56 protein-coding genes and 2 pseudogenes (2 of these 58 running past the window's edge) are annotated in these 56,304 nt (G+C 70.4%); 26 read left to right on the top strand and 32 right to left on the bottom strand.

Annotation, left to right across the window (positions count from 1 at the left end):
- A protein-coding gene (locus ABD830_RS26510) for a serine hydrolase domain-containing protein (RefSeq protein ID WP_344992602.1) crosses the window boundary here: on the bottom strand, positions 1-106 show its 5' portion. It extends 977 nt beyond the left edge of the window; the window shows 106 of its 1,083 coding nt (coding positions 1-106); it begins with the start codon at positions 104-106; its stop codon lies off the left edge, out of view.
- Positions 107-179: 73 nt separating this feature from the next.
- On the opposite strand from ABD830_RS26510, the gene ABD830_RS26505 reads away from it, so the two are divergent.
- Positions 180-848 carry a phosphotransferase gene (locus tag ABD830_RS26505; RefSeq protein ID WP_344992599.1) on the top strand — a complete coding sequence of 223 codons (669 nt, stop codon included), beginning with the start codon at positions 180-182 and terminating at the stop codon, positions 846-848.
- Positions 849-855: 7 nt separating this feature from the next.
- Here the strand turns inward: ABD830_RS26505 and ABD830_RS26500 are convergent, their stop codons facing one another.
- From ABD830_RS26500 to ABD830_RS26485, 4 genes and pseudogenes are all read right to left on the bottom strand, one after another.
- Positions 856-1,476, bottom strand: coding sequence for a phosphotransferase (locus ABD830_RS26500; RefSeq protein WP_344992596.1), 621 nt, complete (start codon positions 1,474-1,476; stop codon positions 856-858).
- A 47-nt stretch (positions 1,477-1,523) separates the two neighbouring features.
- Positions 1,524-1,902 (bottom strand): annotated as a pseudogene (locus ABD830_RS26495) (respiratory nitrate reductase subunit gamma).
- Positions 1,903-1,947: 45 nt separating this feature from the next.
- Positions 1,948-2,502, bottom strand: a complete 555-nt coding sequence (gene narJ / locus ABD830_RS26490) for a nitrate reductase molybdenum cofactor assembly chaperone (protein WP_344992593.1) — start codon at positions 2,500-2,502, stop codon at positions 1,948-1,950.
- A complete protein-coding gene (locus ABD830_RS26485) occupies positions 2,499-2,705 on the bottom strand; it encodes a hypothetical protein (RefSeq protein WP_344992590.1) in 207 nt (68 codons plus the stop codon). The genes narJ and ABD830_RS26485 overlap by 4 nt, the downstream gene beginning before the upstream one ends.
- A 142-nt stretch (positions 2,706-2,847) precedes the next feature.
- Between ABD830_RS26485 and ABD830_RS26480 the strand changes: the two genes are divergently transcribed.
- Positions 2,848-4,536: an ABC transporter transmembrane domain-containing protein gene (locus ABD830_RS26480; RefSeq protein ID WP_344992587.1), complete on the top strand. Its 1,689-nt coding sequence runs from the start codon at positions 2,848-2,850 to the stop codon at positions 4,534-4,536.
- Between the two features lie 49 nt (positions 4,537-4,585).
- Positions 4,586-6,343, top strand: a complete 1,758-nt coding sequence (locus tag ABD830_RS26475) for an ABC transporter ATP-binding protein (protein WP_344992584.1) — start codon at positions 4,586-4,588, stop codon at positions 6,341-6,343.
- A 284-nt stretch (positions 6,344-6,627) separates the two neighbouring features.
- Here ABD830_RS26475 and ABD830_RS26470 read toward each other — a convergent pair whose 3' ends face one another.
- Positions 6,628-7,506, bottom strand: coding sequence for an MBL fold metallo-hydrolase (locus ABD830_RS26470; protein ID WP_344992581.1), 879 nt, complete (start codon positions 7,504-7,506; stop codon positions 6,628-6,630).
- A gap of 67 nt (positions 7,507-7,573) precedes the next feature.
- Between ABD830_RS26470 and ABD830_RS26465 the strand changes: the two genes are divergently transcribed.
- Entirely contained in the window at positions 7,574-8,026 is a 453-nt protein-coding gene (locus ABD830_RS26465) for a MarR family winged helix-turn-helix transcriptional regulator (RefSeq protein WP_344992578.1), read from the top strand.
- Between the two features lie 290 nt (positions 8,027-8,316).
- Here the strand turns inward: ABD830_RS26465 and ABD830_RS26460 are convergent, their stop codons facing one another.
- The 3 genes and pseudogenes from ABD830_RS26460 to ABD830_RS26450 form a co-directional block, all read right to left on the bottom strand.
- Positions 8,317-9,717: an alpha/beta fold hydrolase gene (locus ABD830_RS26460; RefSeq protein WP_344992575.1), complete on the bottom strand. Its 1,401-nt coding sequence runs from the start codon at positions 9,715-9,717 to the stop codon at positions 8,317-8,319.
- A gap of 315 nt (positions 9,718-10,032) precedes the next feature.
- Positions 10,033-12,097 (bottom strand): annotated as a pseudogene (locus ABD830_RS26455) (S9 family peptidase).
- A 38-nt stretch (positions 12,098-12,135) separates the two neighbouring features.
- Positions 12,136-12,558: a hypothetical protein gene (locus tag ABD830_RS26450; protein WP_344992572.1), complete on the bottom strand. Its 423-nt coding sequence runs from the start codon at positions 12,556-12,558 to the stop codon at positions 12,136-12,138.
- Between the two features lie 75 nt (positions 12,559-12,633).
- On the opposite strand from ABD830_RS26450, the gene ABD830_RS26445 reads away from it, so the two are divergent.
- Positions 12,634-13,596, top strand: coding sequence for a hypothetical protein (locus tag ABD830_RS26445; protein ID WP_344992569.1), 963 nt, complete (start codon positions 12,634-12,636; stop codon positions 13,594-13,596).
- A gap of 68 nt (positions 13,597-13,664) precedes the next feature.
- Here ABD830_RS26445 and ABD830_RS26440 read toward each other — a convergent pair whose 3' ends face one another.
- The 12 genes from ABD830_RS26440 to ABD830_RS54315 form a co-directional block, all read right to left on the bottom strand.
- On the bottom strand, positions 13,665-14,159 hold the full coding sequence (locus ABD830_RS26440; RefSeq protein ID WP_344992567.1) for a flavin reductase family protein: 495 nt from the start codon (positions 14,157-14,159) through the stop codon (positions 13,665-13,667).
- 18 nt (positions 14,160-14,177) lie between these two features.
- On the bottom strand, positions 14,178-14,606 hold the full coding sequence (locus tag ABD830_RS26435) for a DUF6113 family protein (RefSeq protein WP_344992564.1): 429 nt from the start codon (positions 14,604-14,606) through the stop codon (positions 14,178-14,180).
- Between the two features lie 11 nt (positions 14,607-14,617).
- Entirely contained in the window at positions 14,618-15,523 is a 906-nt protein-coding gene (mshB, locus tag ABD830_RS26430; RefSeq protein WP_344992562.1) for an N-acetyl-1-D-myo-inositol-2-amino-2-deoxy-alpha-D-glucopyranoside deacetylase, read from the bottom strand.
- Positions 15,524-15,658: 135 nt separating this feature from the next.
- On the bottom strand, positions 15,659-16,018 hold the full coding sequence (locus tag ABD830_RS26425; RefSeq protein WP_344992560.1) for a hypothetical protein: 360 nt from the start codon (positions 16,016-16,018) through the stop codon (positions 15,659-15,661).
- A 79-nt stretch (positions 16,019-16,097) separates the two neighbouring features.
- Positions 16,098-18,584, bottom strand: a complete 2,487-nt coding sequence (locus ABD830_RS26420) for a penicillin acylase family protein (protein WP_344993045.1) — start codon at positions 18,582-18,584, stop codon at positions 16,098-16,100.
- A gap of 191 nt (positions 18,585-18,775) precedes the next feature.
- The gene (gene cysS / locus ABD830_RS26415; protein ID WP_344992557.1) at positions 18,776-20,131 is read right to left on the bottom strand and encodes a cysteine--tRNA ligase; all 1,356 of its coding nucleotides are present in this window, start codon (positions 20,129-20,131) and stop codon (positions 18,776-18,778) included.
- A 47-nt stretch (positions 20,132-20,178) separates the two neighbouring features.
- A complete protein-coding gene (locus tag ABD830_RS26410) occupies positions 20,179-22,029 on the bottom strand; it encodes a sigma factor-like helix-turn-helix DNA-binding protein (protein ID WP_344992554.1) in 1,851 nt (616 codons plus the stop codon).
- Positions 22,030-22,079: 50 nt separating this feature from the next.
- A complete protein-coding gene (locus ABD830_RS26405) occupies positions 22,080-23,897 on the bottom strand; it encodes a UvrD-helicase domain-containing protein (protein WP_344992552.1) in 1,818 nt (605 codons plus the stop codon).
- 4 nt (positions 23,898-23,901) lie between these two features.
- Complete coding sequence (locus ABD830_RS26400) at positions 23,902-26,010, bottom strand: hypothetical protein (RefSeq protein WP_344992549.1); 2,109 nt, start codon at positions 26,008-26,010, stop codon at positions 23,902-23,904.
- Positions 26,011-26,155: 145 nt separating this feature from the next.
- Positions 26,156-26,932 (bottom strand): class I SAM-dependent methyltransferase, encoded by a 777-nt coding sequence (locus ABD830_RS26395; protein ID WP_344992546.1) that lies wholly within the window; start codon positions 26,930-26,932, stop codon positions 26,156-26,158.
- Positions 26,933-27,035: 103 nt separating this feature from the next.
- Positions 27,036-28,106 (bottom strand): ABC transporter substrate-binding protein, encoded by a 1,071-nt coding sequence (locus ABD830_RS26390; protein ID WP_344992543.1) that lies wholly within the window; start codon positions 28,104-28,106, stop codon positions 27,036-27,038.
- An 11-nt stretch (positions 28,107-28,117) separates the two neighbouring features.
- The gene (locus ABD830_RS54315; RefSeq protein WP_425567153.1) at positions 28,118-28,354 is read right to left on the bottom strand and encodes a putative acetyltransferase; all 237 of its coding nucleotides are present in this window, start codon (positions 28,352-28,354) and stop codon (positions 28,118-28,120) included.
- A 106-nt stretch (positions 28,355-28,460) separates the two neighbouring features.
- On the opposite strand from ABD830_RS54315, the gene fdxA reads away from it, so the two are divergent.
- From fdxA to ABD830_RS26375, 3 genes are all read left to right on the top strand, one after another.
- Complete coding sequence (gene fdxA / locus ABD830_RS26385; RefSeq protein ID WP_344993042.1) at positions 28,461-28,787, top strand: ferredoxin; 327 nt, start codon at positions 28,461-28,463, stop codon at positions 28,785-28,787.
- A gap of 62 nt (positions 28,788-28,849) precedes the next feature.
- Positions 28,850-29,950: a succinyldiaminopimelate transaminase gene (gene dapC, locus ABD830_RS26380; RefSeq protein WP_344992541.1), complete on the top strand. Its 1,101-nt coding sequence runs from the start codon at positions 28,850-28,852 to the stop codon at positions 29,948-29,950.
- A gap of 93 nt (positions 29,951-30,043) precedes the next feature.
- The gene (locus ABD830_RS26375; protein ID WP_344992538.1) at positions 30,044-30,700 is read left to right on the top strand and encodes a DUF4178 domain-containing protein; all 657 of its coding nucleotides are present in this window, start codon (positions 30,044-30,046) and stop codon (positions 30,698-30,700) included.
- A 6-nt stretch (positions 30,701-30,706) separates the two neighbouring features.
- Here ABD830_RS26375 and ABD830_RS26370 read toward each other — a convergent pair whose 3' ends face one another.
- Positions 30,707-31,525 carry a hypothetical protein gene (locus ABD830_RS26370; RefSeq protein WP_344992535.1) on the bottom strand — a complete coding sequence of 273 codons (819 nt, stop codon included), beginning with the start codon at positions 31,523-31,525 and terminating at the stop codon, positions 30,707-30,709.
- Positions 31,526-31,563: 38 nt separating this feature from the next.
- Between ABD830_RS26370 and ABD830_RS26365 the strand changes: the two genes are divergently transcribed.
- The 6 genes from ABD830_RS26365 to ABD830_RS26340 all read left to right on the top strand — a co-directional run bounded on the left by ABD830_RS26365 (position 31,564) and on the right by ABD830_RS26340 (position 36,461).
- A complete protein-coding gene (locus ABD830_RS26365; protein ID WP_344992532.1) occupies positions 31,564-32,397 on the top strand; it encodes a 2,3,4,5-tetrahydropyridine-2,6-dicarboxylate N-succinyltransferase in 834 nt (277 codons plus the stop codon).
- A complete protein-coding gene (gene dapE, locus ABD830_RS26360) occupies positions 32,397-33,452 on the top strand; it encodes a succinyl-diaminopimelate desuccinylase (protein WP_344992529.1) in 1,056 nt (351 codons plus the stop codon). Before ABD830_RS26365 ends, dapE begins: the two co-directional genes overlap by 1 nt.
- Before the next feature lie 199 nt (positions 33,453-33,651).
- Entirely contained in the window at positions 33,652-34,449 is a 798-nt protein-coding gene (locus ABD830_RS26355; protein ID WP_344992526.1) for an LOG family protein, read from the top strand.
- A gap of 11 nt (positions 34,450-34,460) precedes the next feature.
- Positions 34,461-35,045 carry an LOG family protein gene (locus ABD830_RS26350; RefSeq protein WP_344992523.1) on the top strand — a complete coding sequence of 195 codons (585 nt, stop codon included), beginning with the start codon at positions 34,461-34,463 and terminating at the stop codon, positions 35,043-35,045.
- Between the two features lie 70 nt (positions 35,046-35,115).
- Positions 35,116-35,910: a hypothetical protein gene (locus ABD830_RS26345; protein WP_344992520.1), complete on the top strand. Its 795-nt coding sequence runs from the start codon at positions 35,116-35,118 to the stop codon at positions 35,908-35,910.
- Positions 35,907-36,461, top strand: a complete 555-nt coding sequence (locus tag ABD830_RS26340) for a DNA-3-methyladenine glycosylase I (protein ID WP_344992517.1) — start codon at positions 35,907-35,909, stop codon at positions 36,459-36,461. The genes ABD830_RS26345 and ABD830_RS26340 overlap by 4 nt, the downstream gene beginning before the upstream one ends.
- Positions 36,462-36,476: 15 nt before the next feature.
- On the opposite strand, the gene ABD830_RS26335 is transcribed toward ABD830_RS26340, so the two are convergent.
- Together ABD830_RS26335 and ABD830_RS26330 are read right to left on the bottom strand one after the other, a co-directional pair.
- Entirely contained in the window at positions 36,477-37,253 is a 777-nt protein-coding gene (locus ABD830_RS26335) for an enoyl-CoA hydratase-related protein (RefSeq protein ID WP_344992514.1), read from the bottom strand.
- A complete protein-coding gene (locus ABD830_RS26330) occupies positions 37,250-38,026 on the bottom strand; it encodes a PaaX family transcriptional regulator (protein ID WP_344992511.1) in 777 nt (258 codons plus the stop codon). Before ABD830_RS26330 ends, ABD830_RS26335 begins: the two co-directional genes overlap by 4 nt.
- Positions 38,027-38,207: 181 nt before the next feature.
- On the opposite strand from ABD830_RS26330, the gene ABD830_RS26325 reads away from it, so the two are divergent.
- Together ABD830_RS26325 and ABD830_RS26320 are read left to right on the top strand one after the other, a co-directional pair.
- Entirely contained in the window at positions 38,208-38,375 is a 168-nt protein-coding gene (locus tag ABD830_RS26325; RefSeq protein WP_020545024.1) for a DUF3117 domain-containing protein, read from the top strand.
- A gap of 76 nt (positions 38,376-38,451) precedes the next feature.
- A complete protein-coding gene (locus ABD830_RS26320; protein WP_344992508.1) occupies positions 38,452-39,855 on the top strand; it encodes a leucyl aminopeptidase in 1,404 nt (467 codons plus the stop codon).
- On the opposite strand, the gene ABD830_RS26315 is transcribed toward ABD830_RS26320, so the two are convergent.
- Entirely contained in the window at positions 39,852-40,490 is a 639-nt protein-coding gene (locus ABD830_RS26315; RefSeq protein WP_344992506.1) for an O-methyltransferase, read from the bottom strand. The genes ABD830_RS26320 and ABD830_RS26315 overlap by 4 nt on opposite strands.
- A gap of 171 nt (positions 40,491-40,661) precedes the next feature.
- Here ABD830_RS26315 and sigE point away from each other — a divergent pair, with 171 nt between their 5' ends.
- The 4 genes from sigE (at position 40,662) to ABD830_RS26295 (ending at position 44,208) form a co-directional block, all read left to right on the top strand.
- Entirely contained in the window at positions 40,662-41,294 is a 633-nt protein-coding gene (sigE, locus tag ABD830_RS26310; protein WP_185068462.1) for an RNA polymerase sigma factor SigE, read from the top strand.
- Positions 41,294-41,815 carry an anti-sigma factor family protein gene (locus ABD830_RS26305; protein ID WP_344992498.1) on the top strand — a complete coding sequence of 174 codons (522 nt, stop codon included), beginning with the start codon at positions 41,294-41,296 and terminating at the stop codon, positions 41,813-41,815. The genes sigE and ABD830_RS26305 overlap by 1 nt, the downstream gene beginning before the upstream one ends.
- Positions 41,816-41,982: 167 nt before the next feature.
- A complete protein-coding gene (locus tag ABD830_RS26300) occupies positions 41,983-43,677 on the top strand; it encodes a trypsin-like peptidase domain-containing protein (RefSeq protein ID WP_344992495.1) in 1,695 nt (564 codons plus the stop codon).
- A gap of 165 nt (positions 43,678-43,842) precedes the next feature.
- Positions 43,843-44,208: a sec-independent translocase gene (locus tag ABD830_RS26295; RefSeq protein ID WP_344992492.1), complete on the top strand. Its 366-nt coding sequence runs from the start codon at positions 43,843-43,845 to the stop codon at positions 44,206-44,208.
- 163 nt (positions 44,209-44,371) lie between these two features.
- Here the strand turns inward: ABD830_RS26295 and ABD830_RS26290 are convergent, their stop codons facing one another.
- Entirely contained in the window at positions 44,372-45,505 is a 1,134-nt protein-coding gene (locus tag ABD830_RS26290) for an Mrp/NBP35 family ATP-binding protein (protein ID WP_344992489.1), read from the bottom strand.
- A 158-nt stretch (positions 45,506-45,663) separates the two neighbouring features.
- Between ABD830_RS26290 and ABD830_RS26285 the strand changes: the two genes are divergently transcribed.
- Positions 45,664-46,125, top strand: coding sequence for a MarR family winged helix-turn-helix transcriptional regulator (locus ABD830_RS26285; RefSeq protein ID WP_344992487.1), 462 nt, complete (start codon positions 45,664-45,666; stop codon positions 46,123-46,125).
- Here ABD830_RS26285 and ABD830_RS26280 read toward each other — a convergent pair.
- Complete coding sequence (locus ABD830_RS26280) at positions 46,109-46,576, bottom strand: DUF1003 domain-containing protein (protein ID WP_344992484.1); 468 nt, start codon at positions 46,574-46,576, stop codon at positions 46,109-46,111. The genes ABD830_RS26285 and ABD830_RS26280 overlap by 17 nt on opposite strands.
- Positions 46,566-47,777, bottom strand: a complete 1,212-nt coding sequence (locus tag ABD830_RS26275; protein WP_344992481.1) for a magnesium transporter MgtE N-terminal domain-containing protein — start codon at positions 47,775-47,777, stop codon at positions 46,566-46,568. The genes ABD830_RS26280 and ABD830_RS26275 overlap by 11 nt, the downstream gene beginning before the upstream one ends.
- Before the next feature lie 96 nt (positions 47,778-47,873).
- On the opposite strand from ABD830_RS26275, the gene ABD830_RS26270 reads away from it, so the two are divergent.
- Complete coding sequence (locus ABD830_RS26270) at positions 47,874-48,833, top strand: EamA family transporter (RefSeq protein WP_344992478.1); 960 nt, start codon at positions 47,874-47,876, stop codon at positions 48,831-48,833.
- On the opposite strand, the gene ABD830_RS26265 is transcribed toward ABD830_RS26270, so the two are convergent.
- Positions 48,817-49,185 carry a hypothetical protein gene (locus ABD830_RS26265; protein ID WP_344992475.1) on the bottom strand — a complete coding sequence of 123 codons (369 nt, stop codon included), beginning with the start codon at positions 49,183-49,185 and terminating at the stop codon, positions 48,817-48,819. The genes ABD830_RS26270 and ABD830_RS26265 overlap by 17 nt on opposite strands.
- Before the next feature lie 59 nt (positions 49,186-49,244).
- On the opposite strand from ABD830_RS26265, the gene ABD830_RS26260 reads away from it, so the two are divergent.
- Positions 49,245-50,177 carry an HpcH/HpaI aldolase/citrate lyase family protein gene (locus ABD830_RS26260; RefSeq protein WP_344992472.1) on the top strand — a complete coding sequence of 311 codons (933 nt, stop codon included), beginning with the start codon at positions 49,245-49,247 and terminating at the stop codon, positions 50,175-50,177.
- On the opposite strand, the gene ABD830_RS26255 is transcribed toward ABD830_RS26260, so the two are convergent.
- A complete protein-coding gene (locus ABD830_RS26255; protein WP_344992469.1) occupies positions 50,167-50,709 on the bottom strand; it encodes a DUF6529 family protein in 543 nt (180 codons plus the stop codon). The genes ABD830_RS26260 and ABD830_RS26255 overlap by 11 nt on opposite strands.
- Positions 50,706-51,410, bottom strand: coding sequence for a hypothetical protein (locus ABD830_RS26250; protein ID WP_344992466.1), 705 nt, complete (start codon positions 51,408-51,410; stop codon positions 50,706-50,708). The genes ABD830_RS26255 and ABD830_RS26250 overlap by 4 nt, the downstream gene beginning before the upstream one ends.
- Before the next feature lie 100 nt (positions 51,411-51,510).
- Between ABD830_RS26250 and ABD830_RS26245 the strand changes: the two genes are divergently transcribed.
- Both ABD830_RS26245 and ABD830_RS26240 read left to right on the top strand, forming a co-directional pair.
- Positions 51,511-52,512, top strand: a complete 1,002-nt coding sequence (locus tag ABD830_RS26245; protein ID WP_344992463.1) for a CPBP family intramembrane glutamic endopeptidase — start codon at positions 51,511-51,513, stop codon at positions 52,510-52,512.
- Positions 52,513-52,818: 306 nt separating this feature from the next.
- Entirely contained in the window at positions 52,819-55,656 is a 2,838-nt protein-coding gene (locus ABD830_RS26240) for a hypothetical protein (RefSeq protein WP_344992460.1), read from the top strand.
- On the opposite strand, the gene ABD830_RS26235 is transcribed toward ABD830_RS26240, so the two are convergent.
- Positions 55,657-56,052: an NUDIX hydrolase gene (locus ABD830_RS26235; protein ID WP_344992457.1), complete on the bottom strand. Its 396-nt coding sequence runs from the start codon at positions 56,050-56,052 to the stop codon at positions 55,657-55,659. It lies immediately after the preceding gene.
- Between the two features lie 47 nt (positions 56,053-56,099).
- On the opposite strand from ABD830_RS26235, the gene ABD830_RS26230 reads away from it, so the two are divergent.
- Positions 56,100-56,304 carry the beginning of a DUF6758 family protein gene (locus ABD830_RS26230; RefSeq protein ID WP_344992454.1) on the top strand. The gene runs 449 nt beyond the window's last position, so 205 of the gene's 654 nt are visible here — the first part of the coding sequence; its start codon is at positions 56,100-56,102; the stop codon falls past the right edge of the window.

Genomic DNA, 56,304 nt, shown 5'->3' with positions numbered 1-56,304 from the left:
CGTAGACCGCCACCGAGGCGCCCACGTCGTCTTTGTCGAGTGAGGCGGCGAGCAGGTCGCGCACCTCACCGAAGCGGTCCTCGCACATGCCATGAACGTCGGCCATGAACGGAACCTAACCCGAGTCACCGCGGGCGAGCCACGGCTTTTGTGCCCGCGTTCATCGGTAGGTTGCGGCCATGGAGATCGGTGAGTTGCTGGGGTCCGGGCGGACCGCGGACGTGTACGCCATCGACGGCGACCGGGTGTTACGGCGCTACCGGATGGACATCGACGCGCGGCGGGAGGCGGCGGTCATCGCGTACGTGGCCGCGCACGGCTTCCCGGTGCCCGCGGTGTATCCCGGCGCGGCTCAGGTCACCGACCTGGTGATGGCGCGGCTGACCGGGCCGACCATGTTGCGGGCGCTCATCGACGGGGAGATCGCGCCCGAGGAGGCGGGCGCGGTGCTGGCGCGGCTGCTGCTGCGGCTGCACGAGATCCCGGCCCGGGTGTCCGGGGATCCCGCTGATCGGGTGCTCCATCTCGATCTGCATCCGGACAACGTCATGCTGACGCCCCGAGGGCCCGTGGTGATCGACTGGTGCAACAGCCAGGAGGGACCGCCGGGGATGGACTGCGCCATGTCCGCGGTGATCATCGCGCAGGTGGCGGTGGATGAGGAGAGCGAGTTCGCCGGGCCGGCGCGGGCGGCCCTCGTCGCCCTGCTCGCCGGGCTCGGCGGCGCCATGGACTTCGAGGACGGGCTCGAGCGGGCCAGGGCGAGGAGGGGCGCGAATGCGACGCTCACCCGGCGGGAGCTCTCGCTGCTCGCCGACGCCGTGCGGCTGATCCGCGCCCGCGCCTGACGGGCGCCTATTCGATCCAGGCGGTCGTCGCGTCGATGCGTTCGCGCCAGATCTTCTCGCCGCCACCGCCGGGCTCCCAGCGGACGCAGAAGTCGAGCAGGTCACGGCAGCGCGTCACCATCGCCTCATGGCGCTCGGCCCACTCGGGAACCGGGCCGTCGTAGGCGGCGAAGAAGTGGGTGAGCAGCGGGACGTGCTCCGGGTGGTGGCTGCGGATGATCCACTCGCACCACGCCAGGTCCTCGACCGGGCGCCCGGGGTGGGCCCACTCCCAGTCGAGTATGGCGGTCGTCCTGAACGTGGCCGGGTCGAACAGCATGTTCTGCGGGCCGAAGTCACCATGCACGATGCCCAGCCGGTGGAGCTCGGACAGGATCCGGCCGCACTCGGTGAGCACCTCCGCGGCGTGGCCCTCGTCGAGGAGGTCCTGGCCGTGGACGCCGGAGACGAAGCGGGTGGTCAGGCTCGTCTCGGTGACCTTGTGCACGCGGGGCACGGGGATGCGGCCACGCAGGCGGCGCAGGTATCTGCTCTCCGTGCCCAGCCGGAACGCCGCCTCCGGGCCCTGGTAGCACTTCACGACCAGGGCGCCGTCGCCGAATGTGCTGTTGGTGTACCCGTGCTTCACAAGGGTCGATTCTGGCGCACCCGAGCCGCTCCCAGACGCCCGGCACGCTATCGAACGCGACTCCGATACACGATGTAAGGACGGAACAAATAGCCCAAAGGGGCGGAAAACGCATGCACCAGGCGGCTGAACGGGAAGAGAACAAGCAGCGCCATCCCGACGACGGTGTGCACCTTGTAAAGAATGTCGGCCTGCCCCATCGACATGGCGTCCGGCCGTGGTCGCCATGAACACCGGGTCGTCGGTACGGCGGCGGTGGATCAGCAGGACCATGCCGGCCAGCGTGGCCAGGCCCGAGAGGCCGCCCCAGAACAGCGGGCTCGCCAGGCGCAGCAGCGCGCTCTCGTGGAGCTGGGACGAGCGGGTGGTCCAGCCGAACCTGTCGTACCGGTAACGCCAGATCAGCCCGCCCACGAAGATCACCAAGGTGAGATACGGGGGCGACCATCCAGATCATGCTCTCGCCCCATGTCACAGGTAGCCTCCTACGGTCTCGGCGGGCGGCCCGCCCTGCGCCAGGCGCGTGGCCTGGAGCCGTTCCGCGGCGGTGATCGGCGGGAGGGTCGCGCAGACCGCGCCGATCACGTACGCGTACGGTGAGTCGCGGTCGGTCAGGGCGGTGAGCAGCAGCTCCAGCCCCGGCCTGTGCTCCATGAGCAGCGCGGCGCCGGAGTGATCGTGCGCGGCGAACTCCAGCATCACCGGCAGGAAGTCGGGCAGCTCGTCGTCCATGAGCTCCCACCCGGCCGCGCGGTAGCGCTGTTTCAGCGCGGCCAGCGAGCGGCCGCGGCGGCGGGTGTCGCCGTCGGTGTAGTAGGTCAGATAGAGGCAGCAGCGCCGGTGCAGGTCGAACGTCTCCACGTAGTGCGCGGCCAGCTCGCCGGGGCCGAGCTCGGAGACCTGCGACAGGAACGTCCCGAAATGCGGCTCGGCGGCCTCCCTGATCAGCGGGAGGCGGCGCCAGAAGCGCTCGTCGGGGTAGGCGAGGAGATGCGCGGCGGCTTGCCAGATCACGGCCCTGTTCATGAGCTTCCTCTCTTGGGGCCCCTCTTGGGCGGGAACAGGCCGGCGGGGGTGCCGCGGCCGTCCCAGTTGAGTAGGCTCCACCGGTCGCGGTAATAGGCGTCGCCTTCCGTGCCGCCCTTCAGATAGAGAGTGCGCAGGTCGGTGCTGGTGACCGACCTGCGCAGGAATCGGCCGGTCTTCAGCAGGAGGCCCTCCGCGCTCATACCCCCACTTCATCACAGAAAGTGAGACTCTGTTACACAGGGTGTATGCCTGAGCTTCGTAAAGGTCACGTGCCTGTGGAGGTGCCGGCGCGGAGAAAACCGTTTGCCCGGCCGGGGGGTGCCTTGTCAACCTTGTCAGGCCATGCGCTCCCTTCCTGAAGCCGATCCCGGCGAGCCCGACAAACGCAGCCCGCTCCGCTATCTGTGGTGGACCGCGCGGCGGCAGGGCGCACCCCTTCTCGCGGGCATCGGCTTCGCGACGCTGTGGTGGCTGGTGCAGGCGCTGATGCCGGCGGCGCTCGGCAAGGGGATCGAGGCGGTCACCGCCAAGGACACCGGGGCGCTGGTGCTCTGGGCGTCGGTCCTGTTCGGGCTGGGGCTGGTGCAGGCGTACAGCGGGATCATGCGGCACCGGATGGCGGTCTACAACTGGCTGGCCGCCGCGTACCGCACCGTCCAGCTGACCGCCAGGCAGGCCGCCCGGCTGGGCGCCACGCTGCCGAAGCGGCTCTCGACCGGCGAGGTCGTCAGCGTCGGCAACTCCGACATCGCCCACATCGGCAACTCCATGGACATCCTGCTGCGCGGCACCGGCGCCGTCGTGGCGATCGTCACCGTCACCGTGATCCTCATCTCGACCTCGCTGCCGCTGGGGCTGCTGGTCCTGTTCGGCGTGCCGCTCATGGCCGTCGCCGTCGGGCCGCTGCTCAGGCCCCTGCACAAGCGGCAGGCCAGGCAGCGCGAGCTGACCGGCGACCTGTCCACCAGGGCCGCCGACATCGTGGCGGGCCTCCGGGTGCTGCGCGGCATCGGCGGCGAGCAGGTCTTCGCCGCGCGCTACCGCGCCGGGTCCCAGCGGGTCCGGCAGGCCGGAGTAGGCGTGGCCGGGGTCGAGTCGGTGCTCGAAGGCGCCCAGATCGTGCTGCCCGGCCTGCTCATCGCGGTCGTCACCGGCGTCGGCGCCTCGTTCGCCGTCGCCGGGGAGATCCCCACGGGGCAGTTGGTCGCCTTCTACCTCTATGCCGTGTTCCTGATCGGGCCCATGCGCACGCTCACCGAGGCCGCCGACAAGCTCACCAAGGGCCACGTGGCGGCCGGGCGCGTGATCCGGATCCTGTCCATCGAGCCCGAGATCACCGGCGGCGCCGGGAGCAGCGCGGGTGGCGTGCTGCGCGACTCGTACAGCGGCGTCACCCTCCAGCCCGGCTGCCTCACGGCGGTCGCCGCCGACGCGCCCGAGGACGCCATCGCCATCGCCGACCGGCTCGGCCGCTACGCCGACGGCGATGTCATGTTCGGGGCGGCCGACCTGTCCACGCTGCCCATCGAGGAGGTCCGCTCCCGGATCCTGGTCGCCGACAACGGCGCCCGGCTGTTCACCGGCCGCCTGCGCGACGAACTGGACGTGCGCGGCGAGGCCACCGACGAGGAGGTGCGCCAGGCCCTGCACGCGGCCTGCGCCGAGGACATCGTCGAGGCCCTGCCCGACGGACTCTCCGCCATGGTGGCGGAGGGCGGGCGGGAGTTCTCGGGCGGGCAGCAGCAACGGCTCCGCCTGCTCAGGGCGCTGCTGGCCGACCCGGAGGTGCTCATCCTCGTCGAGCCCACCAGCGCCGTCGACGCCCACACCGAGGCCCGCATCGCCGAACGCCTGGCCAAGGCCAGGGCCGGCAGGACCACGCTGATCTGCACGACCAGCCCGCTGGTGCTCGACCGCACCGACCACGTCGTTTACGTGAAGGACGGGCGAGTGCTGGCGGAGGGCACGCACCGGCAACTGCTGGGCGACTCGCCGGAGTACGCCGCGACCGTGACGCGCGGAGAGGACTGAACCATGCCCCGGACGTATGAGGCTTCTGCATGCCGGGAGGTGAGGCCGCATGGCTCGTGAGATCCTGCCGGTCGCCGACCGGAAACAGGTGCGCGCCTACGCCAGGCGGCTGACGCTCCGCTACCCGCGCCGGCTTGCGCTCGCGCTCGCCCTGCACGGGCTGGCGGCCGTCGCGGGTCTGGTCGTGCCGTGGCAGCTCGGCGGGCTGGTGCAGGACGTCCAGTACGGCGCCGAGGTGAACGTCGCCGTCGTGGCCGCCGCCATCGGCGGCTTCCTGCTGCTGCAGGGCGTGCTCGTACGGTACGCGGTGCTGGCCTCGGCCAGGCTCGGCGAGAAGGTGCTGGCCGAGCTCCGGGAGGAGTTCGTGAACCGGGTGCTCGGGCTGCCGCTCTCCACGGTCGAGCGGGCCGGGTCCGGTGACCTGATCACGCGTACCTCCCGTGACGTGGACTCGCTGTCCCGGACCGTACGGAACGCCGTGCCGGAGACGCTGATCGCCCTGGTCACCTTCCTGATCACGATCGGCGCGCTGCTCCTGGTCAGTCCGCTGCTCATGCTGCCGATGCTGATCACCGGGCCGGTGATCTGGATCTCCACCCGGTGGTACCTGAAACGGGCGCGGGACGGCTATCTCCGTGAGAACGCCGCCTATGCCGACATGACCGAAGGACTGGCCGAAACCGTCGAAGGTGCCCGGGCCGTGGAGGCGCTCGGGCTTCAGGCGCGCCGCCGAGCGCGTACCGACGGCGACATCAGCCGCTCTTTCGCGGCCGAACGGTACACGCTCGGGCTCCGCACCAGGTGGTATCCCGCGGTCGAGCTGGGATATGTGATCCCGGTCGTGACCACCTTGCTGGTCGGCGGCCTGTTCTACGCCAACGGGTGGGTGGCGCTCTCCCAGGTGGCCACCGCCACGCTCTACGCGCAGCAGCTGATCGACCCCCTGGACAGGTTCCTGAGCTGGATCGACGAGCTGCAGGTGGGCGGGGCGTCCATGGCCCGGCTGCTGGGCGTGTCCAACGTGCCCGACGACCGGGTGTCCGGCGCCTCGCGCCCCTCCGGGGAGCTGCTGGAGGCGGCCGGCGTCCGTTACGCGTACCGCGAGGGCCGCGACGTGCTGCACGGGGTGTCCCTGACCGTCCGCCCCGGGGAGCGGCTGGCCATGGTGGGACCATCCGGGGCCGGCAAGTCCACGTTGGGGCGGCTGCTGGCGGGCATCCACGGGCCGCGTACCGGATCGGTGACCGTGGGCGGGGTGCCGCTCGTGGATCTGCCGCTGGGCGAGCTGCGGGGGCACGTGGCGCTGGTCACGCAGGAGCACCACGTGTTCAAGGGGTCGTTGCGCGACAACCTGCTGATCGCCCGCCCGGACGCCGACGACGCGGCCGTACGGAAGGCGCTCGAGGCGGTGGACGCGCTGGACTGGGTGCTCGCCCTGCCCTCGGGCCTGGAGACGGAAGTGGGCTCCGGAGGCCTGGCGGTGTCGCCCGCGCAGGCCCAGCAACTCGCCCTGGCCCGCCTGGTGCTCGCCGACCCGCACACGCTGGTGCTGGACGAGGCCACCTCGCTGATCGACCCTCGGGCGGCCCGGCACTTGGAGCGGTCGCTGGCCGCCGTACTGGACGGGCGCACGGTGATCGCCATCGCCCACCGGCTCTACACGGCGCACGATGCCGATCGGGTGGCTGTCGTGGAGGACGGGCGGATCAGCGAGCTGGGGTCGCACGAGGAGCTGGTGGCCAAGGGCGGGTCGTACGCGGCGCTCTGGACCAGCTGGCACGGCACTCCCACGACCATCTCCTCCTGAATGTGTAATAGCTCCTGGTTCTGGTGGCTGTGTCTGCGGAGCGTCGCACCGTGATTGATGGGTACCCGCTCGTGAGTGGCGGATGGCGCAGGGCATCCCGGCGGCCACCCTCCTGAGCAGGTGGCCGCCGGGGTAACAGGGGTCAGAGGTCAGAGGCCAGGGGCCGGAGGTCCGCGGCCAGGGGTGCAGAGGCCAGGGGCCGGAGGTCAGGGGTCAGAGGTCCGCGGCCAGGGGTGCAGAGGCCAAGGGCCAAGGGCCAGAAACCAGAGGCCAAGGGCCAGAGGTCAGGCCACGGGGACCCAGGTGGGGCCGTCGGCGGTGTCCTCGGCGCGGCCGAACACCACGTCGGCGAAGTGCCCGCCGAAGCCGATCGTGTCGGGTCGCAGCAGTTCCTTGACCAGCCGGTGCCGGTGCAGGGTCGACTCCACCGAGTCCAGGTCCGGGGCGGCGGACCAGTCCGGATGGCGGATCTGGGCCGCGGTGTGCAGGGCGTCGCCGAAAGCGATCAGCCGCCGGTCGCCGGACGTGATCGTGTACGTGGCATGCCCGGCCGTGTGCCCGGGAGCCAGCGCCACCCGAACACCCGGGAAGATCTCCTCGCCCTCTCGCACAGTGCGCACATATGGCGTCAGCGCGGTGAGCATCTCCTCGGTCGTGCCCTGCTCGATGCTCAGCTGGCGCTGATCCCATTCGGGCTCGCTGAACAGGTAGGCAGCCGGGGCGAAGGCGGGCCGGTCGCTCCCTGGCGCGGGGTGCCAGGCCCAGCCCAGGTGGTCGAGGTGCAGGTGGGTGAAGGCCACCGCCTCGATCTCTTCTGGCCTCCGCCCCAGCCGCGCAAGGTTGTCAAGCAGTTGACCACCGTGGATGGCGCCGATCCGCGGGTTGCCCGGGTCGTCGGGTACGGACACCGGTCCAACCCCGGCATCGATCAGCAGCGCCCTCTCGCCGTACTCCACCAGCAACCCGCCGATGCTGCCCACCAGGTTTCCCGTGCCGTCGAGAAAGGCGGCGTTGTCGTTCCAGTCCTGCTCTGTCGTTCCTGGCAGCCATCCGTAGGGCTTCAGCTGCACCACACCGTCAGGAACATAGGTGATCTTCAGATCGCCGAACTCCAGCGAACGGATAGGGGACGGCCGACGCAGACGCTCTTCGTAAAGGCTCATGCCTCGAGAACTTACAACTAGAACTATTAAAGCTGCAAATATATAGGCTTGAGGTAGTCTGGTAGGTATGACGCTGCCCGAGCCGTCCACCCATGCCGCCGCCGCCGACAGTGAGGCGCTGGCCGCTGCCGAGCGGAACCTGTGCGGGCTCGTCAACGCCCTGGCCAGGCAGATCGAAGGCCACATCAGGGAGCGGGCCGGCGCCCTGAACCTGACCGCCGCTCAAGCAGTGGCGCTGCGTGAGCTCACCGGCCCGCTGACCATGCGTGACCTGGCCGACCGCATGGGGTGCGAGCCGTCGAACGCCACGTTCGTCGTCGACCGGTTGGAGGAACAGGGCATCGTCGAACGGCGCCCCCACCCGAGCGACCGCCGGGCCAAACAACTCGTGCTCACCTCCGAAGGCGTCGCCCTGCGCGACCGCCTGCTGGGCCTGCTCACCGAGGGCTCACCCTTGGCCAAGATCACGCCACAGGAGCAGGCCACCCTGAACGATCTGCTCCTCCGGGCGCTGCAGTAGACAGGAAGTCCGCACGCCACTTCGTTGTCGGACCAAGACCAGGGCTGGTCTGCACTGTCTGGTCGGGCCTGCACTGCCCTGGCTGGTCTGCACCGGCTGCTCTGCCCTGGCCCGCACTGACCTGGCCGGTCTGCACTGACCTGGTCTGCGCTGGCTGCTCTGCCCTGGCCCGCACTGACCTGGCCGGTCTGCCCTGGCTGGTCTGCACTGACCTGGCCTGCCCTGCCCTGCTCGCCCTGGCCTGCATAGCCCTGCACTGGTCAGTCTGGTCGCTCAACGCCGGGGGCGGGTCAGCACTGCGTCTTGGCGGGTGGGACGGTGCGGTCGGTGAAGTAGCGGTCGATGTGGTCGCGGGCGCAGGCATTGAACCCGTACAGCGTGTGGCCGGGGCCGTCGTGGTGGATGGTGGCGCTGCCCGGCACCTGGGACAGGACGCGTTCCACCGCGTCCGACTCGCCCCACGCACCCGCTCCCAGCATTGGCGGCAGGCCCTTCGGGAGAGGGGCGGGTGGGTTGCTGACGGGCTGGGGCCAGCCGATACAGCCCAGGGTCGCCGAGGCTATCGTGTTGGCGGTGCCGGTGTTGGGGGCCACGCGGAGCAGGCGTTTCGTGGTGGCGGACATTTCGGCGCGGTTGGCGAAGCGCGGCCAGTCGGCGCATTCCGTGACACCCGTGGCTTGGTCGGGGTAGCGGGCGCCCCGCTCAGGCACGAAGTCAGAGGCGTCGCCCTTGGCGGCCTTGCGGATGGCCTGGGCCAGCTTGGGCCAGGCCGGGGCGCCTTGACGGGCCAGGGCGACGGCGAAGCTCTGCAGGTCGCGGGCCTTGTAGGCGACGTTGGCGGTCTTGGTGGGGATGGGGGTGCGCTCGGCTCGGGCGATCAGCTTGGGCCAGAGAGCGGGGACGTCGCCGCAGTCGTCGGTGGCGCACCAGGCGAAGAAACGTCGCAGGAACTGCTCGTTGGACTTGGCCAGCTCCTCCAGCTCGCCCTCCCAGTCGGCGGCGCTGTGGCTCCAGGTGCCGTCCAGGACCATCGTGCGGACCTGGTTGGGGAAGAGGCGGGCGTAGGCCTGGCCGTAGAAGCCCGCGTAGGAGGAGCCGTAGTAGTTGAGCTTCTCCTCTCCCAGGGCCTTCCGGATCGCCTCCATGTCTCTGGCCTGATCTGCCGAGCTCATGTTGGCGAACAGCTCGGGGTCCTTGTGCCGGCAGGCCTCCGCGTAACCGCGGTTGGTGTCGGACAGGCGGCCGAAATCGGCGTCGTCCCGGGGGAAGTCGGGGATGGGGATGCGGGTCCACGTGCACGGCAGGCCCGTGCTGAGGCCGCCGAACTGCTCGCCGTAGCCGCGTGTGTCCCACGTGACGATGTCCATGCGTTCGCGGAGCTTCGCCCACCAGTCGGGGCTGGACTGGGTGATCGCGATGCCGGGCCCGCCCGGGCCGCCGTAGGACACCAGGACCGAGCCTTCCGACTTGCCGGTGGCCTTGAGGCGGCCCAGCTTGAGGGTGATCTTGCGGCCGTCGGGTTTCTGCCAGTCGACCGGGACCTGGAGGTCGGCACATGCCATGCCGATCTTGTCATTGGGGCAGGCCTGCCACTCTGGAGGGCCGTCGGCGGCCGCCGCCGTCGCTGGGGCGTGCAGGACCGCGCCGAGCAAGGCCCCGAGCGTCAGGGTGATGGTGAGGGGCTTGAACATGGCGTTCACGATGCCGGGGTGGAGGGTGGGATCGCGTCGGACCAGGGTTTGGTTTTTGGGAGGGTGTAGTCAGACCTGGGGTTGTCAGACCATCTCGTCCACCGGCACAGCCGCCGGGCACCTCACCGGGCACTTAACCGGGCACCTCACCGTGCACCCCAGCCGGGCCCTGAGGCTCAGCGCAGCCACCTCCGCGCAAGACGGCGGTCCGTGCGGCTCCGCAAGCTCCGCCTCCGGACAGCCTGCCTCCGGACAGCCTGCCTCCAGGCGCCCCCTGGCCAGGCGCCTCGAGTCCAGACGTTCCCCGCTTGTAGGTCAGCCCAGCGACTTCTTCAAGAAGTCCACCTGGAGCAGCAGCAGGTTCTCCGCCACGACCTCCTGCGGCGTCATGTGCGTCACCCCGGACAGCGGGAGCACGCTGTGCTGCCGCCCGGCCGCCAGCAGGGCGGAGGACAGGCGCAGGGTGTGGGCGGCCACCACGTTGTCGTCGGCCAGGCCGTGGATCAGCAGCAACGGGCGTTCGAGCTTGGCGGCGTCCGCGAACAACGAGGACTTCTCGTACACCTCGGGCTGCTCGTCCGGATGGCCCAGGTATCGCTCGGTGTAGCACGTGTCGTACAGCCGCCAGTCCGTCACCGGCGCCCCCGCCACCGCCGCGTGGAACACGTCCGGCCGCCGCAGCACCGCCAGCGCGGCCAGGAACCCGCCGAACGACCAGCCGCGAATGGCCACCCTCGTCAGGTCGAGGTCGTCGGGGTATTGCTCGGCCACGCCCTGCAGAGCGTCGATCTGGTCCTCGAGCGCAGGCGTCGCGAGGTCGTTCAGGACGGCCCGCTCGAACTCCGGACCCCGGCCGGGCGTGCCGCGCCCGTCGGCCACGATGACGGCGAACCCCTGCTCGGCGAACCACTGGCTCTCCAGGAACGCGCCGCGCCGGTTGAGCACCCGCTGCCCGTGCGGGCCGCCGTACGGATCCATGAGGACCGGCAGCCTCCGCGAGCCCTGCTCGTGCCACGAGGGCAGCACCACGGCGGTGGCCAGCTCGCGACGGCCGGAACGGCCGAGCGAGACGCGCAGGTCGAGGCCGGGACGTTCGGCGAACGACGGGATCGGCACCGCCATGCCGTCACGCCGCACCACCGTGGTCGACACACCCTCGGCGTCGAGGCTCTGCTCGGTCAGCACGCCGACGCCGCCCGCCATCCGCCCCGAGAACACCCCGGAACGGGTCGAGACGGGCAGCAGCGAATGCCCGTCCCAGGTCCACAGGTGGATCTCGGTCGGGTCGCCGCTCGCGCTGAACAGCACGCTGTCGTGATCGACGTCGAGCACCGCCCGCACCTGCAGCGTGGGCGGCGTGACCGTGCGGTCGCCCACGACCAGCCGGTTGCCGCCCCCGGAGCTCGCCACCCACACCAGCGAACCGTCGTCGAGGTGCGCGGGCACGCCGGTGACGATGTCGACCCAGGCCGGATCGGTGTCCTCGCGCACGAGCGTGGTCGCGCCGGTCGCCGGATCGACCGTGAACAGCCGCATCGTCCGCTGATCGCGGGTCAGGGTCACGATCGACAGCGCGTGGGGGGTCCCAGGCCGCCGTGGTGAGGTATTCCTCCTCGTACGGCACCGCCACCCGCGACCCGTCGAGCCCCACCACGAACAGCTCGGTGACGGCGTTGGGGGTGCCGGCGGCCGGATAGCGCTGGTCGGCGGCCGGGCGGTCGGGGTTGGCCGGGTCGGCGATGTGCCAGACCCGGACCGGGGCCTCGTCGGCGCGCTCGACCAGCAGCGCGTCGCTCGACGGCGCCCACCAGTAGCCGCGCATCCTGTCCATCTCCTCGGCGGCGATGAACTCGGCCAGCCCGTACGTCACCGTCTCCGACTCCGGCGTGGCCAGCGCGCGGTCCTCGCCGGTGATCAGGTCCTGGACGCGCAGCGCCCCGCCCGTGACGTACGCGACATGTCGCCCGTCGGGCGACAACCGGGGATCGATGACCGCTCCCGGGACGTCCAGCCGCCGTGCCTGGCCGCTCGCCAGCTCGACGACGTAGAGACCGCCGGACAGAGCGAAGCAGGCCTGCGTCACGTCCTTGTCGGTGGTGTACGCGACGACGCCCCCCGCCGCTTCCCGGCTGCGCTCACGTCTGGCCCGCTCCTCGGGAGGCAGGTCCTCGTCGTCGCCGTGGAGCGTACGCGGGTCCACGACCAGGCGCTCGACGTGGGTGTCGGTGTCGAGCTCCCACAGGCAGGTCACGGGATCGGTGCCGGACTTCGTACGCAGGAAGACCACCCGGCCGCCGTCCGGAGAGATCGTGAAGCCCCTGGGCACCCCGAGGGTGAAGCGGCGGGTCCTGGCAGACAGGCGCGGGAAGCTCTCGCTCATGGCCCCAATCCTGCCATTGGGGAGTCACTACTTGGTCGTCACGATGCCCCTTTCGGGCGGCGCCACCACAGCGGCGCCCGAGGGTAGCCGCCGTCCTCCAGGTCGGCCAGCCGCTCGAAGACGTTGTACGAAGCCTGGTTGCCGCAGACCAGCACCGAGCCGAGCATCGACAGCAAGTAGAGCGGGAGCATGGGGAGGCCGACGCACCAGGCCCACTGGGTGGCGTGGCGGCCCTCGTGGAGGATGAGCCGATCGTCCAGCGCGTTCCACTTGGTCAGCACGACGTTACCCACGGTGAACGCCCCTGCGATGGGGAAGCGGTAACGGTAGCCGAAGGCCAGGATGAGCCCATTGGGACCAGATTGCCTGGTTGCGCCGCCGATAACCGAGATCAGTAGACCGAGCGGAGTGGCGAGATTGATGTAGTTCGCCGCGCGGCGGAACCGGAAGCGCCTCTTCATGCGTCCCACCCTTGACCATTCTTGACAAGTCGGAATAATGGCCCACGTCCTGAAATCTCCCACAAGAGCAGGATTATGAGATTCTCCATCCTGGGCGCGCTGCTCGGCACCGTCGCACTGGCAGGAGCCGGCGGAGTCGCGATCACCCAGACGTCAGCGTCCGATCCCCTACGATCCACTGACCGACTAGGCGCTCTAGGCGCGAACGTGGCGTTAACCACCGCCCCGACCACGAGTCCGACCCCAACGGAGAGCCCCACAACCGGGGAGTACACCGCCACGACGAAGGTAGTCAAGAGCCGTGGCGTCTCGTTCCTCGACGTGTCCGTCACGGACGCGGAAGCCGCCGTCTTCTCGGTCAAGCAGAAGGTGTGCAAAGGCAGGTCGTGCAAGACGGCCAAGGTCAACGTCCTGGTCAACGAGGGCTCGGGAGAGTCCACGAAGAGGCTGGGGTGGGGCACGTACAAGAAACGCGGCAAGCCGACCGTCACCGTGACGCCGCTTCCGGCGCCCACGGTGACAGAGCCTGGCCCGACGGTCACGGTCACCGAACCCGGTCCGACGGTCACTGAGACAGTGACCTTCACCTGTCAGCCGGTTGCCGCCGAGCCGACGGAAACCGTCACGCCGACGATCGTCCCGACAGAGACGGGGACGCCGACGAGCACGGATTCGCCGCCGGTGACCGACACCCCTACGCCGATTCCTACTGACACCGCGACCGAAACTCCCACTGGAACCCCGACCGAAACCCCGACCACGACCCCGACCGAGACCCCGACCGAGACACCGACCACGACTCCGACCGAGACTCCGACGACGACACCGACCGACGCTCCCACCGACAGCGTGACTCCGACGGAGACCTCCTCGGAGATCCCCACCTGTCCGCCGCCGGCGGAGGAGTCGCCGACGGAGGTCCCCTCGGAGACCCCGACGGACACGGCGACGCCCACCGGCAGCAGCGTCCCGACGGAGACCCCCTCCGAGAGCCCGACCGCCACGGCGTCGGAATCGGCCAGCACTCCCGCCCAGTAACGTCACGGGACAGCGACCGACAAGCGGGCCAGGCCAAGCGCCTGGCCCGCTGCACGCCCGGACTGTCGCTAGAGGGTCTTGTACTGCCCGTCGTGGTACAGCAGCGGCGCCCCGTCCGCGGGTGTGTCGAGCGCCGTCACCCCGCCCACCACGATCGAATGATCCCCGCCGTCGTGCACCGCCGTCGTAGCGCACTCGATCGTGGCGAGGGCTCCGTCGAACAACGCCACCCCCGACGCCCCCCGGTGATGCGACCACCGTACGAGCTGCCCGTTCAGCGGTCTTCCCCGATGGGCGAAGAAGCGCGAGGCGTCCTCCATGGACGCGGGCAGCACGGAGACCCCCCACACCCCCGCCTCCATCACCGCGTCATGGAACCGGGCCACCTTCTCCGCGCAGAACAGCACGAGGAGCGGATCGAGGGAGACGGAGGTGAACGAATTGACCGTCATCGCATGATCGAGGCCATCCACCCTGGTCGTGACGATCGCGACCCCGGTGGCGAAGCGGCCGACTACCTTGCGGTACGTTGCCGGGTCCACCGGCCGCTCGATCGAATGCACGAACGCTACTTTATGCCTCTACATAGAGTTCTTCTGAGGGTACCCATGCAAGAGCCACGATCCACCCCGTGACGTGGGCGAAAGCAGATAGGCGGCCACAATCGCCGCCAAACCTCCGTAAAGGTACACGTACCCGGGCGCGCCCTCCGCGATCACGAGGTCCCCTCCGCCCAGCTGCAGCGTGAACGGCATCGTCACCAGCAGCCATCCGAGCGCCGTGACGAAGGCCCCGAGCCTGGCCCGCATCAGCTTGCCCGCCCCCAGGCAGACCCCCAGCAACGCCAGCACCCACCCGATCGCGGAAACGGGGACGGGGAGGGGCTCGGCCTGCCACAGCAGCACCGGATGCGTGAAACCGCCCACGACCCCCATGACGACACCGAGCACGAACAGCATGCCGTACGCCGCCCCACCGAGGGCCGACTCGGCCTGGCTGCGATGTTCCATGTCGAACGAGGTTAGTCGATGCCCGCGAACAGATCGTTCTCGCGGTCGTGCGGTTCGCCCAGTCCGCCGGCCTCGACGGGCGCACCGGGCACCGGCGGGCCGGGCACGCCGAAGGCCAGCGTGTAGTGCTCGACCCCGAGGATCTCCTGGCCGATGTTGTTGGACAGCGCGAACCACGGGTCGTCCACGCTGATCTGCGTGGCGTGCGCCCGCATCGCCGCCATCTTGCTGCCGGTCCACGGGCGGGCGTCGATCTCTGTGGTGATGTCCGCGTCGGCGGTGCCGAACGGCATGTCGTCCACGTCCTCGATCAAGAAGTCGACGTCGGCCTCGCGCAGCGCCTCCACCGTGCGCCGCATGACGGACCGGGCGAGGGCCGTGTGGTAGAACTTCGCGATCTGCCACGGCTCGCCCTCGCCGAAGTCCGGGTTCGCGGCCAGCTCGAACGCTCTGCGCGCAACCCGGTGGGCCTGGATGTGGTCGGGATGCCCGTAGAACCCGTTGTCGTCGTACGTGACGAGCACCTGGGGCCGTACCTCTCGGATGACCTTGACCAGCTCACCCGCGGCCTCGTCGAGGTCGGCGCGCCAGAACGCCTTGGGGTGGTCGTTGGTGGCCGCCCCCATCATCCCGGAGTCGCGCCAGCGCCCGGCCTCGCCCAGGAAGCGGTGGTCCTCGACGCCGAGCGCCTGGCAGGCGGCGGCGAGCTCGCCGATCCGGTACGGCCCGAGCGCGTCGTCCTGGTCGGCGGCCAGATGGGCGAGGTCCTTGGGGATGATCTCGCCTTCCTCCCCGAGCGTGCAGGTCACCAACGTGACGTGGGCGCCCTCGGCGGCGTATTTCGCCATGGTGGCGCCGGTGCCGATCGACTCGTCGTCCGGATGGGCGTGCACGAGGAGCAGCCGTCGGTCAATCATGGGGCTAGAGCGTAACAGTGGCCTGTCCACCTCCCCTGAGGGAGCGGCCTCTCCCTGAACGAACGGGCGGGTGTCAGCTGGGCGATCTCTGCATACGGCTGCTCGGCACTGCCTGCGTTCGCCGTGGCGGAGCCTTCAGCGTATCCAGCGGAGGCGCGCGGCCTCTGAGGGCAGGGTGCGGGACAGGAGCCAGGCCAGGGCCGGGAGGAGCAGGGCGCCGTGCATGAACACGGCGTGGGCGGGCTTCAGCGTGGTGGCGAAGCCCGCGCGCACGGCCAGGCGCATGCTCGGCGCGACGTCCGGATCGGGGCGGAACGCGGCGACGGTCATGGTGATCGCGATGGCGATGAGGACGCCGCCGCCTGCCGCCAGGGTCCTCGAGACGGTGGTGTCGAAGGCGGTCTCCCACGGCCCGCCGTCCACGACGAACACGCCCAGGTGAACGAGGCCCACGAGCACCAGCAGGGCTCCGATGAGGTACCAGAGGCGATTCATGGCGCCCATGCTGGCAGGAGGGCGGCGGACGGCCCGTCGGCTCAGGGTCTGGATCGCGTCTACAACCGTGGTCGTACGGTCAGGGGCTCAGCCTGAGGGTGTGGACGGCCGCCTTCTTGACCGACTCGGGTTTCGAGTACATCGGCAGCAGCTCGCCCCGCGCCCACGCCTCCGCCTGATCCCAGTAGTTGTCGTGGAAGGCGTGCCCCGACGCGCCCGTCAGGTTGATCCACTGGGACTTGTTCATGTCGGAGAGGTCGACGATCATGCGCATCGACGGCACGGCGGTGATCTCGTACCCTCTCTGAACGTTCCAGCCCGTGGCGTTGACGGCGTCCTTGCTCCCCGCCACGGAGAGCGGGCCGCGGTTGAACAGCGCCTCGACCGGCCCGATCCCCGACGTTCCCAGCGAGCCGTTGACCAGCTCCAACCGGTGGAGGTCCCCCCAGCGCCAGGACTTGACCTCCGGTCCGAGCCGGTCGGCGAGCTCCTGGTACGCCGAGGCCAGCGCCTGCCGGAGGATGTCGTCGCGGGTCTCCTTGCGGTTCTTCGTGGTCACGTCGTCCCAGAAGGGGTCGTCCGGGGAGTCGAGCAGGCGCCTGACGACGTCATACCAGCGGTCGCCCCCGGCGGGCCTGGCGGCCGCCGGCAGGTCGTCGTTGAACGTCAGAATGAGCACCTGGCGCCACACGGCGTTGAAGTAGGCGGCGGGGGTCGAGTCGAGACCCTGCGTACGGTCCCACGTCTTCAGCAGCTGCCTGGCCTCGCCGCTCGGCCCCGCCAGGTCCACCCGCATCAGGGCCGGCACCAGCGTGTCCGCGAAGCCGTTGTACGTGTCCTGCTGGATCGCCGACATGGTCGCCGCGTCGATCGGGCCCTTCTTGAGGGCTTCCTTGATGCGCTCGCGAATGCGCTCGGAACGGTAGCCGTGCGCCCAGTCCTTGGTCAGGAGGGGTTTGTAGCGCTTCGGGTCGATGACGGCGTTGTTCGCCGTGACGATGAACCCGTCCGCCGGGTCCTCCACCGAAGGTAACTGGTCGTACGGGATGGGGGCCGTCTTCCAGTCGTACTCGCCCGTCCATCCCGGGACCGGCCAGGTGCCGTCGCCCTTCTCCCGTACGGGGATGCGTCCGGGGGCCTGGTAGCCGATCTTGCCCGTGGTGTCGGCGTAGACCAGGTTCTGGGAGGGCACGTCGAACAGCGCCGCCGCGGCCTTGAACTCCCCCCAGTCGGCCGCCTTGTTCAGCGCGAAGACGGCGTCGGCCGTTCTGCCCGGCGTCAGGGCCGTCCACTGCAGCGCCACCGCGTTGGCCTCGCCGCTCGGCCGCGCGTCGTCCATCACCTCGTTGATCAGCGGGCCGTGCCGGGTGCTCCTGACGGTGATCGTGACGGGGGTGCCGCCCGCCACCTTGATCTGCTCCTGCCTGGTCTCCAGCTTCTCCTGCTGGCCCTTGTACAGGTACGTGTCGCCCTGCACCTTCTCCAGGAAGAGGTCCGCCACGTCGGGCCCCAGGTTGGTGAAGCCCCACGCGATCTTGTCGGTGTGCCCGATGACCACGCCGGGAACGCCCGAGAACGTGAACCCGGTCACGTCGTACGGGCACTCCTCCGAGAGCTTCCGGCAGTGCAGCCCCGCCTGGTACCAGACCGAGGGCATCTGCGGGGACAGGTGCGGGTCGTTGGCCAGCAGCGGCTTGCCGCTCTTGGTGTACTCGCCGGAGACCACCCACGAGTTCGACCCGACGCCCTCGCGGTCCGCGGTGCCCATCGTGCTCGGTACGGCGTCCAGGGTCCTGGCGGCCTGGGAGAGCGCGCGGGAGGCGCGGATGCGCGGCTCGGCGTGCTGGTCGAAGCGGCCCTGCGCGACGGTGCCCTCGGTGACGATCGGGGAGTGGCGGTCGTACGGGTAGCCGGGGTAGAGCTGCTCGACCCGCTCCCTGGGCAGCTTGGTCAGCGCCAGCGCGCGGTCGATCTCGTCCTCCATGTTGGAACGCAGGTCCCACGCCATGGCCTTCAGCCAGGCCACCGAGTCGGCCGCGGTCCACTTCTCCGGCTGGTAGCCGCCGTTCTGGATCTTCAGGATGGAGTATTCGAGGCTGCGGTCGGAGGCGTTCGGGTTGGCGCTGAGCCAGGCGTTCACGCCCTTCGCGTACGCGTTCAGGTAGTCCTGGGTGTCCTGGGACAGTTCGGGTAACTCCTGCTCGGCGACCCTGTGCCAGCCCATGGTCCTGATGGCCTTGTCGTTCTCGACCGTGGCCTTGCCGTAGAGCTCCGAGAGGCGGCCGGAGGTCACGTGGCGGCGGAAGTCCATCTCGTAGAAGCGGTCCTGGGCGTGGACGAACCCCTGCGCCATGAACAGGTCCGCGGCGGTGTCGGCGTAGATGTGCGGGATTCCTGATTTATCCCGATAAATCTCTACATTTCCTTTTAGGCCCGGCAGCCGCAGCGACCCGTCCACCTGCGGGAACGACTTCCGCACCGTGTAGACGAGAACTCCTGCCAGCACCAGCACCAGTGCGACAAGAACGGTCAACACACGTGCGAACCACCGCAACGGCCGCGGCATCCACGCGTAGGGCCTCACCGACACCTCCATCTCCGCCGAACGGCACTAAGTCTGTCAGTCCTGGATCACTCCTCCGGACGCCTTCACAACCCTCGGCAGAGGACTTTTCGGACGCTGATTACGGTCGAGAACGACCGCCTCACCCGCCGTGCGGAACAGAGTCGCTGCTGGGCCTCAGTACGGGCCGGGTGTCATGACCAGGTCTGGCCCTCGGAGGTGTCCGAGACGCGGACCCCCATCTCCGCCAGCAGGTCCCGCAGCCGATCGGACTCGCCCCAGTCGCCGGCCGTCCGCGCCCGGGCACGGGCCTCCAGCAGCTCCCCGGCCCCAGGAGGCAGCACTCGCGCCTTGCCGATCTCCGTGGAGAGATCCAGCCCCAGCACCTGATCGATGTGCAGGAACGTCTCGAACTTGGCCCCGGGCGCCACCGACGGGTCACGCTCCAGCTCCCGGAGGATCCGCAGCGCGGACGGCGTGTCCAGGTCGTCGTCGAAGGCCGACTCGACCCGCTGCGCGTACTCGGAGGCCATCGGCGCGCTGGGCGACTCCGACCACTCGGCGACCCGTGCGCGCCACCGCCGCACCGTACGGTCCGCGGCCCGCAACGTGTCCCACGTCAGGTTCATCTGCTGCCGATAGCGATGCTCAAGGAACGCCATCCGCACCGCGAGCGGGTCGAGGCCGTCCGCGACCACGTCCGACAGCAGCACCACGTTCCCGGTGGACTTCGCCATCTTGCGCCCGTCGAACAGCAGGTGCTCCCCGTGCACCCAGTGCCGGACGACCTCGTGCCCGGCCGCGGAGTCGGACTGGGCCCGCTCGTCCTCATGGTGCGGGAAACGCAGGTCGATGCCGCCCACATGGACCTCGAAGCGCGGGCCGAGGAAGCGCAGGGACATGGCCGAGCACTCCACGTGCCACCCGGGGAAGCCGCGGCCCCACGGCGAATCCCAGGTCAGCTCCCCGGAGAACGGCTTCCACAGCGCCCAGTCGGCGTGGAAGCGCTTGCGGGGGTCGACGGTGTCGATGCGGTGGGCAGGCTTCACCGCATCCAGACGATTTCCCGAAATATCGCCGTAAGTGGGGAAAGTTCGTACGTCGAAGAACACCGACCCGTCCGGCACCACGTACGCGTGACCCTGCTCGATCAGCTTGGCGATCAACTCGATCATCGCGTCGATGGTCTCGGTCGCCCGCGGCATGTGCTCCGGCGGCCGGATGTTGAGCGCCGCGGTGTCGTCCTTGAAGGCGTCCTCGTAGAAGCGGGCCAGCTCGCGCACCGAGCGCTGCTCGGCCTGCGCCTGCTCCAGGACCTTGTCGGCGCCCGAGTCGGTCAGGTGGCCGACGTCGGTGATGTTCTGGCAGGCCAGCACGCGCACCCGCCGCCGTTCGAGCACCCGCCTGATCAGGTCGGACAGCACGTACGTACGGAGGTTGCCGACGTGGGCGTGACGGTAGACCGTCGGACCGCACGTGTACATGCGCAACGCCCGCCCCGCGGCGATCTCCTCGACCTGCCTGGCGCGAGTGTCGTAGATCCGGAGCATCCTCCGAGCTTAACCGCCGACGAGGAGCGCGAGCCCGACCGAGGAGCTCAACCGCCCAGGAAGCCGAGGATGTCCCGGTCGCCCCGCTCGCGCAGCCTGGCGAGCACCTCCTCGCGCGTGGCCGTGTTGGGCAGCCCGATCCTGGCCCCGATCAGCCGCAGCCCCTCCATCTCGGAGCTGATGGGAGCGGTGTAGCCGATGAGATAGAGGGCCCGGTTCACCGGCGGCATCCCGACCGGCGCGGCAGGCAGGTAGCGGGTCAGCAGCTCGCCGCCGTCCGACACGGTCAGGAACACGTGGTCGCCCTCGCTCGCCTTGGAGTCGGCCAGCACGTTGCGGATCGAGCCCATGGTCGGCTGGTTGTGCCAGCTGATCACGACGTCGCCGGACGGTGTCGAGGCGGTGAGCTGCCCGCCCGGCGCCATGCCGAGGTACGCGGCGAAGCCGGTGGGCAGCGGCGAACCGGACCCGCGCAGGTGCTCGGCGTTGACGTCCACCCGGTGCCACCAGCGGCCGTCGCGGGAGCGGAAGCTGCGCCGCGTTTCCGACACGTCCTTACGCGGCTGGTACGGCTCCGCCTCACCGCCGGGCGCGGTGCCCGCCACCCTGATCCAGCCCCGCTGCGTGCGCTCGAACCCGGGACCGCCCGAGTACGCGCGCACCGAGCTCTCGCTGACGTCGTACTTGGAGGTGAGGTTCGTCACGATCGTGCTCACCGAGGCCTCACCCCCGGCCCGCTCGATCTCTCTGGCGATCATCTCCCTGATCCCCAGGTACTCGTCGCCGCCCCACCGCGTCAGGCCGTACTTGTTCCTGTCGACCCGGCGGAAGCGCTCGTCGGCGGTGAGCTGGTTGCGGATGCCGACCAGGCTGTAGTCCTCGCCGATGCGCTCCTGGATCTCCTCGGGCGACAGCGGCGTGCCCGCCACCGCCAGCACCGCCTCGGCCTTCTCGTTGATGCTGCGCGGCCACGGCACCACGTGCTGGCCGAGCACGCGCAGCTGCGGCACGGCGAGGATCCACCGCTCGGCCACGTCCTCGCGCACGCCGAGCTGGGCCACCATGGTCACCGCCTCGCCGAGCGGGCGCGGCCCGTCGGTGAACAGCTGCCGTGTCTTCTCCCTCAGCTCGTCCGCGCCGCCCGCCACGAGCCACCCGTCGGCCTGCTCGTAGCCGGTCAGCAGCGTACGCACGAACCGCCACACCGGGATCCCCAGCGAGCGCAGCTCGGTGCGGTGCCACGGCACGGCGACCTGGAGGTCGTCGGCCGGGACCGCGGACCCCAGCCGGCCGCGCAGCCAGGAGACGTGCGCCACCAGGGCGGCCGCGTCCGGCTTGCCGAGCCAGGCCTCCACGTGATCGCGCAGGTCGCGCTCGATCTGCCTGATCCGCTCCCGCGTGACCGAGAAGCGCTGCGCGAGTTCGTCGAGGGTGGCCCGCTGCGCCGCGTAGAGCCGGTCGCGGGCGATGGCCCGCTGCCGGTCGTCCAGCGCCCCGAACAGCTCGTCGATCAGCTCGGGCAGCGGCCGGTCCGGCCTGGACGGCGCGGACACGGGCAGCGCCTCGGGCGCGGGCTCCAGCAGCCGATCGAACACGCCGCTGAACAGCTTCTGCACGACGTCCTTGCCGAGCATCTCCGGCGTCCGCTCGGACTCGGCGGGATCGGAGAAGCGCAGCAACGGAAGGATGTCGCCGACCATCAGATGACCCCAGCAGGCCGCAGCGAGGTCGGCCAGGTGGCCGGCCACGGTCTGCGTCCCGACGATGGCGCACGCGCGATCGAGAGGGATCGCCTGCCACCAGGCCCCGGGCAGCTGTGGCTCCTCCACGATCGGCGCGATCTGACCAGGGGAGGTCCATCGCAGGGGTGGCGCGAGGTCGCTCAGGCTGAGGTTCATTGAGGTCCAACCGGCAATGGGAACATATATCCGCAGTTCAGACTATGTGATTAAGCTGACAAAAACGGGCTTCCTCTTCCGGAATGGGAGATATAGAGCATCGCACGCGCACGCGTGCAGGCGACGAACAGTATGCTCCGTTCGCGCTGCAGGGCACGAGCCCTGGCGTCAGGCTCTTCCGGCGGCGGCTCGGGCACCACGCCCTCCGCCACGCCGATGAGCGCCACCCGCTCGAACTCCAGGCCCTTGAGATGCTGGAACGTCGACGTCTGCACGTCCAGGCCGCTCAGCGCCCGCCTGGCCTCGCGCGCCAGCCGCGGGTTGCGCGCCCCGACGGCGATCTCGTCCGCGGGCACGCCGTCCGCCAGCCAGGACTCGATCGTGGCGCGCAGCCCGGCCAGCTCCGCTTCCGGCGTGTCGTACGCCCTGATGATCGGGCGGTCGCCGTTGCGCGTCGCGCGCAGGCCGTACATATCGGTCATGCCCTTGACCAGGCCGCTGGCCGGGGCGCCGCGCATCCGCACGGCGAAGGAGAGCAGCTCCTGGGGCAGCCGGTAGGAGATCCTGAGCGTGTACTGCACCGCGGGGATGCCCACCGCGCCGAGCGTCACCCGCGTGTCGGTGATCCGCTGGTGCGGGTCGCCGACCACGAACAGGTCATCGGGCGCCCGCGGCACCGCCGCGCGCAGCAGCCGCCACTGGGCCGGGCTGACATCCTGCGCCTCGTCCACGACGATGTGACGGTACGGCTTGCGCCCGGGATCCACGTCGTCGAGCAGATCGCCCGTCGCCAGGGAGAGCAGCCTCAGCGCCTCGTCCGTCAGCTGGGCCAGCGTACGCGCCTCCGGGCCGACCAGCGCCGGGCGGCGGCCCTCGGCGTCGGCCACGATGCGCAGGGCCAGGCGTTCGGCGTTGTCCACTTCGATCCGCTTGCGGATGACCTCGTCCGCGATCAGCCGGTCGAGCTTGGCCGACAGGTCGTCGGCCAGCCCCTGCGAGAACGTCACCAGCAGCACGGGGCCCGATCCGTGCGCGGCCAGATGGGCGGCCCGGTGCAGGGCGACGACCGTCTTGCCGGTGCCCGCGCCGCCCACGACCAGCATCGGGCGGTCGTAGCGGCCGGCCGTGGCCAGCCGGTGCTGCGGCGGCTGCAGGAACATGCACCAGTCAGGTGCGTCGAGCACCCGGTCCAGCTCGACCTTGTCGGCGACGAACACCGCCCTGTCGGGGCTGCGCCGCAGTGCCGCGTGCAGGTCCTCGGGGTCGATGTGGCCGGTCTCCTCGTCCGTCGCGCGCCAGGCCTGCAGCTCACGCCACGCGTCGGAGAGCGAGCCGCCCCTGGCGAGCACGGCCAGCGGGGCGTGCTGAGTGGGCGGGAGCAGGGGTTCGAGGGCGGCGACGTCGGCCTCGGTGGTGATCAGCCGGAACAGCGGCAGCGCGTGCACGTCCAGGCCCAGCCCCATCAGGTCCCCGTCGCAGATCGGGTCGAACAGCCCGGAGGGGCCGGCCGACCTGCGTAACGCCGGCTCGACGCGTTCGAGCGCCTCGGCGTCCCACTCCTCGACGACGCCGATCACGGGGTTGACGCCGTACCTGTGGCGGCGCGCGTACGACCAGGCGTCGGGGTCGGGCAGGACCGTGCGCAGCCAGTACACCTCCCGCTGCCGCACCACCACCCCGCGGTGGCCCTCGGCGAGCCGCAGCGTCGCGACCCGGGGGTCGCGGCCGCCCCTGACCCGCTCGGGGTGCGGGGCGCCGGCCACGTTCAGCATGAACCGGCGCAGCGCGACCACGGCGTCCCTGCGCACCGGCTGGGCCAGTGCGCTGAGCTCCCTGGGGAACTCGGGGCCGATCGCGAGCCGCGGCACCGGCTCAGTCCAGGAGTTCGAGCAGATCGCGGTCCCCGCGTTCGCGGAGCCTGGTGAGCAGGTCAGGAAGGGCGACCGGCCCGGTCATGCCGATCCTCGTGGCGATCACCCGGGCCGCCTGGTCCCGGGTGCCTCCCGGGGCCGTGTAGCCGACCAGGCGGAGCGCCTTGGTGATCTTCTCGGCGCCCTGGGCGGCGACCGGGAGGTGCCTGGCCCTGAGCACGCCCTCGTCCGACAGCGTCAGGAACAGGTGGCCGCCCTCGCGCGCGCCCACGTCCACCAGCAGGCGTTCGATGGACTCGAGCACCGGTCTGCCGTGCCAGGTCATGGTCAGCTCGCCGGCGGCGCTCCTGACCGTCCTGCTCTCACCGGGTGACAGGCCCAGGTACGACGCGAACCCGGTCGGCAGCGTGCACTCGCCTCCGCCCAGTTGCTCGGCGGTCACGTCGATGCGCAGCCACCACCGGCCGTCGGGCTGCCGGAAACAGCGCCTGGTCTGGGAGACGTCCTTCAGCGGCTGGTACGGCTTGTGCTCGCCCTCGCCGTTGGCCTCCTCCGCCTGGGGGACGGCCGGGTTGAACGCCTGGAACTGCGGCGGGCCTGGGGGAGAGGCAGCCATCTCGACCGGGCCGAACGCCGCCTGCGGCTGGAGCTGCGGCTGCGGCTCCGGCCGGGCCTCGCGCTGGGGCGCGAGCGTTGCGAGCACGAACTGCCAGGCGGGGACCTCCAGGGCGCGGATCTCCACGTTGTGCCAGTCGGCCGCGCCGATGAGCTGCTCCTTGCGGACCGCCGGGCCCAGCGTTTTGCGCAGCTCGTCCAGATGCGCCCGGTACGGGGCCGCCTCGTCGCTCGCCAGCCAGTGGTCGAGGCGGTCCCGGAACTCGTCCTCGGTGGCGGAGATCTCGGCCGGGGGGACGGCGAAGAGCTTGGCGAGCTGGTCCACGGCGGAGGGCTCGTCGGTGAAGACACGGTTCTGCGCGACGGCCCAGCTCTTGTCGTCAAGACCGGCGAACGCGGTCTCGATGAGCTCCGGCAACCCCTGCACGGGCGCCGCGCCGTTCTCCTGCGCGGGTACGGGCTCGTGCTCCTGCGCCGGTTCCTCGGCCGCGCTCTCGGCCTCCAGGGCCGCCGCCTCCTCGGCCGCCGGTTCGGGGGCGGGCTCCTCGGCGGCGTCCAGCACGGGCTGGGGGTCGGGCTCGGGCGCCTCGTCGGAGACCGGCTCGGCGTCGGCGTCCAGCACCGGCTCGCCTTCGCCGACGGGCTCGGCCTCGTCGACGGGCTCGTGCGACTCGGCGGGCTCCTCTTCGCCGGCCTCGCCTTCGTCGGGCTCGTGCGCGCCCTCGTGGGACGCCGCGACCTCCTCGCCGGCGGGCTCCGAAACGGCGTCGGCGGGCTCCTCCTCCTCGGTCGCCACGGGCTCGGGCTCGTCGATGACCGACCCGGCGGCGGGGAAGTGGGCAGCGGGCTCGGGCTCGGGCTCGTCGATGACCGACCCCGCGGCGGCGAACCGGAGCACGGGGTCGGGCTCCTCCACCGGCTCAGAGGCCGCCTCGTGTGCCACGGGCTCGGGCTCCTCGACGGCGTGCGCGGGGTCCACGGCCGCATGTGACGGCGCTTCGACGGCGTGCTCAGGCTCAGGCGCGACGGCCTGCGACGGCTCGATCGCTGCCCTGTGGGCGGCGGCGAGCGGCGCCTCCTGCGCGGCGGCGGCCGGCGCCGGGTGCGGGGGCGGAGCCACCTGCGGGTGCGCGAGACGTACCAGAACCGCCGAGAACAGCGTGTTCAGCACCGGCCGCGCCTTGATGAAGGGCTGGTCCACCAGCTCCCTGCTGGTCAGCGAGAGCAGCCCGGCCCACGATCCGGCCCGGTCGAGGGCGATCGCGACGACCGGCTCGTCCGCCTCCTCGGGATCGAGGACGTGCAGCGCCGGCAGGACGTCGCCCACCGCGGCAGCGGGCCAGTGCTCCAGGGCGATCTCCGTCAGCAGCTCGCCCAACGCCTCGGGGCCGATCGCCGTGAGGACGTGCGTCATGGGCACGCTGCGCCACCACGCGTCCGGCAGATCGGGCTGCCCTGTGAGCAGCGTGATCGTCGAGGCGTCGCTCCACCTCAAGGGTGGTACGAGGTCGCTCAGGCAGAAGTTCATCCCGTTCCGTTCACCAGCCCCTCACGCCGCCGCAGCGGTGCAGCCATAATCTCGCCGCCCACGGAACAGACCATAGTCCGGCAAATCAGCCCTACGCATCATGTACAACGCATCAACGCCGAACAGCGGCAAAGCGTAGGCGCACGTAGTCGGCCATCCAGCCAGTCTCCCTGCGGAGCGCGGGCGCGGCCAACTCGTTCACGCGATGGAGCAAGGGCTCCACGATCTCGGGCGGGAGCCCTTCGAGCACCGGCGCGGCGAACATGCGCACCCAGTCGGCGGCGCCTCCCGGGCACTCGTCGAGCGGGGTCGGCCGGTCGAAGTATTCCAGCAACCTGACCACGAAGCCTTCCTGCTCGAGGCGGCGGGCGTACTCGGCAGGCGTGGGGAAGTACCACGGCAGCTCGGGCTCGCGCAGGCCGTACTCGCGCCAGGCGGTCAGCATCGCGGCGGTCAGCTCGGCGCAGTTGCCGGCCCCGCCCATCTCGGCGACGAAACGCCCGCCGGGGGTCAGCGCCTCGCGCACGTTGGCGATCACCGCGCTGGGGTCGCGGCTCATCCAGTGCAGGGCCGCGTTGGAGAAGACCGCGTCGTACGGGTTCACGATGGTGAAGTCGTGCCCGTCGCCGACGATGAAGTTGATCCCCGGATACTGCGCCAGGGCCTTCTCGATCATCGCCGGCGAGCCGTCGATGCCCAGCACGTCGGCGCCCCTGAAGGCGATCTGCGCGGTGAGCACGCCCGTGCCGCACCCGAGGTCGAGCACGCGCTCGCCGGGCCGCGGATCCAGCAGGTCGACGAGCGGCGCGCCCTGCGTCGAGACGTAGCCGAAGCTGCTGTCGTAGGCGCGACTGTTCCACCGCTCCAAACTCGGTGTGTCGTATCGCAAGACGATCAGCTCACATTCGATCAGACATCGGGGCCCCCGTGGCCGTGCTGTCTGCTCACTTTAGAGCCTGAACGTCCCTACGACATATCAAGTCACAAGGGACTCATCCGACACTCTTGGTCCATTCTCGCTTGAGGTACTCCTTCGCCGCGTCTGCCTGCGGAATCGTCATGAGGACCGGACGGCTGGGCGCCTTGGGAAGTTTCGCGTTCTGCTCCGTGTCAAGCGTGCCCTTCATGAGCATCGCCTCGCCGCGCGCGGGGCGGGCGAAGCCTTTCTGGAGCAGGTTCTGGCCCTCGTCCGAGAGCACGAACTCCTCCCAGAGCCGGGCCGCGGCCGGGTGCGGGGCCGCCTTGTTGATGGCCAGCATGTGGTAGTCGCCGAGCGGCGCGTCCCGCGGGATCGTCACCTTCCAGGCGTCGGGGTGGGCGGCGCTGCGGGCCGCGTTGAGGTGGTCCCAGGCCACGACCACGTTGGCCTTGGCCGGATCGGTGAGCCGGCCGGCCTGCTTGAGCTTGGCGAACAGCGCCAGCCCCTGCTCCGGCCGCGGCATCCCCGCCTGCATCGAGGCGGCCATCACGCCGTCGAACGCGCCCTCCGAGCGCAGCGGGTCGCCGTCGAGCGCGACCCGGTACTCGGGCTTGAGCAGGTCGGCGAAGGAGGCGGGCGGCTTGACCGCGCGCGGGTCGTACCCGATGGACATGTAGCCGCCGTAACCGGCGTACCAGGCGCCGGCGGGGTCCTTGACGTCGTCGGGCAGGTCCTGCCAGCCCTGCACCTTGTACGGCGCGAACCGGTCGGCCCCGGCGACGGCCATGTCCATGGTCAGGTCGAACACGTCCGGCTTGAGCTGCGCGGCGGCGTCCAGCTCACGCTTGCTGCTCGCCCCCGGCTCCAGCTCGTTGACCTTGATCCCGTACTTGTCGGTGAACGTGTCGATGACCTCGCCGTAGTTGACCCAGTCGCGGGGCAGCCCGATCACGTTGAGCTGGCCCTCGTGCTTGGCGGCCTCGACGAGCCGGTCCATGGTCGTGAAGCCGGCCTTCATCGAGCCCGCCTGGACGTTGATCGGCGGCAGGCTCTTCTGGGCCGAGGGCTGCTCTGTGGACGACGCGCCACATCCGGCGCTGGCGAGAATGGCTGCTGCTGCGGCGGCGCAGGTACGTACGGTCACACAACGAATACTTACTGTTGCATCCGCCCAGGTCGAGGAGGCGCGGCCGGTACGACCTTGGCCGCCACCAGCGTCTCTTCCTGGATCTCCACCAGAGTGCCGTCCCTTTTGCGAACTTTTAGAAGTCCGTCCTCCCACGACACGAGGATGCCCACCGCGTCGCGAAATCCCCCTGGAACGCGTCTACGGGTGGTGATCCGTGCCCCTATATCCTGACTTGTGATCGCGATGACGAGGCGTGCGGCCACGACTTTGCCACCCTCCGTTTCGGCCAGCTGGCAAGCACGGCAATACTAGGGCGTAGCAAACCGCGGTCAGAGTCATGCCATGGTGCTGGAGAAGAAGGAGCTCGAGGTGACCTACGTCATCGCGCAGCCTTGCGTGGACGTCCTGGACAAGGCGTGCATCGAGGAATGCCCCGTCGATTGCATCTACGAGGGCGAGCGCATGCTTTACATCCACCCCGACGAGTGCGTGGACTGCGGCGCTTGTGAGCCTGTATGCCCCGTCGAGGCGATTTTCTATGAGGACGACCTCCCCGAGCAGTGGAAGGACTTCTACAAGGCGAACGTGGAGTTCTTCGAGGAGCTCGGCTCGCCGGGTGGCGCGTCGAAGGTCGGCAAGATAGACAAGGACCACTCGGTGGTGGCAGCCCTGCCGCCGCAGGGTGAGGACCACTAGCCGGTCCTGTCCACGTCGCACGGGGAGCATCCCGGCGGGATGCGCCCCGTTGGCGTGCGCTCATGAGTACGGCAACAACCCTGGAGAACCGCGTGAACAAGCTGCCCGACTTCCCCTGGGACCGTTTGGAGCCGTACAAGGAACGCGCGCTCGCACATCCCGACGGCATCGTCGACCTCTCGATCGGCACTCCGGTCGATCCCGTGCCGCAGATCGTCCAGGACGCCCTCGTGCAGGCGGCCGACAGTCCCGGCTACCCCTTCACCCACGGCACCAAGGCACTGCGCGAGGCCGCGGCCGGGTGGCTGCGGCGCAGGCACGGCGTCACCGTCGACCAGCAGGACGTGCTCCCGCTGATCGGCTCCAAGGAGTTCGTCGCCTGGCTGCCCACCTACCTGGGCGCCAGGCGGGTCGTCTTCCCCGAGCTGGCCTACCCCACGTACGACGTGGGCGCCCGGCTGGCCGGGGCGGTGGGCACGGCCTCCGACAGCACGGTCGCGCTCGGTCCCGAGCGCGTCGACCTGATCTGGGTCAACTCCCCGGGCAACCCCACGGGCCGGGTGCTGCCCGCCGAGCACCTGCGCAAGGTGGTGTCCTGGGCGCGTGAGCGCGGCACGATCGTGGCCTCCGACGAGTGCTACATCGAGCTCGGCTGGGAGGAAGAGCCCGTCTCGATCCTCCACCCCGACGTCTGCGGCGGCTCCCACGAGGGGCTGCTCGCGGTCCACTCGCTCTCCAAGCGCTCCAACCTGGCCGGCTACCGCGCCGGGTTCGTGACGGGCGACCCCGTCCTGGTCAAGCGGCTGCTGGAGACGCGCAAGCACGCCGGCATGCTCATGCCGCAGCCCGTACAGGCCGCCATGACGGTCGCGTTCGGCGACGACGCGCACGCCGACCGGCAGCGCGAGCTGTACGCCGCCCGCCGCGCCCTGCTGCGGCCCGCGCTCGAGCGGGCCGGGTGGCACATCGACCATTCGACGGCCGGACTGTACTTCTGGGCGTCGAACGGGCAGAGCGCCTGGGACCAGGTAGCCAAGCTCTCCGAAATCGGCATTTTGGTCGCGCCGGGAGAGTTCTACGGATCGGCTGGTGAGCGGCACATCCGTATCGCCGTCACGGCGACTGATGAGCGGATCGGTGCGGCGGTGCGCCGCCTCCAGTAGGATCGCCCGTCATAAGCCAGCCGAACGGGCTTAAAACGCATAAATTGATAAGGGCTTTTGCCGAGGCAGACCGCGAGTGGAGCGAGCTGATCGATGAGCATGACCTCCATGGTCGTACTCGGGCTGAGCGTCGCCACTGTCCTGTTGCTGCTGGGGGCCTTCCTGGCCACCCTGCGGCGAGACGGGAAGGGCCGTACGAGTGCGCCGCCGGCTGAGGTCGCTCCCGTCGGGACCCCGCTGCCGGCGCCGGTGAGCGTGCCCGGGCATGCCGGCACCGACTACACCGACCCTCGCACCATCCGGGTCGGCGACCGGATCGAGGTGCACGGGTCCCCGGCGCGTGTGCTCGGCGCCATGCACATCTCGTGGCAGGGGCAGGAGTGGACCGAGTACCTCCTTCGTGACCGCACGCGCCGCTTCCAGTGGCTGTCGGTGGAGGTGCACGCCGGTGACCCGCCGCACCTGGAGGTGGAGCTCTGGACGGACGTGCCCACGCAGGGCATGGTCCCGGCCAAGAGCATGTTGATCATGGAGGGCGTGGAGTTCTTCCCGATCGAGCGCGGCACGGCGGCCTTCCGCAGCGAGGGCGACACGGGGCACCCTGAGCGGGGCCTGCTGGACTTCGCCGACTACCGCGCCTCGGACGGGCGGCTGCTGTCGTTCGAACGCATCCAGGGGCAGTCCTGGACGGCCAGCTACGCCCAGCCCCTGCCGCCCGGCTCCATCACCATCGTCCGCCGCGCGTCCTGACGGGCGTCAGGAGAGCTCCACCTGGGCCGTGGTCGACTTGCCGCCTGCCTGCCAGCCCTCGAGCCGCATGTCGTTGGACCAGGTGGCCCCCGCATACCCGACGTGCCGCAGCGCGTACTTCTCGGCGTGGGCCACCGACCAGGCGGCGATCAGCCAGCCGCGCTTCTTCGTGGTGACGGCCGTGCTCCCGAGCGCCCGGGCCAGTTGCTTCCGTGCCTCCTCGGTACGGGGCTGCGGCGCCGGGGCCTTCTTGTCCGGCGGATACCAGCAGTGGACGGCCTGGGGGACACGCCCGGTGAAGGCGGCGGCGAGGATCTTGGCGTCACCCTCGTGCTCCGCGTACGCGTAGCCGCCCGCCGAGCGCTGCACCTCCTGGGCCGCGTCCGCCACCGGGATCTTGCGGTAGTTCTTGACCTTGACCAGCGCGGCGAAGAACTTGTTCGTGGCGTAGACGGGATCCATGAGCTGCTTCTTCTTGCCCCAGCCCTGCGACTCGCGCTGCTGGAACACGCCCACCGAGTCGCGGTCGCCGAAGGCGAGGTTTTGGAGCTTCGACTCCTGCATCGCCGTGGCGTACGCGATCACCACGGCCCGCTCGGGCAGCCGGCGGCGCGCCGCGACGGCGGCGATGGTGGCGGCGATCTGCGCCTGCTCGGGGTAGAGGTAGAGCTCGACGCCCGAGTCGCGCACGGTGCAGTGGGCCTCGGGCACGGCCATCGGCGTGGCCTTCTTGAGCAGGTGGTAGAGGCCCACGGAGATGCCGACGGCGAGCACGATCACGATGATCGCGATGGTGATGACTCCACGGGAGAAGCGCAGGCGCACCCTGAAGAACCTACCCGGCCCGGATAAGCTCCCTGGCCATGAGTGATCTGAGCAGCTCCTCACCGCTCTCCGCGGTGGTGGACGAGTTGTGGGAGCGTCGTGCGGAGCTGTCGCCGGCCGATGCGGAGGCGCGCCAGGCGATCGTCGGCGCGGTGGACCTGCTGGACCGTGGTGAGGCCAGGGTCGCGCGCGTCGTGGGCGGCGAGGTGGTCGTGGACGAGCGCGCCAAGCGGGCCATCCTGCTCAGCTTCAAGGTGCTCGGCATGGCACGCTCGCAGGTGGGCGACTTCCAGCACCACGACAGGATCCCGCTCAAGAGCTCGTTCGAGGGGGTGCGCGTGGTGCCGGGCGCGATCGCCCGCTGGGGCTCGTACCTGGCGCCCGGCGTGGTGCTGATGCCGTCGTTCACGAACATCGGCGCGTACGTCGACGAAGGGACCATGGTGGACACCTGGGCCACGGTCGGCTCGTGCGCTCAGATCGGGAAAAATGTGCACTTGTCGGGTGGGGCCGGCATCGGCGGCGTGCTGGAGCCGCCGAACGCGGCGCCGGTCGTCGTCGAGGACGGCGCGCTGATCGGCAGCAGATCGATGATCGTCGAGGGCGCCCGGGTGGGCGAGGGCGCGGTCGTCGGCGCGGGAACGATCCTGTCGGGCTCGATCCCCGTGATCGACGTGCAGACCGGCGAGGAGCTGGCCCGCGGCCGCGTTCCCGCCTGGTGCGTGGCCGTCGGCGGCACCCGGCAGAAGGAGTTCCCCGGCGGCACGTTCGGCCTGCCGTGCGTGCTGGTGCTCAAGCGCCTGGAGCCGGGGCAGCGACACGACAAGGCGGCGCTCAACGAGGTGCTGCGCGAACACGGAGTGGACACCTGATGCTTGACCTGACGCAGGACGTACGCGCCCTGACCGCCGCGATCGTGGACATCGAGTCGGTGAGCGGCGGCGAACGCGCGCTGGCCGACGAGGTGGAGCGGGCGCTGTCCGCGCTGCCGTACCTGAAGGTGGACAGGTCGGGCGACACGGTCGTCGCCCGCACGGAGCTGAGCCGGGCCGAGCGCGTGCTGATCGCCGGGCACCTCGACACCGTCCCCGTCGCGGACAACCTGCCCAGCCGGGTGGAGGGCGACCTGCTGTACGGGTGCGGCACCTCCGACATGAAGGCCGGCGTGGCGGTCGCGCTCAAGCTGGCGGCCACCGTGCCCGCGCCGAACAAGGACGTCACGTACGTCTTCTACGACTGCGAGGAGATCGAGGCCGAGCGCAACGGCCTCAACCGCGTGGCCAGGGAGCACCCCGACTGGCTGGCCGCCGACTTCGCGGTGCTGATGGAGCCGACCGACGGCGTGATCGAGGGCGGCTGCCAGGGCACGCTGCGCGCCGACATCACGGTGCGGGGCAAGCGGGCCCACAGCGCCAGGTCGTGGTTCGGGATCAACGCCATTCACGGGATCGAGCCGGTGCTGGCCAGGCTGAACGCGTACGAGGCGCGGCTGCCGGTCGTGGACGGGCTCGAGTACCACGAGGGACTGAACGCGGTCGGCGTCCGGGGCGGGGTCGCGGGCAACGTCATCCCCGACCTCTGCGTGGTGACCGTCAACTACCGGTTCGCGCCCGATCTGACGATCGAGCAGGCGCAGGAGCACGTACGCGAGGTGTTCGACGGGTTCGAGGTGGCCTTCGTCGACGCCGCACCGGGGGCCAGGCCGGGGCTGACGCATCCGGTGGCGGCGGCCTTCACCGCGGCCGTCGGCGGCACGCCCCGCGCCAAGCTGGGCTGGACGGACGTCGCCCGCTTCTCGGCGCTCGGGGTGCCCGCCGTCAACTACGGTCCGGGGGATCCGAATCTGGCGCACCAGCAGGGCGAGTACGTGTCGCTGCCGAAGATCGTCGAGAGCGAGCGGGCCCTGCTCGACTGGCTGACAAAATGAAAGTGGCCTTCCTCGCCGGCCATTTGGCGGGGAAGACCACTTTCAGTCCCGAGCAGCACCCTCGGCAGTTAGACGCAGGTCAGTCGAAATCCGGTTCCCTCGTTTTTTCAAGATTTTTTAGCGCGGTGGTTCGCACGGTTCACCAGGGGTTTCGCACTCAGACCACCTACGTGTCGCCAGAGGAACTACCGTGGCGAGCATGAAACAGTCACGTCCTGAACGCCGTCAGGGTCAGGCGGTCGTCCGCGGTCACCTCGTCCCCAGCTCCACGCACGACCAGCGCCTGCTCGCCCGCCAGGGGCCGTCCGACTGGGTCCACATGGACCCGTGGCGGGTGCTGCGGATCCAGGCGGAGTTCGTGGAGGGGTTCGGCCAGCTCGCGGAGGTGCCGCAGGCGGTCACGGTCTTCGGCTCCGCCCGCACGCCGGAGGGGACGCCTGAATACCAGATGGGCCGCGCGCTCGGCCGGGCGCTGGCCGAGGCGGGCTACGCGGTGATCACGGGCGGCGGGCCGGGCGTCATGGAGTCCGCCAACCGCGGCGCGAGCGAGGTCGACGGCGCGATGTCGGTCGGGCTCGGCATCGAGCTGCCGTTCGAGCAGCGCATGAACGACTACGTCGACCTCGGCATCGAGTTCCGCTACTTCTTCGTGCGCAAGACGATGTTCGTCAAGTACTCGTGCGGCTTCATCACGCTGCCCGGCGGCTTCGGCACGCTCGACGAGCTGTTCGAGGCGCTGACCCTGGTGCAGACCCGCAAGGTCACGTCCTTCCCCGTGGTGCTGATGGGCAGCGAGTTCTGGGGCGGGCTGCTCGACTGGATCAAGGGCACCCTGCTGAGCACCGGCAAGATCGCTCCGCAGGACCTCGACCTGATCACCGTCACCGACGACGTGGACGAGGCCGTGCGCATCATCGTGGACGCCGACCGGGCCCGCTCCAAGCAGTTGGAGGAGGAGCTGGAGGCCGCCGAGGCCCAGTACGCCGAGCCCCAATAGGCTTCCTCGATGTGAACATCTGCGTCTTCTGCGCCTCCAGCCAGAACATCGACCACAAGTACATCGACCTGGCCGCACACGTGGGCGCCGAGCTCGCCAAGCGGGGCCACACCCTGGTGAGCGGCGGCGCCACGGTCTCCTGCATGGGCGCCGTGACCTCGGCCGTCCGCGCGGCCGGCGGGCGCACGGTCGGCGTGATCCCGCAGGTGCTGGTGGACATCGAGGTCGCGGACGAGGAGTCGGACGAGCTGATCGTCACCGCCGACATGCGTGAGCGCAAGGGGGTCATGGACGCGCGCTCCGACGCGTTCCTCGTGCTGCCGGGCGGCATCGGCACCCTGGAGGAGCTCTTCGAGATCTGGACCGCGCGGGTGCTCGGCATCCACGACCGCCCCTTGGTGATCCTCGACCCCTGGGGCCTGTACGCCCCGCTCAAGGAGTTGATGAGCCACCTGTACGACGAGGGCTTCACCCGGCCCGACGTCTTCGACGCGATCTCCTGGACCACCACCGTGGACGAGGCGTTCACCCACCTGGAGTCGCGCGGCCAGCCGGTCAGGCCCAGCATCGCCGAACTGGGCGAGGCCGCAGGCTGACCTGCGTGCTCACCACCCGGGACTTCGCAGGTTGGGGCAAGTGCCACGATGGTGTGAGTACGATGCCAATGTGCTGGTCATACTCGCCATCGCCGCCATCGCCATTCTGGCCTGCGTGGTCCTGGTCTCCATCGGCAGGGGCGGAGAGCTGACCGCGTTCCCGCCCGATGTGCCGCCGCTCGACCTCCCCGAGCCGGGACAGCTCACGGCGGTCGACTTCATGGCGCTCCAACTGCCGGTCAACCTGGTCGGATACCACACGGCGAGCGTCGACGAGACCCTGCGCAGGGCCGCCAACGCCATCAGCGCGCGTGACACGCGGATCGCGGTGCTGGAGCAGCGGGTCTCCGAGCTGCTGGCCAGCCGGCTGCACGCGCGCCAGGAGGTGTACGCCGCGCCGGGGGCCGGTCCCCGTACTGAGCACTCGCCCGATGCGCCGGCCGTCGCCCGCGAGCTGCCGGAGTCGGGCGACCCCGTGTCGTCCAGCGGCACCGCGGTCTCCTGGGACGGCACCGCCGACCTGCGCCGCCCGCCGGAGGACCCGGAGTGGCGGATCCCGCCGGAGGACGCCGTGACCGCCGCCCCGGAGAGCGAGCGTACCGAGACGGAGTCCCCGGCCGATGAGCTCCCGGCTGATGAGCCCGCCGCCGAGCCCGCGGCCGACGACTCGGACACTCCTGCGGCGGCGCCCGTGGACGAGTCCTCCGAGCCCGGGGAAGGGGCCGACGAGGGGCCTGAGGGAGTGAAGAGCGGCGAGAGCGACCTCAAGACGGGCGACGACGAGGCCCAGGGCGACGAGAAGCCCCAGGGCGACGAGGAGGCCGTACGCGTCGCGCAGGGCAAGGACGGGGACGAGCGCCGGTGACCGAGCTGATCCGATGCACCTGGACGGGTATGGCGGCGAACCCGATGTACATCGCCTACCACGACGAGGAGTGGGGCCGCCCGCTCAGAGGCGATGACGCGGTCTTCGAGCGCGTGGCGCTGGAGGCGTTCCAGTCGGGCCTGTCGTGGCTGACGATCCTGCGCAAGCGGGAGAACTTCCGCGCCGCCTTCGACCGCTTCTCCATCCCCAAGGTCGCCTCCTACACCGAGCAGGACGTGGAGCGCCTGCTCGGCGACGTGGGCATCGTACGCAACCGGGCCAAGATCGAGGCCGCGATCAACAACGCCAGGGCCGCCATGGACCTGCCGGATGGCCTGTCGGACCTGGTGTGGCGCTTCGCCGACCCCGACGCGCCCGTGCCGGGTTCGATGGCCGACGTGCCCGCGACCACGCCGGGCTCCAAGGCGCTGGCCAAGGAGCTGAAGAAGCACGGCTTCAGGTTCGTCGGCCCGACCACGGCCTACGCGTTGATGCAGGCCATCGGCTTGGTCAACGACCATATCGAGGGCTGTGTGGCCCGTTCGCGCTGAAGGCTTCCGCGGACGTCACTCGCCGCGGAACGTCGGGCGTTCCTTGGCGAGGAAGGCGCGGGTGGCGTTCCGGTGGTCCTGGGTGGCGGCGCATTCGTCCTGGAGCTCGGCCTCCAGGGCCAGCGCGTCGGACAGTGAGTGCGTGGCGGCGTAGGCCAGCGCCCGCTTGGTGGCGGCGTAGGCCAGGGTGGGGCCCTGCGCGAGGCGTACGGCCAGCTCCTGGGCGGTCTTCAGCACGTCGTCGGCGGGGACCACGCGCGTCACCAGGCCCAGCTCCAGCGCGCGGGCCGCGTCGAGCGGCTCGCCGAGCAGCAGCAGCTCGGCCGCGCGGCCCCGGCCCACCAGGCGCTGCAGCGTCCACGACGCGCCCGAGTCGGGGACCAGCCCGATGCCGGAGAACGCCAGCGCGAACTTCGCCTTCTCCGAGGCCACCCGCAGGTCGCAGGCGAAGGCCAGGGACGCGCCCGCCCCGGCCGCGACGCCGTTGACCGCGGCCACCACCGGCTTGGGCATGGTGGTGATCAGCTCGATGATCGGGTTGTAGTGCTCGCGGACCGTGTCGGCCAGGCCGCGGCCCGCCTCCAGGTTGTCCGCGTGCTCACGCAGGTCCTGACCGGCGCAGAAGGCCCGGCCCGAGCCGGTGAGCAGGACGGCCCTGACCGCGCGGTCCTGCGCCGCGCCGCGCAGCGCGGAGAGCAGGCCGTCCTTGGCCGCCGCGGTCAGCGAGTTCATGGCTTCTGGGCGGTCGAGGGTGATGGTGGCGACGGCGTCGGCCACGTCATAGCGGATCACATCAACTCCCTGTCGACGAACGCGGCGGCTGCGGGCAGCAGCCGGGCGGCCTCCTGCTCGAAGTAGATTCTGGCCTTCTCACCCGGCCACCCCGCGGGCAGCAGCTCGGGTGGCAGGCCCGGGTCGCGGAACAGGAAGTTGCGCCAGCCGTGCACGAGCCTGCTCCTGGTGGCGAAGACCCGGTCCGCGGGAGACCGATCGGGCAGTGCGCTGATCAGCGTGACAGCCTCGGCCAGCCATTGCTCGTACGCCTCGCCGATGGCGTCCAGATCCCATGCCCGGGCCACCAGCTCGCGCGGGTCGCCCTCGAGCGCCGCGTCGAACCGGTCGGCCCGCACGCCCTCGGTCTCCAGCAGGTGGTCGAGCTCGATCGACGACCGTGGACCGATCCACGTCGTCTCCGACAGCGACGCGTACCCGAGGAACGCCAGGTCGGCCCTGAGCCTCTCCCTGCGCGGCCGCTCCTTGACCGGCTCGAAGACGATCAGGTGCCACCGGCCGGGCCAAGTCAATGTCCCGGCTCGGTAAATTCTCAGCGCGGCCTCGTCCAGACGCCTGACGCACTTCGGCGTGAGCCCGTAGCCGGCGCCCTGAGGCAGCCTGGTCGGCCGCAGCCATCCCTGACGCACCATGCGTGAGACGGCGGTGCGGACGGCGGGAGCGGCTATTTCCAGGGGCTTCATGAGCCTGACGAGCGCGGCGACGGACGCCTGTCCACCGCGCGAACGCAGGTGGTCTCCGTAGAGATCGAACAGAGCGGCGCGAGCGTGCACGAAGTCCAGTTTGGACGTCAACGCACATCTCGACAACGCATTCTGGGAGGAGATCGTTACCCATGAGCGCTCTCGATGCGGGAGAATAGGACATCACAGAAGACGTGAATGCGCCGACCACCCCCCATGGGCGGTCGGAAATCGCGGGCCGCGGGAGCCCAAGGCAGGAAGGGATGCACGCATGGCGGCGATGAAGCCGCGGACCGGCGATGGTCCGCTCGAGGTCACCAAGGAAGGGCGCGGCATTGTCATGCGGGTCCCCCTGGAGGGTGGCGGCCGGCTCGTCGTGGAGATCTCCGCCGACGAGGCAAAGGCGCTCGGCGAGGCGTTGAAGAACGTCGTCGGCTGAGAGTTCCCGAAAGAGTTTGATCCACGACCCTGGCGTAATCCGGCGCCAGGGTCGCTGACGTTTGAGGAGAGGTCCCGTGCCCATTGAGACCACTGCTTCGGTGGTCGCCGAGGTTCCCGACGGCGCCGAGCTACTGGCCGTGCCTTACGGCTCCGACCTCAGCCCCGAGGTCGAGCTGCACCTGCCGGTGGGCGATCTGCTGGCCCACTACGAGGCGAAGGGCGAGGCGGGGGAGATCGTCGAGGTCCCTGTGGCGCGGGCCGACGGCGTGGGCCGGGTGCTGCTCTACGGTGTGGGCGACGGCTCGGCGCGAGCTCTGCGCAAGGCCGGCGCCGCGCTGGCCCGCAGGGCCAAGGGCAGGGACACACTGACCGTGGTGACGCCCGAGGGCGACGTGGCGGCGTTCGCCGAGGCGGCATTGCTGGCGGCGTACTCGTTCAAGATCGGTAGTGAGGGCAAGAAGCCGGTGCGGGCGCTGGCGTTCGCGGGCGCCGACGCGGCGCAGGTGCGGCGCGCGCAGGTCGTGGCACAGGCGGTGGCGCTCGCGCGTGACCTGGCCAACACGCCCTCCTCCGTCAAGAACCCCGCCTGGCTGGCCGAGCGGGCCACCGAGCGCGGGCTGCCCGTGCGGGTCTGGGACGAGGAGCAGCTCCAGGCCGACGGGTTCGGCGGCATCCTCGCCGTCGGCAGGGGCTCGGTCAGCCCGCCCAGGCTCATCCAGCTCTCCTACACGCCCGCGGAGCCGACCGACCGGCACGTGGTGCTGGTCGGCAAGGGGATCACGTTCGACTCGGGCGGGCTGTCGCTCAAGCCGACCGACAACATGAAGACCCAGAAGACCGACATGGCGGGCGGCGCGGTCGTGATCGCCGTGCTCGGCGCGCTGGCCGAGCTGGGCGCGCCCGTACGCGTCACCGGGCTGATCGCCGCGGCCGAGAACATGCCCTCCGGCACGGCCCAGCGGCCCAGCGACGTGATCAAGCATTACGGCGGGCGCACGGTCGAGGTGCTCAACACCGACGCCGAGGGCCGGCTGGTGCTGGCCGACGCGCTCGCCTACGCAGACGCCGTGCTCGACCCCGACGCGGTGGTGGACATCGCCACGCTCACCGGCGCGATCACGGTGGCGCTCGGCCGCAACGTCGGCGCCGTCTACGCCTCCGACGACGTGCTGGCCAAGCAGCTCCTCGAGGCCGCGGACGGCAGCGACGACCGGCTGTGGCGGATGCCGCTGATCGACGAGTACAAGCCCGCGCTGGAGTCGTCGATCGCCGACCTCGCCAACGTCGAGTCAGGGTCGAGGTTCGGTGCCGGGTCGATCACGGCGGCGCTCTTCCTGCGGGAGTTCGCGGGGCGGCGCCCGTGGGCGCACCTCGATATCGCCGGCGTCGGGCGCAGCACGGTGGACGAGGGCACGCTGACCAAGGGCGCCACCGGGTTCGGCGTCCGCCTCCTGCTGGAGTGGCTGACCCGCGCCTAGTCGGCGATCTTGATCGCGGCGAGGAGGCCGTCGCCCAGCGGTATGAGCACCGAGCGGAGGCGGTCGTCCGACTGCACCAGCTTGCCCACCTCGCGCAGCGCGACCGTGTCGGCGTCGCGCTGCGCCGGGTCGGCCACCCGGTTGCGCCACAACATGTTGCCGACGGCCACGACGCCGCCCACGCGCAACAGGCGGACCGCCTCTGCCAGATAGTCGGCGTACTCCTGCCGCGCGCCGTCGGCGAACACCAGGTCGTAGCCGCCGTCCGACAGCCGCGGCAGCACGTCGAGCGCCCGGCCCGAGATGAGCCGCACCCGCCCGCCGGAGAAGCCCGCCTCGGCGAACGCCTGTCTGGCCAGCCGCTGGTGCTCCGGCTCGACGTCGACGCTCGTCAGCGTGCCGTCTGTGCGCATGCCGCGTAGCAGCCACAGGCCCGAGACGCCGCAGCCCGTGCCGATCTCGACGACCGACTTGGCGTTGACGGCGGTGGCGAGGAAGCACAGGGCCGCCCCGCTCCCGGGAGGGATGGGTGCGGCTCCCATCTCCAGCCCGCGCTGTCGCGCCGCATGCAGGATGTCATCTTCCTGATGGAACTGCTCCGCATAGGCCAGAGTGGCCTCCACCGGACTGGTCATCGGCCGCCTCCCCCCACTTTCGTGCGATTGGTCCGCGTGATTGGCACCGATCGCAGCCTAGGGGAGACGCGCCGGGACGGGAACTCAGGAGGGTCCTAAGGCGTTGCAGGTTTAGACGGGCTTTGCCGGTCCGAAGGCAGCAGTGCGCACGAAGGGACGAAACCAGGCACTATGGCGGTAGCGGTGGTCCCAAAGAGAGGAGTTCTGGTGGACGAAAGCGACCACCAGGCGGATACTCCCGTGTCGTCTGACTGGACTCCTCCTACATGGGAGGAAGTCGTGCGGACGCATTCCGCACGCGTGTATCGGCTGGCGTACCGGCTGACCGGCAACGTCCACGATGCCGAAGACCTGACCCAGGAGGTCTTCGTACGGGTCTTCAGATCGTTGTCGAGCTACACCCCCGGCACGTTCGAGGGGTGGCTGCACCGGATCACGACGAACCTGTTCCTCGACATGGCGCGGCGCAAGCAGCGCATCAGGTTCGAGGGGCTGGCCGACGACGCCGCTGAGCGGCTTCGCGGCCGGGAGCCGTCGCCGGCGCAGGCGTTCGACGACGCCCATCTGGAGCCGGACATTCAGGCCGCCCTCGACGCGCTCGCGCCGGAGTTCCGGGCCGCGATCGTGCTGTGTGACATCGAGGGCCTGTCTTATGAGGAGATCGCGGCCACGCTCGGCGTCAAGCTGGGTACGGTCCGAAGCCGTATTCACCGTGGCCGGGCGCAGTTGCGGGAAGCACTCGATCATCGAGCCCCCCGTAATTCCCAACTCCCCCCGACCGTGATCCGTGGGGAGGAAGTCTGATGGCGCACCTTGGAGAACGTGTTTCGGCGCTCGTGGACGGTGAGCTCAACGACACCGAGCGCGAGCGCGCGCTGGCACATCTGACCTTCTGTGCCGACTGCAGGCAAGAGGTCGAGTCGATGCGGGCGCTGAAGTCGCGCCTGCGTTCGCTGGAAGGGCCGGCGATGCCGGCCGACCTGACGATGTCCCTGCTCCGGATGGGGGAGCCGGGAGGGCCGCTGCCACCGAGGGAGCGCCCTTTTCCCACCCGCACGTTCGGCGGGGTGCCCATCCCTGGGCCGCACACCATCGCTCCGCTGGACAACCGCCCGCGCAGGGACGCCACTGGTGGGGCTACGGGCCCTGGACGCGGTAGGCGGCGCTCGACCTACGTGGCGGTCGGGGTGGTCTCCGCGGCCGTCGCGCTCGGCACCTTCTTCGCGACCACCGGCGTCGGGCAGAACAACCCGGCACCCCCGGTAGAGCTGTTCCAGCAGCCGCGGACGACTCCGGCGAGCGCGCCTTCGACCGCCACGCCTTGACCTGCGGCTATGCCTGGGTGACCGGGACTTGGCGTACTCGGCAGCGCATGGGGCATACGATCTGGTTCCAGGATTTGTCATGAGCGATTCCTGACAAATGCTTTATAACCCTCGTATGCCGCAAGAGCGAGGATTGCGGTGGCCGAGCCAAGGAGTGGTGAAATTAGATGACCGACGAGACGCGCCCCACCGAAGGACGCACGCCGTCGGACTACCCCGAACCACAGGGGCGGCCGGACTTCCTGCCCGCGGACGACTCTCTCGAAGTGCCGAGCCCGCGGCCGGAGCCGCCCGCCTCGTTCGGCACTTCTTGGGGTGACCCCTCCGGCCGTTCCTCCCCGGGGGTGCCGCCGTACGGGGGGTCGCCACCGAGCGGCCCTTCTTATGGCGCCCCGTCGTTCGCCAACCCCTCGTTCAGCGCTCCCGCCGCCCCCGAGAGCCCCTCGTACGGCAGCTCCTATGAGAACCCTTCGTACGGCAGCTCCTATGAGAACCCTTCGTACGGCAGTTCCTACGACAGCCCTTCGGGCTCCTATGAGAGGCCCTCGTTCGGCGGCGGCCAGGACAACGGGACGCGCGTCTACGAGGCGCCGATGGCGCCGATGTTCGGCGGGCCGCCTCCTTCCGGCCCCTCAGGCGGCGGAACACCACCGCCGCCGCCCCGCCAGGCCCTTCCCCTGGGCGCGGCATGGGCGCCGCCGCCCCCGGGCGCGCCGGGCTCTCGCGGGCCCAGGCGCGTACCGAGCACCGTCTTCCTCGTCTCGATCGCCGTGGCCATCGCTCTGCTGGCCTCGCTGCTCGGCAGCGTCGGCACGTACCTGCTGACCAGGACGAACGACAGCAACGACCCCTCCTACAGCCTCGGCCCCTTGCCGACGGCCGGCGCGACCAACCGGGAGCCGGGGTCGGTGGCGGGTGTGGCCGCGCGGGTGCTGCCCAGCGTGGTCTCGATCGAGGCCGGCACCGCCACCGAGGGCGCGACCGGATCAGGCTTCCTGATCAAGAACGGCTACGTGGTCACCAACAACCACGTCGTCTCTCTGGCCGCCAAGGGCGGCGAGATCCGGATCATGTTCAACAACCGGAAGACCACCTCGGGCCGCATCGTGGGCCGTGACCCCGGCTCCGACCTGGCCGTGGTGAAGCCGGAGGACACGTTCGGGACGCCGGAGATCACCTTGGGCAACTCCGACCAGGTGGTGGTCGGCGACCCGGTGATCGCGATCGGCTCCCCGCTGGGTCTGACCGGCACGGTGACGACCGGCATCGTCAGCTCGCTCAACCGTCCGGTCATCGCGGGCGACGAATCCGGCACCAGCAGCGAGGAGCCCGCGTACATCAGCGCCATCCAGACCGACGCCGCCATCAACCCGGGCAACTCCGGCGGACCGCTGGTGAACGGCAAGGGCGAGGTCGTCGGGGTGAACTCGGCCATCGCCACCCTCGGCCGTTCGGAGAGCAGCCAGAGCGGCAGCATCGGCCTGGGCTTCGCAATCCCGGTCAACCAGACGCGGCGCGTGGCCGAGGAACTGATCACGACGGGCAAGGCCAAGCGGCCCAAGATCGGCATCGTCCTGGACAAGGACTACAAGGGCCAGGGCGTGAAGATCGCCTCGGGGCCCAGCGGGGGACGCCAGCCGGTGGACCGCAACGGCCCCGCCGACAGGGCCGGTCTGAAGGCGGGTGACGTGATCCTGGAGATCGACGGGCTGACCCTGCAGGACGGGAACGAGCTGATCGCCCTCATCCGCAGCAAGGCCCCGGGCTCCAAGATCACCATCAAGTACCAGCGCGCCGGCCAGGACCACACCGCCACCCTCGTCGTCACCGCCGAGGACGAGCCCACCCCGACGCCGTCCTGAGCCGACGTGACCGCCCCTCCTTCGGCCGTCTGATGGGAGGGGCGGTATGGCGGGAATGTCGGTGATATGACCGAGGGGGGACGACCGACCTACCCATAGAAGCCCTTAGTCTGTGGATAGGCCGGGGGTGTCCTCGGAGGGTTGGACTTGCGGTAGGAGCTCACGGTGTTCGGACTCGGATGGATGGAGGTCGGAGCGCTGATCGTCATCGCGCTCCTCGTCTTCGGTCCCGACAAGCTGCCTCAGGCCGCCTCACAGGCAGGCAGGACGCTGCGCAATCTGCGCCGGATGGCGAACAACGCACGTGACGACCTGCGGGCCGGTCTGGGCCCCGAGTTCCAGAACTTCGACCCCTCCGACCTCAACCCGCGCAACTTCGTCCGCAAGCACCTCCTCGACGATCTCGAGGACGACTGGAACAACAGCAAGTCCCGTGAGCTGGAGCCCGCCGCGGCTCCGTACACGCCGGAGCCGGTGGTGGACGAGCTGGGCTTCGGGGAAGTGCCCCCGTACGACTCAGAGGCGACCTGACACACCCGCCGGTAGTCCTATAGCCCACCAAGGCGCAAAACCGCCCATATGGCCCTCTGAGGCCCTCTGCTGAGCCCCTCTGGATGGCGACCCGGTTCGCGAGTGGTGCCCGCCGTGCGCAGCCGTAAAGACCTGACGACGGGCACCCGTGACGGACCGGATGTCAGCGGGGGGAGAGGTTGAGGTGGAGGCCCTTGAGGCTGCTGGAGCGCTTGGTCAGGGTGGAGGCGATCGTGCGGAGCTCGGCGGCGGCCGGGGAGTCGGGGTCGGTCAGGACCAAGGGCTTGCCCTCGTCGCCGCCCTCGCGGAGCCGGAGGTCGATCGGGACCTGGCCCAGCAGCGGGACGCGTGATCCCAGCGTGCGGGTCAGCGCGTCGGCGACCGTCTGACCGCCGCCCTCGCCGAACACCGCGATGCGCTCGTCGCAGTGGGGGCAGGGCAGCCAGGCCATGTTCTCGATGACCCCGGCGATCTGCTGGTGCGTCTGCGCGGCGATCGAGCCCGCCCGCTCGGCCACCTCGGCGGCGGCCATCTGCGGCGTCGTCACGACCAGGATCTCCGCCGTCGGCAGCCGCTGTGCCACCGAGATCGCGATGTCGCCGGTGCCCGGGGGCAGGTCGAGGAGGAGTACGTCGAGGTCGCCCCAGTAGACGTCGGCCAGGAACTGGTGGAGCGCCCGGTCGAGCATCGGACCGCGCCAGACCACCGGCGTGTTGCCCTCCGGCTTGAACATCCCGACCGAGATGACCTTGATGTCATGGGCCACCGGCGGCATGATCATGTCTTCGACCTTGGTGGGCCGCTCGTCGGCGCCCAGCATGCGCGGGATGCTGTGGCCGTAGATGTCGGCGTCGACGATGCCGACCTTCAGGCCGCCCGCGGCCATCGCGGCGGCCAGGTTGACCGTCACGGACGACTTGCCGACCCCGCCCTTGCCGCTGGCGACCGCGAACACGCGGGTCAGCGAGCCCGGCTGGTTGAACGGGATCTCCTTCTCCGGCCCGCGGTTGCCCCGCAGCTTGGTCTGGAGGGCCTTGCGCTGCTCGGTGCTCATGACGTCGAGCTCGATCTGGACGCCCGTCACGCCGTCCAGCTTGGCGACGGCGTTGGTGACGTCACGGCGGATCGTGTCCTTCAGCGGACACCCCGACACGGTGAGGAAGACGCCCACGCGCACCACGCCGTCGGGAGCGATATCGATGCTCTTGACCATGTCGAGGTCCGTGATGGGCCGACGGATCTCGGGGTCGATGACGGTGGCGAGGGCGGCCGTCACCTGTTCCTGGGTTAGTGCCATCGAAGTCTCGGCACGAGGGAGTGCCGTCCCTCCTTTGTCGGTATATGTGACAGGCGCAGGACGCCAGTGAGGATGCCCCTCCATGGTATGAACCGGAGGCCTCGCTGAATTAATCCGTGCTGTTAGATGTCTGTGCAACAACGTCTTAAGGTTACTCCGTGACTCTTCTGCGCGACGACGGCCTGACCGCCGAGGAGCTTGCGGTCTGGCGGATGTTGCAGCGCGCTCAGGTGCGCATCACCCGCCACCTCGAGGCGGAGCTGCTCGTCGCCCACGACCTGCCGCTGGCCTCGTACGAGGTGCTCATGCAGCTGGCGGAGGCGCCGGAGCGGCGGCTGCGCATGAACGACCTCGCCGACCGCGTGCTGCTCTCCCGCAGCGGCCTGACGCGGCTGATCGACCGGCTGCAGCGCGACGGGCTGGTCTCGCGCGAGGCGTGCGCCGACGACGCCCGCGGGCTGTTCGCCGTGCTGACGGAGCGCGGCGCGGCGCGGCTGGCCGAGGCGACGCCGACCTACCTGCGCGGCATCAGGGCCCACTTCCTCGACCCGCTGGGCGCCGGCGAGATCTCCCGCATCCGGTCGATGGTCGCCAAGCTCGACGTCACCGCCGCTCCTTGAGCTCCTCCACGAACCGCCCGAGCTCCGCGCGCAGGTAGTCGCGCGTGGCCACCTCGTTGAGCGCCAGCCGCAGCCCGGCGATCTCCCTCGTCAGATACTCGATCTCGGCCTGGTTGCGCTCGGCGGCCTCGCGGTCCTGCTCGTACTGGATGCGGTCGCGGTCGCTCTGCCTGTTCTGGGCGAGCAGGATCAGCGGCGCGGCGTAGCTGGCCTGCAGCGACAGCATCAGCGTGAGGAAGATGAACGGGTACGGGTCGAACTTGAGGTTCGGTGGCGCGACCACGTTCCAGGCCACCCAGACCCCCACGAACACGGTCATGTAGACGATGAAGCGCGCGGTGCCGAGGAAGCGGGCGATCTGCTCGGAGAGGCGGCCGAACGCCTCAGGGTCGTAGTGCGGCCGCAGCGTGCGGCGCAGGGCGCGCGGCTGGTCCAGTCGTTCAGTCGTCACTCTCGTCGGCCCTCTCGCGCCAGTCCTCGGGAAGCATATGGTCGAGCACGTCGTCGATCGTCACCGCGCCGACGAGCCGGCCCAGCTCGTCCACGACGGGAGCGGCGACGAGGTTGTAGTTCGCCAGGTAGTAGGTGACCTCGCGGAGTGAGAATTCCGGCCTGATCGGGTCGATCGACGGGTCGATCACGCCGCCGAGCAGGGTGGACGGCGGCTCGCGCAGCAGCCGCTGGAAGTGTGAGACGCCCAGATACGTGCCCGTCGGCGTCTCCGTGGGCGGCCGGGTCACGTAGACCTGGGCGGCGACGGCGGGCGTCAGATCCTGCTGCCTGATGTGGGCGAGCGCCTCGGCCACCGTGGCGGTGGGCGGCAGGATCACCGGTTCGCTGGTCATCACGCCGCCCGCGCTGGTCTCCGGGTAGGTCAGCAGGCGGCGGACCGGCTCCGCCTCGTCCGGCTCCATCAGGGCCAGCAGCCTGGCCGCCTGCTCGTCCGGCAGGTCGTGCAGCAGGTCGGCGGCGTCGTCGGGCCCCATCTCCTCCAGCACGTCCGCCGCGCGCTCGGGCTCCAGCGTGCCGAGGATGCCGATCTGGTCGTCGGGCGGCAGCTCCTCTAGCACGTCGGCCAGCCGGACGTCGTTCAGGGCGCGGGCGATCTCGATGCGCCGCTTGCTGGGCAGCTCGTGCAGCGCGCTGGCCATGTCGGCGGCCCGCAGCGACTCGAACGCGGCGATCAGCCCGGCGGCACCCTGGTCCTTCTGCAGCTTGTCGAACCCGGACACCTCCTCCCAGTCGACGATCCTGGGGTCGCGCCGCCTGCCCTTGTAGAGGGCGACCTTGACGATCTCCCAGGTGGACGGCTTGAGCTCCTCCATGGCCACGTCGTAGACGGTCATGGGCTCGCCGTCGGCCTCCACGGTCAGGTCCAGCATCTCGCCGACCACCAGCGTCTCGGTGGCGCGCTGCTCGAACCTGCGCATGTTGAGACGGCCGGTGAAGACCACGGCCCCCGCCTCGATGCGGCGTACGCGGGTGATCGGCAGGAACACCTTGCGGCGCGGCTGCATGTCCACCACCAGGCCGTGCACGATGGGCCGGCGGCCGATGCGCAGGCCGACCACGACGTCCCTGACCCGGCCGATCTGGTCTCCAGCGGGGTCGAAGACCGGGGTGCCGGGCAGCCGGGCCACGAAGATCTGCACGGGGTCAGGCTAACAGTGGCCCCGCATTGCGCCCCAAACGCCTCACATGTCAGTATCAAACGTGCTTAACGGTAATTACTGACCAGGTGGTGGACGATGAGGTATGCCGGGCTCGGGCTTGCGTTCGTGTCCTCGTGGTGTTTCGCGTTCTCGGGGCCGATGGCGAGGTACCTCATCGCGGCCGGGCTGGCGCCGATCGAGGCCGTGTGGACCCGGATGGCGGGCGCGGGGCTGCTGCTGCTCGCCGTCCTGGCCGTGGTGAAGCCACGGGCGCTGCGGATCCCCCGGTCGAGGCTGCCGTTCCTCGCGCTGTACGCGGTGATGGCGGTGGCGGGGGTGCAGTCGCTGTATTTCGTGGCGATCACCCGGCTGCCGGTGGGGATCGCCCTGCTGCTGGAGTTCATGGCGCCGGTGATGGTGGTGGCCTGGGTGCGGTTCGTACGGAAGGTCCGGCTCGCGCGGGCCGCCTACGTCGGGGCGGTCGTGGCCGTCGTCGGCCTCGGGATCGTCGTCGAGGCGTGGCAGGGGATGCGGCTGGACGCGCTGGGCCTGCTGCTCGGGCTGCTGGCCGGGGCGTGCTGCGCCGGATATTTCCTGATGAACGATAGCTTCGGCGACGACGTGGATCCGCTCGGCCTGATCGCCTGGGGGATGGCGGGCGCGGCCGTGGTGCTGATCCCGTTCGCCCGCCCGTGGGACATCCCGTGGGACGCCTTCACGGCCACCGTCACGCCCGACGGTGGCGTGTCGCTGCCGGTGCTGGGGGCGTACCTGTGGATGGTGCTGGTCGCGACCGTGATCGCGTACATCCTGGGGGTGAACGCCGTGCGGCGGCTGTCGGCCGCGGTGGGGGCCACGGTCGCGTCCCTGGAGGTGATCGGCGGCGCGGTGGTGGCCTGGGCCCTGGTCGGGGAGACGCTGGGGGTCTTCCAGATCGTCGGGGGCCTGCTCGTGCTGTCCGGCGCGCTGCTCGCCCAGACCGCGACCGCGAGCGCACAGCCGTCACCGGTGGTGGAGCCCGAAGGGCAGCCCCTCGAGGTCAGCCGCCAGGCGTGAGGCGAAGGACGGTGGAGTCGCGGGCCCAGCGCTCGGTCAGGTGCTCGCTGTCGGTGGCGTTGAGGCGCTCCTTGGCCAGCACCGCCACGGCGTCGGCCGCCGCGGCCTGGTCGACGACCGAGACCGCCGCCTCGAACTCCACCAGCCGGGCGCCGTTGTCCTTGCTGCGCAGCGTGACGTGGACCTGGTCGAGCGTCTCCAGGCCGGGCAGCTCCTGCTCCCCGCCACCCGTCACGAGGTAGATCGCGCCCTCGTGCCAGGCGTGCCAGGCCAGGCGGGGGCGGTCGAGCGTGAGCCAGAGGATGCCGGACTTCTTGGCGCCTTCCTCGATGGCCGCGGCGTTCTCGGTCACATCCCCGACTGTAGTCTCCGCAGCGGACCTTCCGGGAGGGCTGGCGCTAGCGTGGGCGCATGCGCTCACGTCGTTCGGTGCTCGCCGTGCCAGGCAGCAACCCCCGCTTCCTCGAGAAGGCCCAGACCCTGCCCGTCGACGAGGTCTTCCTCGACCTGGAGGACTCCGTCGCGCCGATGGCGAAGGAGGAGGCGCGCAAGAACATCGTGACCGCGCTGCGCGAGGGCGACTGGGCCGGCAGGACGCGGGTGGTCAGGGTCAACGATCTCACGACGCAGTGGACGTACCGGGACGTGATCGAGGTCGTCGAGGGGGCCGGGGAGTTCCTCGACTGCGTGATGCTGCCCAAGGTGCAGGACCCCACCGAGGTGGTCTGGCTCGACACGCTGCTCACCCAGATCGAGAAGACCATGGGGTACGAGGTCGGCCGCATCGGCATCGAGGCGCAGATCGAGAACGCCCGCGGCCTGGTGAACGCCGACGCCATCGCGGGCTCGTCCAGGCGCCTGGAGACTCTGGTGTTCGGCCCGGCCGACTTCATGGCGTCGATCAACATGCGCACGCTCGTCGTCGGTGAGCAGCCGCCCGGCTATGTCGAGGGCGACGCCTACCACTACATCCTCATGCGCCTGCTCATGGCGGCCAGGATGCACGACCTGCAGGTCATCGACGGCCCCTACCTGCAGATCAAGGACGTCGAGGGCTTCAGGCGGGCCGCCAGGAGGTCGGCGGCGCTCGGGTTCGACGGCAAGTGGGTGCTCCATCCCTCCCAGGTGGACGCGGCCAACGAGGTGTTCTCGCCGTCGCAGGAGGACTATGACCACGCCGAGCTCATCCTGGAGGCGTACGAGTACTACACCACGGTCGAGAAGCGCGGCGCGGTCATGCTGGGCGACGAGATGATCGACGAGGCCTCGCGCAAGATGGCGCTCGTCGTGGCGGCCAAGGGGCGGGCCGCCGGGCTGAGGCGTACGAAGAGCTTCACACCTTGAGCCCGATGGCGGTGAAGAACCAGAACGACGACGTCAGCCAGATCCCGATCAGCGCGGTGAACGCCAGCCCGCCGAGCACCGGCAGCGTCCAGCCGGGCGCGTCGCGCTTGGGCAGCGCCAGCATCTTCGCGGTGAACACGCCGTAGAAGAAGCAGCCGAGCAACGAGTGCGCGAGCACGCGCGGTACGTCGTACTGCAGGCCCAGGGCGTAGAGGCAGTGAAAGGCGACGGGGATCGTGAGCAGGAACGCCAGCCGTCCCGACCAGCGGTGCACGGCGGGCGGGATGGTGATCCCGAGCCTGCCCCACATCGACAGGGCCGAGACGACCTGCACGATCGCCAGGACGAACGCGCCCGTCGTCAGCCACGCCTTCATCGGCAGCGCGGCGGAGAACCCGGCCACGCCCACGGCGAACCCGGTGGGCGTGTGCACCCGTCCGTAGACGCCGAGCGCGAGCGCCGCGAGGCCGCCGGCCAGCAGCGGCACGAGGAGCGGGGTCAGGCTGCGCGATGGCTGGGGTACGGCGGTCATTGCATCTCCTCGATGAAGCCGTCCACGTCCTTCGGGTAGAGCGTGGTGCCGGCGACGGTCACGGGCGCCGTGGGCCGTTCGCCCCGCAACTGCGGGATCGGCACCTGCGTGTCGCCCTCGAACGCGGCGCCGACCTGGGTGAAGCCGCCCTTGGGGCTCTTCAGCACGATCCAGCCGGCCCTCAGCTTGGCGCCCCTGACGATCGCGGTGGCCCGGTACAGGCCCGACGGCTTGACCACCGTGGGCGCGACGAAGCTCCACTTGTGGTCACCGATCGCGACCCAGCCCTTGGCCCGGCCGCCGCCCAGATCGGCGGTGACCTTGGCGCCGCCGAACCCGGCTAGCCGCAGTTCGCCGTCCGACTCCGTGCCCTTGAACCAGGCCTCGGCCTTGCCGTCGCAGAAGTAGCCGATGGCCTTGCCGTCTCTGACCGAGAGCGCGATGAGGCCGCCGTTGCCCTTGACGTAGCCTCCGTAGTCCGCCTTGGGGATCTTCTTCGGCGCCGTTTGCTCCGCCGTGGGCGCGGCGGTCTGTGCCTCCGTCGTGGGTTCCGCGGCGTTCTCGGTGGCGGGTGGTGCCTCCGCGGCGGTGTTGGCGGCCTCGTTTCTGGCCGCCGGTGTCGCGATGACGCTGGCGACACCCAGCCCCACGGCGAGCACAGCCCCCGCCGTGAGGGTGATGACAGGTCCCAGCCTTGACATGGACTGCTCCCAGGGTCGAAATGCCGTACGACTCCGAGCATCCGCCTAAATCAGAGGACCGTCTGTGAACTATTGCGCATCAGGCGGACAGAATGGATGGGTGCAGGAGAATTTCCCGGGGCAGCAGCCTCCGTACGGCCATGGCCCTCAGCCGCCGGTCCACTCGTACGCGCCGCCCCCTCCTCCGCCGGCCTGGTTCCTGCCGATGCCTCGAGGGGTGCGTTACGACCACCTCGCCAGGACCACCGCGGTGGAGCCCTGGCGGGCGATCACGGGCACGCTGATCATCGCCGTGGGATACATCGGGCTCAGCGTGGTGATGGTGGGGGTCGGCTGGGCGGTGTCGATGTTCCTGCGCATCCCGCCGCCGCCCAACGTCGAGGGCGCGCTGTTCGGCGATCCGGTGCTCTCGCTGAGCGTGCTGTTGCTGTCGCTGGCTCCGATGGTCCTGCTGGTGCAGGGCACGGCGGCGCTCGTCCAGCGCAGGCGCCCCGGCACGCTCTCGTCCGTGGCCGGGCGGCTGCGCTGGTCCTGGCTGCTGAGCTGCCTCGGGCTGGCTCTGCTGGCGCTGGTGCTCGGGCAGGGCACACAGGCCCTCGTGCTGACGCTGTCCGGCGAGGACGCCGATCTGTTCGGCTGGGCGGGATGGTCCGGCTTCCTGCCCGCGCTCATCGTGATCGTCCTGCTGGTGCCGTTCCAGGCGGCCGCGGAGGAGTACGTCTTCCGCGGGTGGTTCGTGCAGGCGATGGGCGTGCACGTGCGTAATCCGATCTGGTCCATTCTGCTCGGCTCGGCGCTGTTCATGTCGTTGCATGGGTACTCGTGGGCCGGACTGGTCGACGTGTTCGGGTTCGGGGCCGTCATGGGCCTGCTGACGGTGCGGACCGGCGGGCTGGAGGCGGGGATCGCCCTGCACGTCCTGAACAACCTGCTGGCCTTCGGGCTCGCCGCCGCGGCGGGGAAGCTGCAGGACGCGCTGAGCCAGGGGGCGACGCCGGTTCCCTGGGAGGCGTTGTCGGGAACGGTGGTGCAGCTCGGGGTGTATGCGTTTGGTGTGTTGTATATAGCTAAGAAGCGGTCAATTACCAACGTTTCCGTCTGAATCGGGCGCGGGGTGCCGGGAATCTCGCTAGAGAGGTCTCGCTATTCCGACTGAGTCATGCTGGTCTGGTTCCTGTGGAACGGGACAGCGTCCTGATTCCACCCGTACGACAAGTTCGACCAATAGGAGGTACGGCGCGTGGCCTCCGGCCCCAGCGAACCGCCTCGGCGACCGCATGGTGACGACGACCCGCGTCCTGAGGGCGCGTCTGAACCGCACTCTTCGGAAGAGCCGAGGATCCGCCATTCACCCCCGGGTCCCACCGACGATCGGGCGCGCGGCTTACCGCTGACCTCGCCCTGGGGCATGCCGCCCTTCGCCGCCCCCGTCCCGGAGGACGAGCCGCCGGAGCCGCCCAAGGGGCGCAGGCCGTACAGCTCTCCGACGGCGGAGCCCGAGGCCGAGCCGCGCCGCCGCCCCCGCCGCATCGTCAACCGTCCCGACAAGCTCGTGGCCGGCGCGCCCGTCCATCCTCCCGAGGAGAAGGCCCGTCCCGACGTGCCGCAGGCGGACGCCGCGCCTCCCGCCGAGCCCGCGTCCGCGTCCTCCTCCGAGCCCGGGGAACAGGAGACCGCGCCTCGGAGGGAGCCTCCGTACCGGCTGGTGTACCCGGTGGAGCGGACGGCTCCGGAGCAGGACGAGGAGCCGACCGAGTCCGAGGGGCGGCACGGCGAGGACGGCGAGCCCGAGAACGGTGAGCCCAGGGACAGCGAGCCCGAGGACGGTGAGCTCCGGGACGGCGAGCCCGAGGTGCGGCGGGTCGGGCGGCCGCCGGCAGGGCGGCCCACGCGGCCCGACCTCCTCGTGGCCACCGGCCCGCCGCGCCCGCAGGGCTCGAGCGGCAGGCACCACAGAGGCCCTGCCCCGGCCGCCCTGCGCCGATCCAGCCCCGTACGCCACCGCAGCAGGGCCGTCCCCGTCGTCCTGTCGCTGGCCGTGGCGGTCCTGGTGGCCGCGGGCGTGCTCGTGTGGCAGTGGACCGACGACGAGGCCCCCGGCCTGCGGCTGGAGGCGGGCACCGGGCGATCGGGAGACGACCTGTTCACCGTCCCCGCGGCCGGCGACGGCGCCAACCAGAAGCTCAACGACATGACCTCCGTCGGCCGCGCGGTGGTGGCGGTCGGCAGCGACACGACGAGCCCGACACCGCGCCCGCTCTTCCTGTTCTCGCCCGACGGAGGCAAGAACTGGCAGCTCGGCCAGGTCAACGGCGCCTCCACCCCCACGGTCCAGCGGGTCGTCGGCGGCAACGGGCGCTGGCTGGCCGCCGGCGGGGACGGCGGGTCCGAGCGCGGCCTGTGGACCAGCACCGACGGGTTCAGCTGGACGGCCGTGGAGGCGTCCGGGCTGGCCGCGTTCAGGGCCGGTGACCAGATCAACGACATCGCCAGGACGGCGTCCGGGTTCGTGGCGGTGGGACGTACGACAGGAGACGACGGCGGGACGGGCCCGGCGGCCTGGCGCTCCGCCGACGGCAGGACGTGGGAGCGGGTCGAGACAAGAGAGCTGGAGGTACGCGAGATCAAGGCGGTCGTCGCCAAGGGCGACACGGTCGTGGCCATCGGAGCCCCCGCGGTCGGCGAGGGATCGCGGGTGCTCCGTTCGGCCGACGGCGGACGCGACTGGCAAGCGACCGACTTCCTGCTCCTCGAGGCGATGCCGCGTACCGGGACGGTGGCCGTGCTGCCCAAGGGCTTCGTGCTGGCGCCGTGGCGCAAGCGCACGCCCGCGGGCGACACCCGCGTCTACTGCTCCCCGACCGGGGCGCAGTGGTCGCAGTGCGGCTCCATGGCCGGCGTGAGCGGCGAGAGCCCCGGCGTCGAGACGTTGATCTCCTACCCGTCGGGCGTCGCGGCCGTCTCGCAGGCCACCCTCGGCCGCTACTCCGTGCAGACCAGTACCGACGGGCGCCAGTGGACCAAACGGACGGACCTCGGCGACCTGACGGGGGCGACGCTGCGCGGGTTCACGATCTCCGACGGCGGCACCCTGTTCGCGGGCGGCGACCAGGCGGCCTCCGACGTCGACAACCAGCTCGTGCTCGTGGCCTCGCCCCAGCGCGGCAACGCCTCGCGCGTGCAGCTCGGCCAGGTCGAGGGCCTGACCAGGATCGCGCGCGAGACCAGCGCGCTGGCCACTTCCGGCGGCAGGTACGTAGCCGTCGGCTCGGCCTCGGGCGACGCCGGCCTGTGGACGATCAGAGACTGGCGGAGCTGGAAGTCCATGAGCCTCGGCGGCCCCGGCAGGCAGTCGCTGGAGGACGTGGCCCACGGAAGCCGAGGCTGGCTCGCCGTCGGCGCCACCGAGACGAACGTGGCCGTCACCGACCCTCTCCTCGTCGCCTCCGACGACGGCGAGAGCTGGCGGCAGGTGAACGTCACCGGCGACCTGGCCCGCAACCCGAACGACCCCTACCTGGAGACCCACGTGGTGACGGCGGGCAAGAAGGGGTACGTGCTGGCGGGCGAGTCCAGGGACCAGGCGGGCACGACGCGCGCCGCCCTGTGGTTCACCCCTGACCTGCGGAAGTTCACCAGGTCGAAGAAGCTGCCGCAGGGCGGCTCCGGGGTGCGGATCCACGACGCCGTCGCCACCGGGGACGGCTACGTGGCGGTGGGCGGCTCCGGCGGCGCCGACCAGGAGAGCAGCGTGGTCTGGTACTCCCCGGACGGCGTGAACTGGAGCTCGCGCAAGCGCGTGACGCCACCGGACGCCACCGCGGCCGGACTCCGACGGGTCACGACTTATCAGGGCAAGCTGGTGGCCATCGGCACGGCCGTGACGGGCGGCTCTCGGCGCGCGTTCGCGGCCGTCTCGGACGACGACGGCGAGAGCTGGCAGACGGCCTGGCTGCCCACGGATCAGGCGGCGGCGGTGTACGACCTGGCCGCGGCTGACGAGGGCCTGGTGGCCGTAGGCTGGCACGGCGTTCCCGGCGAAGGCGACAGCGCCGCCTGGACCTCGCAGGACGGGCTGTCGTGGAACCGTATGGCGCTGACGAAGGACCGGCTGGCCGGGCAGGGGGCGCAGTGGCTCTCGGCCGTGGCGGTGTCGGGGTCGGAGGTGGTGGCGCTGGGCCGGTCCACGACGTACAACGCCGATCACCTGATCCTGTGGACCTCCAGCCTCACCTCGAACAGATAGTCAGCGGGGAAGCACGCCCCAGCCGGTGAGCGACTCGAGGAGCCCTTCGGAGAGCGGCAGCCGTACCAGCTCCTCCATGTCGCACCAGCGCACGTCGGCGGCGTCGTCGCCGGCGGTCGGGACGCCTCCCGTCACGCCGGCGAGGTAGTCGCGGATCACGTACGTGGCCCCGCCGAGGCCGGGACGGTCCACCGTGCCGGCCAGGCGGCCCACGTCCACCCGCAGCCCGGTCTCCTCCAGGACCTCGCGCCGCAGGCCGTCGGCGTCGCTCTCGCCGGGCTCCAGCCGGCCGCCGGGGATGGACCACAGGCCCACGCCGGGCGGACGTCCTCGTTTGACGAGAAGCAGCCGGTCGGAGGCATCGAAAATTATCGCGCCGACACAATTTACGCGCACATGACCAAGATTACGACGGGACAACGAGAAGCGCCCTTGACGGGCCGGTGCCGGAGAAAGCACCGTGGGTAGTTGTGAGAGCGGCTCCAACCTGTCCACGGTGTTTTGGCCCGCTTCACGGGCCGAGTGCATGGTCGAGCGCGTTCCGATGTGACGCGCACGGCGATGTCCTCCCGTATCAGCCTCCTTGGCCGCCGACCAGTACGGCGCTGGAGGCCATACGCAAGAGCGCGGTGGTGCCCGTGTGGCTGC

Origin of the sequence: Nonomuraea helvata, from assembly GCF_039535785.1 — a bacterium.
Lineage (GTDB): Bacteria > Actinomycetota > Actinomycetes > Streptosporangiales > Streptosporangiaceae > Nonomuraea > Nonomuraea helvata.
This window is presented reverse-complemented; position numbering and strand designations above follow the sequence as displayed.

Bases quoted from the DNA above. Each gene is read 5' to 3' on its own strand.
- ABD830_RS26505 (WP_344992599.1), top strand. From the start codon at position 180: ATGGAGATCGGTGAGTTGCTGGGGTCCGGGCGGACCGCGGACGTGTAC.
- narJ (WP_344992593.1), bottom strand. From the start codon at position 2,502: ATGAACAGGGCCGTGATCTGGCAAGCCGCCGCGCATCTCCTCGCCTAC.
- ABD830_RS26485 (WP_344992590.1), bottom strand. From the start codon at position 2,705: ATGAGCGCGGAGGGCCTCCTGCTGAAGACCGGCCGATTCCTGCGCAGG.
- ABD830_RS26480 (WP_344992587.1), top strand. From the start codon at position 2,848: ATGCGCTCCCTTCCTGAAGCCGATCCCGGCGAGCCCGACAAACGCAGC.
- ABD830_RS26475 (WP_344992584.1), top strand. From the start codon at position 4,586: ATGGCTCGTGAGATCCTGCCGGTCGCCGACCGGAAACAGGTGCGCGCC.
- ABD830_RS26470 (WP_344992581.1), bottom strand. From the start codon at position 7,506: ATGAGCCTTTACGAAGAGCGTCTGCGTCGGCCGTCCCCTATCCGTTCG.
- ABD830_RS26465 (WP_344992578.1), top strand. From the start codon at position 7,574: ATGACGCTGCCCGAGCCGTCCACCCATGCCGCCGCCGCCGACAGTGAG.
- ABD830_RS26460 (WP_344992575.1), bottom strand. From the start codon at position 9,717: ATGTTCAAGCCCCTCACCATCACCCTGACGCTCGGGGCCTTGCTCGGC.
- ABD830_RS26450 (WP_344992572.1), bottom strand. From the start codon at position 12,558: ATGAAGAGGCGCTTCCGGTTCCGCCGCGCGGCGAACTACATCAATCTC.
- ABD830_RS26445 (WP_344992569.1), top strand. From the start codon at position 12,634: ATGAGATTCTCCATCCTGGGCGCGCTGCTCGGCACCGTCGCACTGGCA.
- ABD830_RS26435 (WP_344992564.1), bottom strand. From the start codon at position 14,606: ATGGAACATCGCAGCCAGGCCGAGTCGGCCCTCGGTGGGGCGGCGTAC.
- mshB (WP_344992562.1), bottom strand. From the start codon at position 15,523: ATGATTGACCGACGGCTGCTCCTCGTGCACGCCCATCCGGACGACGAG.
- ABD830_RS26425 (WP_344992560.1), bottom strand. From the start codon at position 16,018: ATGAATCGCCTCTGGTACCTCATCGGAGCCCTGCTGGTGCTCGTGGGC.
- ABD830_RS26420 (WP_344993045.1), bottom strand. From the start codon at position 18,584: ATGCCGCGGCCGTTGCGGTGGTTCGCACGTGTGTTGACCGTTCTTGTC.
- cysS (WP_344992557.1), bottom strand. From the start codon at position 20,131: ATGCTCCGGATCTACGACACTCGCGCCAGGCAGGTCGAGGAGATCGCC.
- ABD830_RS26410 (WP_344992554.1), bottom strand. From the start codon at position 22,029: ATGAACCTCAGCCTGAGCGACCTCGCGCCACCCCTGCGATGGACCTCC.
- dapC (WP_344992541.1), top strand. From the start codon at position 28,850: ATGAGTACGGCAACAACCCTGGAGAACCGCGTGAACAAGCTGCCCGAC.
- ABD830_RS26375 (WP_344992538.1), top strand. From the start codon at position 30,044: ATGAGCATGACCTCCATGGTCGTACTCGGGCTGAGCGTCGCCACTGTC.
- ABD830_RS26365 (WP_344992532.1), top strand. From the start codon at position 31,564: ATGAGTGATCTGAGCAGCTCCTCACCGCTCTCCGCGGTGGTGGACGAG.
- dapE (WP_344992529.1), top strand. From the start codon at position 32,397: ATGCTTGACCTGACGCAGGACGTACGCGCCCTGACCGCCGCGATCGTG.
- ABD830_RS26355 (WP_344992526.1), top strand. From the start codon at position 33,652: ATGAAACAGTCACGTCCTGAACGCCGTCAGGGTCAGGCGGTCGTCCGC.
- ABD830_RS26325 (WP_020545024.1), top strand. From the start codon at position 38,208: ATGGCGGCGATGAAGCCGCGGACCGGCGATGGTCCGCTCGAGGTCACC.
- ABD830_RS26315 (WP_344992506.1), bottom strand. From the start codon at position 40,490: ATGACCAGTCCGGTGGAGGCCACTCTGGCCTATGCGGAGCAGTTCCAT.
- sigE (WP_185068462.1), top strand. From the start codon at position 40,662: ATGGCGGTAGCGGTGGTCCCAAAGAGAGGAGTTCTGGTGGACGAAAGC.
- ABD830_RS26305 (WP_344992498.1), top strand. From the start codon at position 41,294: ATGGCGCACCTTGGAGAACGTGTTTCGGCGCTCGTGGACGGTGAGCTC.
- ABD830_RS26300 (WP_344992495.1), top strand. From the start codon at position 41,983: ATGACCGACGAGACGCGCCCCACCGAAGGACGCACGCCGTCGGACTAC.
- ABD830_RS26290 (WP_344992489.1), bottom strand. From the start codon at position 45,505: ATGGCACTAACCCAGGAACAGGTGACGGCCGCCCTCGCCACCGTCATC.
- ABD830_RS26270 (WP_344992478.1), top strand. From the start codon at position 47,874: ATGAGGTATGCCGGGCTCGGGCTTGCGTTCGTGTCCTCGTGGTGTTTC.
- ABD830_RS26260 (WP_344992472.1), top strand. From the start codon at position 49,245: ATGCGCTCACGTCGTTCGGTGCTCGCCGTGCCAGGCAGCAACCCCCGC.
- ABD830_RS26255 (WP_344992469.1), bottom strand. From the start codon at position 50,709: ATGACCGCCGTACCCCAGCCATCGCGCAGCCTGACCCCGCTCCTCGTG.
- ABD830_RS26250 (WP_344992466.1), bottom strand. From the start codon at position 51,410: ATGTCAAGGCTGGGACCTGTCATCACCCTCACGGCGGGGGCTGTGCTC.
- ABD830_RS26240 (WP_344992460.1), top strand. From the start codon at position 52,819: ATGCCGCCCTTCGCCGCCCCCGTCCCGGAGGACGAGCCGCCGGAGCCG.